Source organism: Methylobacterium sp. J-072 (genome assembly GCF_022829425.1).
Lineage (GTDB): Bacteria > Pseudomonadota > Alphaproteobacteria > Rhizobiales > Beijerinckiaceae > Methylobacterium.
In genome coordinates, this window is sequence record NZ_JAKSYK010000110.1 from 1 (window position 1) to 41,435 (window position 41,435).

Below are 41,435 nucleotides of genomic sequence, written 5' to 3' on the forward strand. Positions count from 1 at the left end.
CGGCGTGACGTGGCTGCCTGGTTAAATTCGGTTGCAGAGAAGCATGGCCCCCACGCGGCGAATCGTGGACGCACTTGCCTCTCAGCGTTGTTTTCGTGGGCGATGCGCCAGGGGTACGCCGAGGCAAACCCTGTCGCCGCAACAGGGAAATCGATTGAGGAAACCAGCCGGACGCGGGTGCTGACGCAAGCCGAACTTCGCGATGTTTGGAACGCCTGTCGTGACGACGACCATGGGCGGATTGTCCGACTTCTTTTGCTGACAGGTCAGCGCCGAAATGAGGTTGGCGGCATGCGCTGGTCCGAAATCGACCGAGCCGAGAAGATATGGCGCCTGCCTCGCGTGCGTACCAAAAATGGTTTGCCGCACGACGTGCCGCTGTCCTCCGGGGCCATGGCAATCATTGAGGCTGTGCCGATGAAGGCTGGCCGAGATTTTCTTTTTGGCGACGCTAGCGGTCCTTTTCAGGGTTGGTCTCGCTCGAAAATGTCGCTGGACAAACGCATCAATGAATTCCGAATTTGGTTTTCCGGCGAGGGCACGCCTGGAATTCCCCCTTGGCGACTGCACGATTTACGTCGAACGCTGGTCACGCAAATGAATGAGTACCTTGGGATTTTGCCGCACGTGGTGGAGGCCGTTGTAAATCATATTACCGGACCCGCGAGAATGGGTGTGGCAGGTGTTTATAATCGAGCGACCTACGCCAGCGAAAAAAGACAGGCCTTAGAGGCATGGTCGAAATTCGTCTCAGACCAACTCAAGTAATTTTTCAGCTTTGACAATCGGCAACATGCAGACTACAACTTTAAATAGTTGCATTAATGCCTGTTGCTCGCTTATGATGCCTCCCACATCGCCCCGGCGCGATGCTTTGGAGCGCTTGAATGGTCCACACATACCTGGAAGGATTATCGCCAGAGGTTGCCGCCCAGATCGCCCTAAACCGGGTCGTGGGTGCAGCTGAGGCCGCGGCCTTTTGCAACTTCTCTCTCCCGCACTGGCGGCGCTTGTACCGCACCGGCAAGGTGCCAAAACCCGTGAAGCTAGGCGGTCGAAAGCTCGGGTGGCGCCAGGGTGCGTTAATCGACTTCAACGCGCAGCGTGCCGGCTGATAGTCGGCCAAATTACGGCTTTCATCCCGACAACGGCCGGGACGCGGGGATGAACATTCCCCCGCCGCCGTCTTTTCAGCGACCACACACGCCGACTGAGTGCAGCCCGCATGAAGGGCATTTAAGCGGCGCGCCCCCGTGCTGAACACACAGAGCGCGCGCCTGACCGCAGCCTTGGGAAAGACAAGGGAACGGCTGAGATTATGGAAAACGAGATAGACGGTCCGCGCAACACGCCGTGCGAAGAATTTGGGCGCCTGCCTGCATCATCCCCAACTTGGCTCGACCGCCGAAAGGCCAGGTCCCCCAATTGGGGCAAGCCCCGTAGCTCGCTGCACTCACCCGGTATTGAGAGTTCCCGGGTGCTGACGAAGCGCGCCCGTGCGCATGAAGTTGACGGCGTAATAGGCGCCGGCCACCCGGAAATGCCCGCAGAGGACATTATCCGTGGCCTCACCCGTCTCGCGCGGAAACCACCCCGGACATCGAAGGTGCTTGAAATAGGCGGGTTCCCCTTTGCCCTGTGCCCCCACATCCCTGCGGGCATGTGGGCTTTCCGCACGGTGGCGAACGTAAATGCATTTTCGATAGAGACCGGGGCGCTAATTATGGCGGTGCCGGGTTAGGCGCCAACTAATTCCGCATCCACCGCAAGCAACCCGTAAAGGGGCTTTGGGGGCGCCTGAGGGTGCCCCTTTTTAAATCCGGGTGGTTGCGATTTAACCCAAACATTCACTCCAGGAAAAGCACAGGCCGGTGATGCGTTTGCTCAACAACTCATTCTGCGGCGGCCTTTTCCAAACGGAAGACTTGGGCTAAGCTAAATATGTCAGCCAAAAACATTGATGCTTTCTATGCGTCAATGGACCATGATTGATGAAATCAATCGACCTAATTGGCCGACCGATTGAGCGTTCCGTGCGACGGCCCCTCCCGCACAACAGCTCTCCAAATAGATGAGTTACTGCGCGGAGGGTATTCGCATGTCAGATTACCAAGATAGATTGTCGTCAACAATTATTGCCCGGATGCGGGAGATTTCTGGCGTAAACTACGTGAAATCGCCTGACAATTTGACAGAAGATCAGCAAAATTTAGCTGCAACTATGGCTTACAAAGCTTCCGTAGAGCGCGACCGAAGGCTAGCTGGTACCAGTACCAGGGGATCTAGGTGGCCGAATTCAATGCCAAAAGAGCATGTGTATGCATGGGCGATGGACCCAACTGCTGATGTTCATGAAGATTTGCTTGAGTCAATGGTCTCTTATGGTGCCGCGGACCGCCCGAGACTTCCCGGGGTTACGCTCGCCGATGTGGAGGAACGCATTCGGTTTGTGAATGGAGTTTTGGCGGATCACCTGGAGGGGATCAAGGCGCAGAAAACGGAACGGGGGCCTGCCCGCTAAGACAAACCCCCGCCCCCAAGGCGCACAAACCACAGACTCTTGCAAAATCCATGATCGTAACCGGAAATCACCCTAATGAACGCCCATACCAAGTCAATGCCGAGTTTCGGCGCGGCCACACGTCCTTTCACCGATGCCGGCATTCCTGAGGAAGCCTTAATACCTATTGCACCCCACGATGCCGAGATTTTCGGCAAGGGCGGTTTAAACCCAAAAAACCTCGGGAAAGCCCCTGGGAAGTTCCTTCCGCACAAGCGGGCCTGGTGCGGTCTTGCGAATAACAGCGAAGGTGCCCGGTACATCCATGAGGGCGCCACCGCACAGGATGTGCGCGAGCGTGCGGACTGGCCGACCCCTAACGTGGGCGTGCTCGGGCGGCATTTCCCCGCGATCGACAGCGACGCGGCCAGTGACCACGCCCGCACGCTAGTGTGGGGTGCGCTGGAGCGGGCTTTCGGCCGTGGCGTGCTGGTGGCGGAAAGGCTTCGCGGGGAATTGCCTCGCCGGCTCTACGCCTTCGAATGCACCGACCCGGACGACCCGGATGCGCGAGTACAGAATTGGAGCCTGTATTACTGGCTTCCGACTGACCCCGAGGGCGACTTCCCGCACGGTCTCGATGTCATCGGCCAGGGCAAGCAATTCGTCGCGACCGGCATCCACCCGAGCGGAAGCCCGTACCGGTGGGACAGGGATTATGATCTGTGCGACCTGTATGGGGCCGGCGAGTTGGCCCGCACCGACAACGCCGGGATGCGCGAGTTTCGGGCCGTCCTAGTCGAGATGATTGAGGCGGCCGGCGGCCAGGTGCAAGAAGGCCGCCCAGGCGGCGGCGGTGGCGAATTGCGGGACTATTCCGCGGACGAACCTGTCATGGCCGTGGGGGCGGTTTTCCGGGGCCTGGAGAGCATCCCGAATACGCAAGCCAATTTCCCGAGCCGTGAGGACCTTGTGTCCGTCCTCGCCAAAATCCGGGCCGCGCTGGGGGTTGAGGCCGAAGCGAACCGCGATCGGGTTGAGGATTGGGCCACACGCGATGGGTGGGCCGACGCGGAGTATTTCGACAAGGCGTGGGACAGCCTCGACCGGGGCGTCCGTCAGGCAAGCCGCGACGCGCTGGAGCTATTTTTCCGTGAGCATGGCGTCTTCGAAGGCGCACGGCACGATTTCCGAGAGCCGATATCCGAAAGGAACCAGCAAAATATCGAGACCAACAAAAAAGAGGCGAAAGAGCAAAGGACGCGTGCAGAAACATACCTCGCCGAATTTGGCAAAAAGTACCTTGTCGGCCAGGTCAACCTAGCCACCAATAATCCCGTCTGTGAGATACGCCGAAAGGCAAAGCCGGAAAAGGCCGTGCGGGGGCTTGATCTATGGATGCACCGCGTCGATTGGACGGACATTTCGACAGTCGAGAAATTGCGAGCTACCGGGTGCTACCAGCCAAACGATAACGGTTTTTGGTCCATGCTCCGAGACCTGAAAAAGGTCAGCCCGAAAAGCTTTTTCAACGGGGAAACCCTGCACCCGAATTACGACCGTGGGGAAATCGTGGTCGAGATAAATCCGGACGGCACCACGACGCAAAAGCTCAACCTGCGGTATCAGTCTCAGACGATCCGCCATGCGCGTAACCAGGCTGCGGACCCTCGACAAGCCCGCGAGGACACCGAAACGATGCTGGAATTCATCCGGCGGGTTTTCGGTGAGCTGGTGGATTATGAGCTGGATACCCTGGCCTACATGGTCAAAACCGGCAGGCGCCCCGGCAACCTGCTGTTCCTGGTAGGTGAAAGCGGAGTCGGCAAATCCACGTATGTTCTGATGCTGCGGACCATGTTCGACGGCATAGGCCGAAACACGGGCGGCCAGATTAACGGCAATGCCTTGGTGAACGACGGTGCCCGGCGCTTCGCGCTGGCGGGGATTGAGGGGTGCCGCATTATCAGCGTGCGGGAATTGCCGGAAGGCGCCTCGCCTACTGCCATGGCGCAGATAACGTCCATCCTGAAGCAATTTGTCGATATCAGCGGCGACGCGGATTTTGTGCCGATCGAGAAAAAAGGAAAGGACAGCCAAACAGTCGAGAATTTCGGCCGATTTGTCATCGCCTCGAATTATGAAACCTCTTTAAAGGTCGAGAAAAACGACCGGCGTATCCTCTACGCACGGTGCGGTATTACGATCGAGAATAAGCCTTCGCAGGCATATTATGATCGGGTGAATGCCGTGATCGAGGCACCTGAGCGCCTGGCCGCATTTTACCGGTATCTGCGGGATGAGCGGGATATTCGCGGCTACAACCCGGCAAAGGCGCCGCCGGTCTCGAATGCGAAGTTACAGGCCCAAATCCTCGACTTGCCAAATTCTGCGGAACGGCATTTTGCGGCGGCCTTTGAGCTGCTGGTGAGTTCAGGGCGAGAGATATTTGACCTACGGGAATTTGCCAGCCTCGCCTCCGACATGAGCGATAACGAGTGCCGAAATTCCGATGGCAAGGTGGACGACCGGAAACGGTACGACCTACGGGCTCCGACCGGCCAGGAACAGGCGGCCCTACAGTACTTCGCCAGCCGCGCAACGAAGCTCAAGAGCTTCAAATCGCCAGACGGAAAAAGCCGCCTGCCGACCATTTACGTCATCAACGGCACGGTCGCGGCTAAGCGGGTTGTCCTGCCCGACCGCCGTGAGGTTCTGAGTGTCCTGGAGCGGGATCGAGACCGGCCCTGGCGGTCGGCGCAACACCCCCTGCCAGCCTTTGCCTACCCGCTCACGTCTGAGGACGACGGGGACGGCTGGTAGGCGCCTCCCCTGGTCCTGGTGACATGCGCGGGCCTCCGGGGCGCCTCGGGGGCCCGTTGTCGTTCGTATGCTTGATACCCGTCAGCGCAGACCGGAGGCGGCTGCGGGCGCCGCGTTGCCGGCCGGGTGGTATTGCTTGGTCGGTGGCGGGGGTTCGCATGCCCGGGGCGGCCCTCCCGCGTGGCTTGGCGGCCACGACCGTCCCGGCGGGATTGGTGTCGCCGACCCTACTAGTGGTCAAAGTCTGACGCTTGGTACCCAGTCGCGGGGTCTGCAACGGGTGGAGGCTGTGTGAAAAGAGCGCCTGGTGATCAGGCTGACCTGACATCGCGGAAGGTTGCCCTGAGGTTTTGCAGGACATACGAGTCGTTGGTGGCGACCTCGTAGAAGCTGCTGTCGATGGCGCGCACGATCAACACGGGCACCGTAGCGCTCGCATCCGCGTAAGCCTGAAACTCGCCCCAGATGACCTGCTGGGTTCCGTTCGCGAGGTCTCGCAGCCGATCTCCCTTGATCCGCCTGCCGGAGGTCGCAAGCTCGTCGAGACGTCCGGCCTGTCCGCCCGTCGCATCGAAAGCTGCATCGTATGCGGCTACACCGCTCACCATCCATGAGCATTCGATGGCCTGCGCTCCGAGCGCTGCCAGGATATGACGCAGGTCAAAATCAAGCATGCTGTCGGTCATGTCGTATATGCGAACGGTGTGCATGGGCGATCTTCTTGTTCAGGGTTCGTGCTCATTATGATAGTCTTTCTCCCAAGGCGGGAGATGAAAGATGGCACGTTTTGTCCAAGCAGCAGACCGTGATCAGGTCACGTTGCTTCCTGCCTGTCTGGACGATTACGTCGCCCAGGATAACCCGACCCGTGTCGTCGATGTGTTCGTCAACGAACTCGATCTCACGGCCCTCGGCTTTGCCGGCGTGACGCCCGCCGCCACCGGTCGACCGGGCTATCATCCCGCGACGCTGTTGAAGCTCTACCTGTACGGCTACTTGAACCAGATCCCCTCCAGCCGACGCTTGGAACGGGAGGCCGGCCGCAACGTCGAACTGATGTGGCTGATCGGCCGCCTCGCACCCGACTTCAAGACGATCGCGGACTTCCGACGCGAGAACGGGGATGCGCTTCGCGCGACCTGCCGGCACTTCGTGATGCTCTGCCGACAGGTCGGTCTCCTGGCCGGAGGCGTCGTGGCCGTTGACGGCAGCCGGTTCAAGGCCGTGAACACGCGCGACCGGAACTTCACCCCGGCCGCGGTCCGCAGGCGCATCGAGCAGGTCGAGACGAGCATCGTGCGCTACCTCGCGGCCCTCGATACCGCCGACCGTCAGGAGGCCGAGGTGACAGAGCTTCGGACCCCGCGCCTGAAGGAGCGGCTCTCTGCACTCCGGGATCGGCTGCGCGCGCTGCAGGCGATGGAGACGCTCGTCGGGGCCGCGCCAGACCGACAGATCTCGCTGACCGACCCCGATGCGCGGGCCATGGCGACGAACGGCAAGGGCACCGGGCTCGTCGGCTACAACGTCCAGGCAGCGGTGGACACGAAGCATCACCTCGTCGTCGCCCATGAAGTGACCAACGTCGGCCACGACCGCACTCAGCTCGCTAATATCGCGGGGCAAGCTCAGGCCGCCACGGGCGAGGAAGCCATCCAGGTTCTGGCGGATCGGGGCTACTTCTCCGGTGAGGAGATCCTGGCCTGCGACCGGGCGGGGATCGCGGTCACCCTGCCAAAGCCGATGACGTCCGGTGCGAAGGCCGAGGGCCGATTCGGCAAGCAGGACTTCGTCTACCAGGCGAGCGACGACACTTATCGCTGCCCGGGGGACCAGACGCTGACCTATCGCTTCGAGAGCATCGAGAACGGGATGACCCTACGGCGGTACTGGACGTCGGCCTGTTCGAATTGCCCGATCAAGAACCTTTGCACGCCCGCCGAGCAGCGTCGCATCACGCGTTGGGAACACGAGCACGTGCTGGAAGCCGTGCAGCGCCGGCTCGACGAGAACCCGAACGCGATGCGTGACCGCCGCCAGACGGTCGAGCATGTCTTCGGCACCCTCAAAGCCTGGATGGGAGCGACCCACTTCCTGACCCGGGGGTTGAAGAACGTGGCCAGTGAGATGAGCCTGCAGGTTCTCGCCTACAACATGAAGCGAGTGATCGCGATCCTCGGTGCCGGCCCGCTCATCGCAGCCATCCGAGGCTGAAAGTCCGGACCCTCTGCGCGATGCGCTGTCAGATCTCTCCAGGCCGCAAATGCGTTCTCACACAGCCTCGGTGGGGAGCGGACCCTGACCTCTGGTCCGGAAGCGGACGTTCCGCCTACGACCCCATTCGGTCGCTCAAGGTGCCCGTCGACAGGACGGAAAGCAGACAGTCATGACTGTCCTCATCCTGCGACAAGCGCGGCCGCCGCGCTAGCGGCTGAGCCATTCCCATCATTTTCAGGCTTCACTGTTCGAACAGCGTTCGAGAGGCAAAGGCGCGAGGGCCGTCAGGTCTCCCAGACCCGACGGCCGCGGCATCCTATCAGGAGTTCGCCTTGTCGGACGGCGACTTGATCAGCTCTTTGAGCTTGTCCGACATCGGGAAGTTGAGGTTGAGGTCCCTCGGCGGGATCGGCGTCTCGAACCATTTGACGTAGAGCTTCGTGAACTCCCCGGACTTCATCAGCTCGACCAGGGTCTCGTCGACAAGGGTTTTGAACTCGGGATCCTCGCGCCGGAACATCAGCGCGTAGGGGTCGGCCGAGTAGGCCTTGTCGAGGATCTTGAAGCGGGATGGGTCCTTGGCGTTGGCCTTCACGCCGGCGAGCAGGATATCATCCTCCATGAAGGCGGCGGCACGTCCCGTGTCGACCAGCAGGAAGCTCTCGGCGTGGTCCTTGCCCTGGGAGATCGAGAGCTTCAGCCCGTCCTCCTGGTTGAGCTTGTTCAGGAACTGGGCCGTGTTGGTCCCGGCGGTGACCGCGACGGCCTTACCCTTGAGGTCGTCGGGGGTGTTGATGCCGCTGTCGGTGCGGGTCAGCCACTTGAACTGCGCGACGAACGTCGAGACCGAGAAGGCGACCTGTTTTTGGCGGGCGAGTTGATTGGCGGTCGAGCCGCATTCGAGGTCGACCGTGCCGTTGGCGACGAGCGGCAGGCGGGTCGCCGAGTTCACCGGATTGTAGGCGACCTTCAGGTCGGGCATCCCGAGCTTCTTCTTCACCGCCTCCACGACCTTCCCGCATAGGTCGATTGAGAACCCGACCGGCTTCTGGTTTCCGTCGAGGTATGAGAACGGCACCGAGGACTCCCGGTAGCCGAGGGTGATGGAGCCGGTGTCCTTCACCTTCTTGAGCGTTCCGGTGAGGGCTTCGGCGTTTGCGCCCGTCATCAAGGCGAGCGTCATCGTCGCGGCGATGGCCGCGTTTTTAAGAATGCGCATCTCAGGCTTCCTACGGTTGGATCAGAGCTCGCCCATGGCGGGTCGTTGGGTCACGCCGCTCTCAGGCGGCTTGGGCGATGGCCGCATCGACTGCTTCGCCGAGGCGTTCCACGACCGTGTCCACGGTCGCGGCGTCGATGATGAAGGGCGGTGCTAGCAGCACGTGGTCACCGCGGGCCCCGTCGATGGTGCCGCCGGCCGGGTAGACCGCCAAGCCGCGGTTCATTGCCTCCCGCTTGATCCGTGCGTTCAGCTTCTTCGCCGGGTCGAAGGGGGCCTTGGTGCCGCGATCCTCGACGACCTCGACGCCCATGAACAGGCCGCGGCCGCGGATGTCGCCGACATGCGGGTGATTGCCGAAGCGCTCGCCGAGGCGGCGGTTCAGGTGGGCGCCCATTACCTTGACGTTGTCGAGAAGACGGTCGCGGGCGATTACCTCCTGCACAGCGAGTGCTGCCGCGCAGGCCATGGGGTGGCAGATGTAGGTGTGCCCGTGCTGGAACAGGCCCGAGCCTTGGGCGAAGGCATCGTAGATCTTGCCTGTCAGGAAGGTCGCGCCGATGGGCTGGTAGCCACCGCCCAGGCCCTTGGCGACCGTCAGCAGGTCCGGGGCGATGCCATCCTGCTCGCAGGCGTGAAGCGTCCCCGTGCGGCCCATGCCGCACATCACTTCGTCGAGGAGGAGCAGCACACCGTACCGGTCGCAGATCTCGCGGATGCGCCGGAAGTAGCCCGGGACGGCCGGAACGGCGCCGGCCGTCGCCCCGACGACCGGCTCGGCCACGAAGGCCATCACGGTCTCTGGGCCGAGTTCGAGGATCTTGTCCTCCAACGCCTGCGCCGCCCGGGCGCCGTACTCGGCCTCGCTCTCGCCGGCTTCCCGATAGCGGTAGGCGTAGCAGGGGTCGATGTGATGGGTCTCGACGAGCAGCGGCTTGAACTGGGCGCGCCGCCATTCGTTGCCGCCGGTCGCCAGCGCGCCAAGTGTATTGCCGTGGTAGCTCTGGCGCCGGGCGATGATCTTGGAGCGCTGCGGCTGCCCGGTCTCGACGAAATACTGCCGGGCCATCTTGAGCGCGGCCTCGACGGCCTCCGAGCCGCCCGAGACGAAATAGACGTAGTCCAGGCCGGCCGGCGCATCGGCGACCAGGCGTTCCGCCAGGGTTTCGGCCACCTCGCTAGTGAAGAAGCTGGTGTGGGCGTAGGCGAGCTTGTCCGCCTGGGCGTGGAGCGCGGCGATGACGTCCGGATGCCCATGACCGAGGCAGGACACCGCCGCGCCGCCCGAGGCGTCGATGTAGCCACGTCCATCCTGGTCGAAGAGCTCGACGCCCTTGCCTCCGGAGGCGACACGCAGGTTCGCGTTGATCTGGCGGTGCAGGATGCGGGTCATTGCGATCTCCTCGCGGGCGGGGGTGACCAGTGGACGCCGAAGGCGGTGAGCTGCGCCTCGCTGCGTTTGATCGCGGCGAGCGAGGCATCGCCGCCCCGGCCGGCCACGAGGGCGGCCAGGATCTCGCCGACGACCAGGGCCGGGGCGACGGTATGGAAGAAGGAAGGGCTGTCGGCGGGGACCAGGATGGTCTCCCGCGCCAACGACGCAAGCGGCGAGACCGGGCTGTCGGTCACGGCGACGACCGGCACGCCGGCATCGTGAGCGTAGCGGGCCGTCTCGACGGTCGCCCGGGTGTAGGGGGCGACCGACGCCACGAAGAGTACATCCTTCGCGGACGCAGAGCGGATCGGGTCGAGGCCGGTGCCGGCCCCCGCATCGAGCAGGACCGCGCGCTCGCCGAGGAAGGACATCACGTAGGCGAATTGCGCCACCACCGGGTGGCAGGACCGTAGGCCGAGGCAATAGATCCGCCCTGCATTGGACAGCAGGTCGGCCGCCGCGACGAGCCGGTCGAGGGCTTGTGGCTCCGTGAGCCTCTGCAGTTGCGCACCCACAGACGTGGCGATGTCGACGGCCAGGGCCCGCTCGCCCTTGGCCTGCTGGGTGGCGACTTGCACCCCGGCCTTGCCGGAGAACCCGAGCGAACCTTCGCGGACGGCCCCGGCGTAAAGGGCCCGGACGTCGTCGTATCCGGCGAGACCCAGGCGCTGGGCGAGGCGGGTCATGGTGTGTGGCTGGACACCGGCTCGCTTGGCCTGCTCGCGCATCGAGAGCAGTGCGACCTCGTTGGGCTGGTCGAGGACAAAACGTGCGGCCGCCTGCAACTGAGGCCCGAGGGTCTCGAAGGCTCCGACGATCTGTTCCGTGAGCGGACCGTGTTCCATGGCGGCTTGTGTACCCTTCTTCGCAGCTGTATGCAACAAATGTTGCAATAATCATTTTATGCAACGGATGTATCTTAGTGAGGCATCCTGGCTACCGAGGAGGCATCGATGTCGTTTCCAGGCCCGACCGCCATCGCCGTGACCCCGACTGGTGGACGCCGGACGAAGGACGACCATCCCGCAATTCCCCTCACTCCGGCGGAGCACGCCTACGCGGTCGCTTCGTGCGTGGAGGCTGGAGCCTGCATGGTGCACCTTCACGTGCGCCGGGCGGACGGTCGACATCTGCTCGACGCTGACGCCTATGCCGACGCGACGAACGCGATCCGGGCCGCCACGGGCGACAAGGCGGTGATCCAGATCACAAGCGAGGCCCTGGGTCTCTACCAGCCGGCCGAGCAGATGGCGGTGGTGCGGGCGGTCCGGCCGGAGGCCGTGTCCCTGGCGCTGCGCGAGCTCGCCCCGGACGCCGCGTCCGAGAAACCGTTCGGGATCTTCATGGAGTGGCTGCGCCGCGAGGGCATCGTGCCCCAGGTCATCCTCTACGCGGCCGACGAGGCGGTGAGGCTCGCCGCACTGCAAGCGTCCGGAGCGGTGCCGTTCGAAGCCATGCCGGTCCTTTACGTCCTTGGGCGGTACACCGCAGGCCAGACCTCGGCCCCGTCCGACTTGCTGCCGTTCCTGGCGCCGGACCAGCCCCGGGCGAGGCATTGGATGACCTGCGCCTTCGGTCGGTATGAGAACGCTTGCGTCACAGCCTCTGCCTTGCTCGGCGGACACGTCCGCGTCGGCTTCGAGAACAACCTGCTAACCCCGGATGGACGGACGGCTCGGGACAACGCGGAACTCGTCGCCGCCGCGTCTGCAACGGTCGTTACATGCGGTGGTCAGCCGGCGACTGCGGTGGAGCTTCGCTCAGATTGGGCCGTGTGCTGAAGCCTAGTGTGCAGGTGGCTACACGCAGAGAAGGGGCGTTCCTGGTCGACCATTTTGAACTGGCCAACGTCCGGTATCGTAGCTTCGACCTCCCGAAGCGGACGGGCAGGAAACCACCCGACGCGGACGTGGAGCGTCCTCCATTAGGCGGCTGCAAAGCGGACCTTCCGAGGGTCTGAGAAGGGTCGAGAGCAGCCCTTGGCGGCGGGTACCAAGCGTCAGATTTGGACCACTAGGACCAAGCACCGCACAGAGCGCTATTGCGAATTAAGCCCTGTTCGGCCGTGTCCTGCGAATTAAGCCCCGATCGGGCAGTGCGGGCTAATTAAAGCCCGGATCAGCTCAAGCCGGTGAATTAAATAGCTCGCGTGGGGATGTGCAGAGCGCCCGCCGCCTTCGGAAATAGCGGCGCGCGCCATTCCGAGGACCGGACAAGGGTACGAACAAGGGTATGGACATGGTTCGGACAAGGGTATGGACAAGGAAATGGACAAGGGTATTTTGAACTAAGTACCTGCTATGACTAGCTTTTGTATGATATGAGTTTCGGCGAGGTACAAATCTAATGCGCCCGCGACCTGATATGGCTTCCGCCCGCGCCCGTGCCATGCAGAGGCCCGCCAGCCGCAGTACGAAACCCTTGTCCCCCCTTGTCCGAAAGGGCCTACCCTTGTCCGGTCCCGAGGGTACGGTGTGGCGCTCGCGGTAATTAGCGCCCTAGTGCCGGAATTAATAATTACGGGCCCTGTTGGTAATTAGCGATGCGGGGGCCATCCGGGGCCTGGTGGTTGCCGATTGTCAAATCACTACTCGCGTGGCCGGGGCTCGATACTGCGAGCGGCCGGCGCTCCGATCGGATGGCGCGTGCCGAATTGAGCTAGCGCCGTGCAGAAATCGGCTCGCGAGGGCTCGCGTAACAACCCTATACGCACGTATTGTGTTGTCACAGCGGCCCGAGACACACTGATGCCCGACGCCATTCGCCCCCTGGTCGCCTACCTCCGGGTCTCGACGGATCGACAGGGCAAGAGCGGTCTCGGCCTTGAGGCGCAGCGCGCCGCTATTCAGGTGTTTGCGCAGGCCAACGGCTACATGGTGATCGCGGAATTCGAGGAAGTCGAGACAGGCAAGGGCAGCGACGCCCTGGACCGCCGGCCGCGGCTGGCCGCCGCCCTCACTGCAGCACGCAAGGCGAAGTGCCCGGTCGTGGTCGCTAAGCTCGACCGCCTGTCCCGCGACGTGGCCTTTGTCGCCGGCCTCATGGCGCAGCGGGTGCCCTTCATCGTGACGGAGCTAGGGGCAGACGCCGATCCCTTCATGCTGCACGTCTACGCCGCGCTCGCCGAGAAAGAGCGGGCCATGATTGCCAGCCGGACCAAGGCGGCGCTGGCCGCCAAGCGGGCGCAGGGCGTGCCGCTCGGGAACCGCACAAACCTGATCGAGGCGCAGGCCAAGGGCGCCAGCGCGAACCGGACGGCGGCCGACGCCTTCGCGGTCAACATCCTGCCGGTGGTGGCCGATATCCAGGCGAGGGGCACGGTCTCGCAGCGAGGGATCGCAGTCGAGTTGAATGCGCGGCGCGTGCCGACCGCTCGGGGTGGTGAATGGACAGCCGTGCAGGTCGGTCGGCTTCTGTCCCGAGCTGCCTAAACGAAAAGGGGCCGCCCAATGACGAGCGGCCCAAGTCTAGGGAGGAAACGCCAGAGGCGTTGCACGGGTTGAGACGTGCGGTGCAGCAATGATTGTGCGCCGCACGGGTTCCACGTGGGCTGGCGAAGCTCCCACTGCGTGAGCCCAAGGGACTTGGGTATTTCCTGGCGAAAACCCGGATTTAGCCCCCTACCCCGTGCAAGAGGCTCAGCCGCCGCCATCGCAACGGTGGTCACGCGACACGTACCCACCAACTCAGCCGAGAAACCCTTTTTGACCCCCTATCCCACGGCCGTCGCTTTAAAAACGCGACCGCCGAAAAATCACGGGTGAATTTCCATCGGCCAACGTGGCGCTGGTCGAAAAATCTCCGGTGCATTTTTCCGGGAACAGCCCCGCACCCGCCCATACGGTAAATCCCAACAGTCCCCGAAAAATACCCGGGCATTCGCACCAGGTCTTTTCCCGGGGAAATGGCGCCGCAGGCAGGCGAGGGACCGCACGGTGAATAACACGCCTTCCAGGCGACAGCCGGATTTGTACTGGAGACAGCTCCAGCAACTGAAAGCCTCCAGCGTCTGCATTCGCCTTTACCGGAACCAGCTCGCGCGGCGGGTCCGTGCTGTAGAAATCATCAAAGCGGTTGCTTCGAGCGGGAGCATAGCCGGATGGGTGGTTTTTAAAGAATACCCCATCCTGTGGTCGTCCATCATTGTGGCGGCACAGCTTTTAGACGCCCTGAAAAACGTTTTTCCCTTCGCAAGAAACCACAAATCCGCGAGTGACCTAACGGTCGCCATCGAATTGCTTTGGATCGATGCGGAAGAGGAATGGGAGCAGATATACATCGGGGAACTTCCCGAGGATCAAATTATCAAGCGTCGGACGCAGCTTCGAAAAATCCAGCTCGAGGCCGAAGGCCGGTATTTTCCGGAGGGTTTCGAGCCGAGCAAAAAGCTCTTGAGACTCGCAGAAGTGGAAGCGAACGCCTATTTTGAGCTAACGTACCCCGAAACGGAGGACGTCCCGAATGACCACGCGCAACTCCCCGCCCCCACCACCCAGGCCCTCCACGATCCCGGGCTTTGAAGGCCGGAGCATATTTCCGACGTTCGCTGTGAACGTGCCAATGCCGAGTGGCACCGCAGCACCGGCTTCGCCCGCCCCCTCGCGGCCAGCCTCGGGCAATCCTTCGTCTAAGGGTAACGGGAGGTAGGCTTGATAAAGCGGCGAAACCCTCTCTTTCCTGGAGCACTGCCGAGCAGCCGGGAATTCCTGCCCGGTGGCGGCCAAAAGATCGGCGCCAGCATTTTCCCGACTTTCGATGTGCGTTCCGCGATGCCGCAGCTCCCGGTGCGACCCCCTGCACCGGTAAAGGCCGCTGGCACCGGGGACGTTTCGGATAACCCCGGTGCTAAAGGGAAGTCGGGAAAGCCGATCCGTGAGGGTGGCAAATGACCGAGAAAAAACCCGCACAGCCCGTCACTAGCCGCCATATAGTCGGTGACAGCATATTCCCACCCTTCCAGGTCAAGGCGCCCCTGCCGAGCGGTACGGTTGCCCCCGGGAGCAAAGCTGGTGAGTCGCAAACCACCGCCAGCGGAGGGGGGAAAGTCAAACCGGAAAAGTAGGCGGTAGCGGTTGGAAAAGCGCTTGTGTCAGGTCCGATCTTGAAAGCCGGAAAGGACCCAACCAACCGATGCCGTGGTGCCGTATGCCAGCACCGGGAGTATGACGGCCATCGCTGCGAAAAACAGGATGCCTCGTTCGTTTAAATCCGTTCGGAACATCGCGAAAAGCAGAGCGACGGCAAATGCGGTAATCACTGCGAAAACCGAGCCGACGCGGTGAAACCCTTCCCGTACGTTCATCGCAATACCCGATCCAGATCGCGGTGCGGCTGTATCCGCCTGAGAGTAAGGAATGCTCGAACTCGCGATGGTCGTCGCTCATGCGGCCCGGTTCTGTTCCCTGACACGCCCCTAACGCAGGGTATCGTCGTGGGGCAACCACATAGTGGCTGGCAACATGAACGGGTAACCGCCCGGCCCTATCCTGTCTCACGAGCCGCGTTGTGTATCGGCTCACACAGGTGAGGCCATCGAGACCCATGCCGCCGCATAGCAAGCCGCTAGCTCCCATCGCGCGAGGCGAAAAAGCTGGCCGGCTTGCAGCGAGCGAGATGATCAAGACGCTGAGCCCGGAGACAGGCAGCGTTGAGGGCATGGTGCGCCGGATCGAGCAGGTCGGGATCATTGTGGCCCGAGGGCATCAGGAAGCCGGCATGCGAACTGCCGATGTCCAGGCATGGCACATCGGCTTCGAAGCGGGGATGCGCCTCGAACTCGGCGATTACATGCGGCGCTTTTGATCGGCCGATTTCCGCCCCGCCCCATGAGCAGATCGGGGCCGGGCCGAGCGGGTGGTTCAGGTCGACGGCAATTGGTCTACTATCACCCACCTGCAGCGGCGACGAGAGCGAGGCCGACGAGGCCTGCGCAAGTCTCGGGAGGATAGCTGCACAGATTCGGTGTCGAGTCGGCGACTGACACCACTGAAGCGGATTCAGCGCGCAAGCTGGACTTTAGGTTGCAAGGCATCCGGTGCCCTGCGATTAGATTGCGGCTCGCGTGAGGATGTTAGATGCCGCGTCCGGTCCCGTATGTCATGTGTCGTTATGAGATGACAATCAACGACAATCCGCTCAGTGCACGAGAGCAGTATCAAATCCTACAGAGGATTCGCGGCACCCTCGTGGTGCATCGAAAAGCGGATCCTGGGCCGGACGATGCTGACACCCTTATTATGCGGCCGAAACGTCTAGTGGTTTCTGGTCGAGATGTGTTGACCTGGGATGTCGGCCAGCAGCTCACTGGGCGATCTGAAGCATATTATGACTCAGATACTGATGAGGTACATCGCCGATGGAGCGACGGCGACGCAGTCCGTTATGCGAGCTTCGTTGCCGTACCTAGTCTTGGGGCTTTGGCAGTCAACGATCGCACTGGTGAAATTCACTTGGGATCCGCTGCGGGCATTGCTCGAATGAAAACTATTTTTCGTAATGCTGTTGAAGGTGGAGATATAGCAATTACTCAAGCCGCAACCCATGCAGATGCTCGCCGAGCTGTTGATACCTGGACCTTAGATCGATTTGATTTCGCTGTTCGTCCCTTCAATCCTCATCCGCGCGATCCTGGACGCATGTTGAGCGAGATTATGGCACGGGACAACATCGGCGCACTCCAAGGCCGAGCTGTGCCTGCGGCCGGCAAAGAAATGCGAAAAACGGATGGCGGCTATATCGAAGAGGCCGTTGGCCTAGCCGATGCCGGATATGGTCAGTACGGAATGCGGGGACGCACACCGGAGGGGCGCGAGGTCGCGTTGAAAAAACCACGATTTGATTTAGATAAGGAACGTAATGAGAACATTCAGGCGGGGCCACAACAGCTAAGAGTTTTTCTGGAGTCTCATGACGACGAAACCGATGAATTCAAAGAGGCAGCGGCGGCGCTGATAGAGTTTTATGGCCAGGAATGAGCTAGATCGGCCGACATTCCTAACCCTGTGGTTGGAAAACTTAACCGACCACAGCCGGTTGGGTCATATATCTCGGCTGGTTCCGTGGTGGATCTGCCTCTTTATTGTTTTTGGATTGTTTGTTCAGAGATTTATTTCAGTAAAGTTCTATACAGATGCTAGCGTAGGCATTCCAATTTACGCTGGAATTTTGACTTTGAATGGGCTTTTGCTCACTCTTGCTTGGAACGCATTCGCAAAAATATTCGAAAATATCTGTTCGCCAAGATTTTCCACATACCTGCGAGAAAATGGTATGTTCAAGATCTATTTATATCAGACAAGTTATGTTCAGGCCGCGCAGATCGTTGCTGTCGTTCTTAGCGGAGCAGGTCTTCTCGCTCTGGCAGTAGCAAACCCACCGTCCGGGTTGAACGAATGGCTGTTCATCGTAGTAGTGGCCAGCACCGGCTATGCTCTTAAAGAAGCGGTCGGTGCAGTGACGATCTTACACGATTTGATTTGGTATCGCTCAATCTTTGACGCACACCAGGAACAGCAAGCCAGCAACGTCACGCGACTGGCAACGCAAGGCCGATAGGACGTTAAGCAATTGGTGAGCCCCTTGTGGACGGCTGTGGTCGCCGACAGCCCTCCTCAGCTGGCCCTCCGACCTCCAGCATTCTTCTCGATGATGGGATGTCGGCTGGTGCGTGAGTGAGGCGTCATTAACGCAGCGCACCTACTCCGCTGGCATGTCAGATCTTCCGCTTACCGTCGCCACTTGGCGCAACCAGCTTGAACGCCTCGCCCCACCGCTTACTCGCGGCAGAGGGGCGATGCTGTCCATCAGGTCCAATTGGATAGAAGCTCTCCACTAACAAATTCTAGGAAAACGTTTGCCGCAGCTCGAGCCTCTTCCAAAGCGCGGCGTCTCTCATCGTGCGTCATGCCCCCATGCTCATTTTCTAGAACGGGACCGACTGGTGGAACGACGAAGCGGATGAGCTTCCCGTTGTCGATGAATGTGATTTCGGCAGCGCCTTCGATTTGGCGCTCTGTCCGGAGATGGGGGCTGCTCATAAAACGCTCATGATTTGTGGGACGCTTTGGTCCAACAATCGAGAACGCGTGAAGGTCCTAGCTAGGAATAGCGCCCGCCGATCTGGGAGTTCGCGGCGGAGGGGGAGCTAGGGCTCCCGCGGTTCGCGCATCCCAATCTCGGTGGGCGACTCCTTGCCGGCTGGCCTCAGGAACCAGCGGACGTCGCGCGCGAGGTACGGCGCGCGCTCCGCGACCAGCCCCTGCTCCTGCAGCACCCGCATCGTCTTGCGGTGAGCCTCGTGACGCATGCCTTTGGGGTAATGCCCGCATGCGCGGAGGGCCATGACTTGGGCAATAGGCAGCCGGGCTCTCGGCATCCGGTCAGTGACTGTTGGTCAGCCACAGCAGCAGCGCCGACGCCACCATCAACGATAAGAGCATCAGCAGCGCGGCCACATCGCGACGCTTGATAGCGCCATCGCCGAGGACATCATCGAGCATGCCAGCCGCGGTCGAGCTAGCTGCCATGCCCGACAGCAGGACGGCGGCGATCAGGATCCAGCCGGTGAGGGTCTCAGGCATGGCGCTACTGCAGCCGGTCGACGCCGCCGTTCAGGCCGAGCAAGATGACCCAGGCCAGCACGATCCCGGCTGTGAGCCAGTCGCCGCCGTACACTGCGCCGTCTGCTACGGTCCGGCAGAAGCGAGCTGCGCGCCTTAGCCCCTCGGCATGCGCAGTGTATAACGCCGTCAGCACCGCGTTCAGCGCACTATCGCATTCGGCATCGTCGCCCCGTAGGTGCGGGAGCAGAAATGTCACGAGGCGCACCTTCCATTCGGTCCTGGCCCCCGCCGTATCGTCGCTAATGCCTTCACGGATGAGCCAGCAGGATCGCGACGCGGACCATGTTGCGCCTGTAGGCTTCCCCGTCGGCAAGCAACGCGTCCTGAGAGGCTTTTTGCGCGACGACGGCCGCGACCAAGTCGAGTGTCCAGCTCTTGGCCAAAGGGTAGGTCACGGTCACCAGATCGGTGTGCACCGCGTCTATCACGGCCTTGATCTCGTCGTCGGTGACCTAGGCCGCCGTCCAGAGAATGGAAACGCTCCGGCTTGGGGCCATGATTGCTTCCCATACGCTTCCCAATGCCAGTATCTGGGAAGCAACTCGTCTAAGCAATGTCACTAAGTCGTTGTAAAATATGGTGGGCGGTGAGGGACTCGAACCCCCGACCCTCTCCGTGTAAAGGAGACGCTCTACCAACTGAGCTAACCGCCCGGCGGCCGACCGTTACGGCATGGGGTCGGTGTGAGGCAAGAGGGCTCCGTCAGGGGGCCGCGAGCCGGCGGGTGAGCGCGGGCGCGAGACCGATGCTCTCCATCGGCGATGGGCGCAGCGCGGGAGCCCCGCGCGACGCAGCAGCGGCTAGGACCGCGCGGGTGCCGGCTTCCACGGAGCAGATCAGCGGGATCCGAACCAACGGGGCGAGGCGCTCGGTCAAGCCGGCGAGACCGGCGCCGCCGAGGATCACCGTGTCCGATCCGGCCGCGCGGCACTTCTGGCAGGCCTCTGCCAGGATGCCGAGGGCGCGGTCCGGATCCTCGGCGATATCGCCGCCGGTCGGTCTCACCGTGGTGATCGCTGCGAGCCGGTCCGGCAGGCCGAGGCTACTCACGAATTCCCGGAGCATCGGCGCCCAGGCCGCGCCGCCGGTGACGATGCCGAATCGGCCCGCGGCGGCGGCCTCGCGGCAGGCCGCCTCGGCCATGCCGATCACCGGGACGGGCGACAGCTCCCGCAGGGCCAACAGCCCGGGATCCCCGAAGCAGGCGAGGTAGACCGCATCGCAGTCGTCTCCGTGCTCCGCCAGGGCGTCGAGGGCGGCGTGGCCCGCGATCACCGAGGCCGCGCGGCTCGCGATGTAGCGGGCGCCGAAGCGGACCGTCACCGCCCGTATCTCCGCCCGGTCGCCAATCTGCCTTCGCACATGCCCGGCGACGAGGTCGGTCACGGCCTGGCTGGTGTTCGGGTTGATCAGCAGGATGCGCATCGACGGACTCCCCACGAAAAAGCCCCCGGAGCAAGCTCCGGGGGCTACGATCGTCACGTCACGGGTCGGTCAGTGGGCGATGAACGCCGCGCCTTCCTCGTCCGTCCGGGCGGGCTTAGCAGCCACCGGCAGGGGCTCTTCCCACTCGATGGCGACCGGCACGCGCACCAGGGCCTTCTCCAGCACCTGATCCATCCGGGAGACCGGGATGATCTCCAGTCCGTTCTTCACGCTGTCGGGCACCTCGGCGATGTCCTTGGCGTTCTCCTCGGGGATCAGCACCGTCTTGATGCCGCCGCGCAGAGCAGCGAGCAGCTTCTCCTTCAGGCCACCGATCGGCAGGACCCGACCACGCAGCGTCACCTCGCCGGTCATCGCGATGTCGCGGCGGACGGCGATGCCGGTCAGCGTCGAGACGATGGCGGTGGCCATGGCGATACCGGCGGACGGGCCGTCCTTCGGGGTCGCCCCCTCCGGCACGTGGACGTGGATGTCCCGACGCTCGAACAGCGGCGGCTCGATCCCGAAATCGATCGCCCGCGAGCGCACATAGGATGCGGCCGCCGAGATCGACTCCTTCATCACGTCCTTCAGGTTGCCCGTGACGGTCATCTTGCCCTTGCCGGGCATCATGACCCCCTCGATCGTCAGCAACTCGCCACCGACCTCGGTCCAGGCCAGACCCGTGACCACGCCGACCTGATCGTCCGCATCGATCTCGCCGTAGCGGAACTTCGGCGGGCCGAGGAAGACCGGAAGAGTCTCCACATTCACCGCGACCGACTTGGTCTTGGTGATCAGAATCTCCTTCACCGCCTTGCGGATCAGGTTGGACAGCTCGCGCTCCAGGTTACGGACGCCGGCTTCCCGCGTGTAGCGTCGAACCAGCATCATCAGCCCGTCGTCGTCGATCGACCACTCGTGGGTCCCGAGGCCGTGCTTCTTCAAGGCGTTCGGGATCAGGTGCTTGCGCGCGATCTCGACCTTCTCCTCCTCGGTGTACCCGGCGATGCGGATCACCTCCATCCGGTCCATCAGCGGGCCGGGGATGTTGAGGGTGTTGGCCGTGGTCACGAACATCACGTTCGAGAGGTCGTAATCCACCTCCAGGTAGTGGTCGTTGAAGGTGGCGTTCTGCTCCGGATCCAGGACTTCGAGGAGCGCCGCGGACGGATCGCCGCGGAAATCCATGCCCATCTTGTCGATCTCGTCGAGCAGGATGAGCGGGTTCGAGGTCTTGGCCTTGCGCATCGACTGGACGATCTTGCCCGGCATCGAACCGATATAGGTCCGACGGTGGCCGCGGATCTCGGCTTCGTCACGCACGCCGCCGAGCGACATGCGCACGAACTCACGACCCGTCGCCCGGGCGATGGATTTGCCGAGCGAGGTCTTGCCGACGCCGGGGGGGCCGACGAGGCACAGGATCGGGCCGGTGAGCTTGTTCGCCCGCTGCTGGACGGCGAGGTACTCGACGATCCGCTCCTTGACCTTGTCCAGGCCGAAATGGTCGTTGTCCAGCAGGACCTGGGCGCCGAGCAGATCCTTCTTGATCTTCGAGCGCTTGCCCCACGGGATGCCGAGCATCCAGTCCAGATAGTTGCGCACCACCGTCGCCTCGGCGGACATCGGCGACATCTGCCGGAGCTTCTTCAGCTCGGCGGTGGCCTTGTCGCGGGCTTCCTTGGTGAACTTGGTCTTCTCGATCTTCTCCTCGAGCTCGGCCAGCTCGTCACGGCCGTCCTCGGAGTCGCCCAACTCCTTCTGGATCGCCTTCATCTGCTCGTTGAGGTAGTACTCGCGCTGGGTCTTCTCCATCTGCCGCTTGACGCGGGTCCGGATGCGCTTCTCCACCTGCAGCACGGAGATCTCACTCTCCATCAGCGACAGCACGCGCTCGAGGCGCTGCGCCACCGTGGGCGTCTCCAGGATGCCCTGCTTGTCAGAGATCTTGACCAGCAGGTGCGAGCCGATCGTGTCGGCGAGCTTCGAGGGCTCGTCGATCTGGGTCACGGCCGAGACGACTTCAGGCGAAATCTTCTTGTTGAGCTTGACGTAGTTCTCGAACTCCGAGAGCACCGAGCGCGCGAGCGCCTCGGCCTCGACGCGGTCGCCGAGCTCGTCGTGCAGAGCCTCGGCAGTCGCCTCGTAATACTCGTCGGAGCGGGTGAAACCGGTCACCTTGGCGCGGCCGATGCCCTCGACCAGCACCTTCACGGTGCCGTCGGGCAGCTTCAGGAGCTGCAGCACCGAGGCGAGGGTACCGATCTTGTAGATCGCGTCGGTGGCCGGATCGTCGTCGCCCGCGTTGATTTGGGTGGCGAGCAGGATGTGGCGATCGGTGCGCACGGCCTCTTCGAGGGCGCGGATCGACTTCTCGCGGCCGACGAACAGCGGCACGATCATGTGCGGAAAAACGACGATGTCGCGCAGGGGGAGAACGGCGTAGGAGCCCGTCGAGCCCGGGACGACCGGCTGGCGCGATTTCGATTGTGTCATAGGAGACTTCCTCTCAGGGACGCCCAGCTTCGGTCCCCCCGGCGATGGGGCGAACCGACTGCCAGGGGCCGACCGGGCCGCGAGGGTCGGGATGGTCGTGAACTTTGCGGCTGGCGACGCGGACCGTTCCTCGAAGGAGCGAGCGGCCACCGCGATGAGCCTGAGGTGGCTGCGGGGGGCAGCGTTTTCAAGATGTTCCCCGCAGCGCGCCCGGCCGGAGCCGGGCGCTTAACGCAACCCTACCAAGCGCTTACGCGCTTACACTGGCGGGCGCTTCCTTGTTGCGGTCGCCGTGGATGTAGAGCGGACGCGACTTGCCCTCGACCACCTCGGGACCGATCACGACCTGCTCCACGGATTCGAGACCCGGCAGGTCGTACATCGTGTCGAGCAGGATCGTCTCCAAGATCGACCGCAGGCCGCGAGCGCCGGTCTTGCGCTCGATCGCCTTGCGGGCAACGAGCGACAGCGCGTCGTCCTGGAACGTCAGGTCGACGTTCTCCATCTCGAACAGCCGCTGGTACTGCTTCACCAGGGCGTTCTTCGGCTCCTGGAGGATCTTCTTCAGCGCGGCCTCGTCGAGATCCTCGAGGGTCGCCAGGACCGGCAGGCGGCCGACGAACTCGGGGATGAGGCCGAACTTCAGCAGATCCTCGGGCTCGACCGAGCGGAAGATCTCGCCGGTGCGGCGGTCGTCCGGGGCCTGCACGCTGGCGCCGAAGCCGATCGAGGTGCCCTTGCCGCGCTGGGAGATGATCCGCTCCAGCCCCGCGAAGGCGCCGCCGCAGATGAACAGGATGTTGGTGGTGTCGACCTGCAGGAACTCCTGCTGCGGGTGCTTGCGGCCACCCTGCGGCGGCACGGAGGCGACCGTGCCCTCCATGATCTTCAGGAGCGCCTGCTGCACGCCCTCGCCCGACACGTCGCGGGTGATCGAGGGGTTGTCGGACTTACGCGAAATTTTATCGATCTCGTCGATGTAGACGATGCCGCGCTGCGCCCGCTCGACGTTGTAGTCCGAGGCCTGGAGCAGCTTGAGGATGATGTTTTCCACATCCTCGCCGACATAGCCGGCCTCGGTCAGGGTCGTGGCGTCCGCCATGGTGAACGGCACGTCGAGGATCCGGGCCAGCGTCTGCGCGAGCAGGGTCTTGCCCGAGCCGGTCGGCCCGATCAGCATGATGTTGGACTTCGCCAACTCGACGTCGTTGTGCTTCGTCGCGTGCGCGAGCCGCTTGTAGTGGTTGTGCACCGCGACCGAGAGGACCTTCTTGGCGAAGTCCTGGCCGATGACGTAATCGTCGAGGACGCGCCGGATCTCCTTCGGGGTCGGGACGCCGTCGCGGCTCTTCACCAGCGAGGATTTCGATTCCTCGCGGATGATGTCCATGCACAGCTCGACGCACTCGTCGCAGATGAACACGGTCGGGCCGGCGATCAGCTTGCGGACCTCGTGCTGGCTCTTGCCGCAGAACGAGCAATACAGCGTGCTCTTGGAGTCGTTGCCGCCAGTCTTGCTCATATCGGTCTCCGATTCGTCGCGTACGCAGCCGGCTAAGGGCGCACGCGCATCGCTTCAACGTAAGGGGGCCCGTTTAAAGAAACAGTATGCTGCGCGCCTTTGACCGATGGGCCCTGTCATCGGATGCAAACACGCTGCCGCGGCGGGATCAAGGCCACGCCGCGGCGGTCAGGCGACGCAACCGTCAGGCGGCGGCGGGCTCGGGACGCTTCTGGATGACCTCGTCGATGAGGCCGAACTCCTTGGCCGCATCCGCCGTCATGAAATTGTCGCGCTCCAGCGCGTTCTCAATGGCTGCGTAGTCACGGCCGGTATGCTTCACGTAGATCTCGTTCAGGCGCCGCTTCAGCGCCTCGATCTCGCGGGCATGGATCAGGATGTCCGTGGCCTGGCCCTGGAAGCCGCCGGAGGGCTGGTGGACCATGATCCGGGCGTTCGGCAGGGCGAAGCGGTGGCCGGGCTCACCGGCGGTGAGCAACAGCGAGCCCATCGAGGCGGCCTGGCCGACGCAAAGGGTCGTCACCGGGCAGCGGATGAACTGCATCGTGTCGTAGATCGACAGGCCCGAGGTCACGACGCCGCCGGGGGAATTGATATAGAAGGAAATTTCCTTCTTGGGGTTCTCGGCTTCGAGAAACAGAAGCTGCGCCACGATCAGCGACGCACCGTAATCCTCCACGGGACCGGTGAGGAAGATGATGCGCTCGCGCAGGAGGCGGGAGTAGATGTCGAAGGCGCGCTCGCCGCGGCTCGACTGCTCGACGACCATCGGCACGAGTGCGTTGTTGTAGACGTCGATCGGATCTCTCATCTCGTCCTGCCCAGAGTGAGGCCCGGGGCTGCCGCGAATCAGGGCAGCCCGGGCATGTCAGCGAACACCGGCGATGCTTAACCATCGCCTAACCCTATGCCCGCCGTCCTGGGACAGTGCGGGGCTCAGTCGGCCGTTGCCTCGGTCTTGGCTTCGGCCTTGTCTGCCGGCTTCTCGCCGGTCGTGTCGTCGTCATCCTCATCGGCGAAAAGCGTCTCTTTCGAGACCGGCTCTTCGACGAGTTTGACCTGACCGAGGACGTGGTCAACCACCTTCTCCTCGAACAGCGGCGCCCGAAGCTCGGCGAGCGCCTGCGGGTTCTTGCGGTAGAAGTCCCACACCTGCTGCTCCTGGCCCGGGAACTGCCGGACCCGAGCGATGAGGGCCTGGTTCACCTCCTCGTCGGAAACCTTGATATCGGCGCTCTCGCCGACCTGTGCAAGCACGAGTCCGAGCCGGACGCGACGCTCGGCGATCTTCCGGTAGTCGGCCTGGGCCTTCTCCTCGGTGGTGTCCTCGTCCTCGAAGCTCTTGCCGCGGGTCTTGAGGTCCTGCTCCACCTGCGCCCAAACGCTGGCGAATTCCTGCGCGACCAGGGTGGGCGGCAGCTCGAAGGCGTACTTGCCGTCCAGCGCGTCCAACAGGTCCTTCTTGAGCTTGCGGCGTGAGGCCGCTTCGAAGTCGCCGCCGATCGCCTTGGCGATCGCCTCGCGCAGCTTCTCAAGCGACTCCATGCCGAGCGACTTGGCGAACTCGTCGTCGATCTTGGCCTCGCCCGGGGCCTGGATCTTGGTGACGGTCACGTCGAACTCGGCGTCCTTGCCGGCGAGGTGCTCGGCGCCGTAGGCCTCCGGGAAGGTCGCCTTCACGACCCGCTTGTCGCCGACCTTGGCGCCGACGAGCTGCTCCTCGAAGCCCGGGATGAACGAGCCGGAGCCGAGCTCCAGGTCGATGCCCTCGCCCTTGCCGCCCTGGAATTCCTCGCCGTCGATGCGGCCGACGAAATCGATGGTGACGCGGTCGCCGTTCTGGGCCTCGGCACCCTCATCCCGCTCGGTGAACGGACGGCTCTGGCCGGCCATGCGCTGCAGGGCCTCGTCGACCTCGGACTCCTCGGGCTTGGCCACGAGCTTCTTGAGGCTGACGTCGGAGAGGTCGGCCAGCTCGAAGCTCGGCATCACCTCGAGGGCGACCTTGAAGGCCAGGTCGGCCTTGGCGTCGAGCGCCTTCTCGACCTCGGCCTGATCGGTCGGGAACTCGACCTGCGGCTCCAGCGCCAGCTTGAGGCCGTTGTCGGCCACGATCTTGCGGTTGGCTTCATTGACGGCGTTCTGCACCACCTCGGCCATCACCGAGCGGCCATAGACCTTGCGCAGATGCGCGACCGGGACCTTGCCGGGGCGGAAGCCCTTCAGCTGGACCTTGTCCTTCATGCCGGAGAGCTCGGTCGTCAGGCGCTCCTCGAGTTCCTGGGCGGCCAGCAGCACCTGAAACTCGCGCTTCAGACCCTGGGCGTTGATCTCGGTCACCTGCATCGTCGTCGTCGCTCTTCAAAAGACCTTGTGGTCGCCGGCCGGGCCGGCGTCGTGCGGCTTGGTCGCGCGGTCCGGGATACGACGGTGTCGGATACGGGGATGAGGCGGCCCCGAGCGGGGCCGCGCCATCTCGAAGCGTCCTGGTGCGGGCGGAGGGGCTCGAACCCCCACGTCTTGCGACACTGGAACCTAAATCCAGCGCGTCTACCAGTTCCGCCACGCCCGCGCGCGCCGACACCCGGCGCGTCGCCGGCCGCCGGAAGCGCGCCCTATAGCATGGGCCGCACCGCTCGCAGCAAAAAACTTAACCTCCCTTGCCGGCGGTGGCGCGCGCCTGGGCACGCGGCTATCTATCGAGGCCCTTCGCGAGCCGCCGTCGAGATCCCATGACCCCATCCCGCCCCGTGCCGCCGACCGATCCGCGCGTCGGCACGCCGTCGCGCCGCACACTGCTCGCCACGGCGGCCGCGTTCGGGCTGATGCCGGAGACGGGTCTGGCGCAGGGGACAACCTCCGAGAAGCCGGCGGCCACGCCGACCCCGGCGGCGCCGGACGCCACCGCCCCGGCTCCCGCCCTGCCGGCCGCCCCCGGAAAGGCTCGGCTGCGGCCCGAGCCCGCGGCGGAGACCCCGGTCTGGTGCTTCGACGGCAAGGCCCTGCCGCCCCTGGTGCGGATCAAGCTCGGCCAGCCGGTCCGGCTCAAGATCGCGAATCGCACCGACAAGGCGCTCTCGCTGCACTGGCACGGGGTGCGCAATATCAACGCGATGGACGGCGTCGGGGGCGTGACCCAGGCACCGATCCAGCCGGGCGCCGACTTCCTGTACCAGTTCACGCCTCCGGATGCCGGGACCTACCTGATCCGCCCCCTCGTGGTCGGCGGGGCGAGCGAGCCGTCCGGCCGGGGGCTGGCGGGCATGCTGATCGTCGAGGAGGCGAGCCCGCCGCTGGTCGATGCCGATGTCGGCCTGGTGATGCAGGATTGGCGGCTGGAGGACGATGCCAGCCTGATGCCGTTCGGCCAGCCGCTGTTCGCCGCCACCAACGGGCGCCTCGGCAACCTCGTGACCGTCAACGGCAAGCCGGTGCCGGGCACGTTCGAGGCGCGTCCGGGCGCCCGCGTCCGCCTACGCCTCGGCAATGCCTGCAACGCCCGCGGGACGCGGCTCCGGTTCGAGGGCGTGAAGGTCTATGTCGCGGCGGTGGACGGGCAGCCGACCGACACGTTCGAGCCCCTGCGGGCGACCCTGCCGTTCCCCCCGGGCACGCGCTACGACCTGATGGTCGACCTGCCCGAGCAGGAAGGCGCCACCTGCTCGATCATCGCGCTCGTCGGCCAGGGCCTGACCCTGGCGACCGTGACCACGAAGGGCGCCAAGATCATCGACACGCGGCCGCCGATCGGCCCGATCGGCGAGAACAAGCGCCTGCCCGCGGAGATCAAGCTCCAGAACGCTCTGCGGCGGGACGTGGTGATCACCGGCGGTGCCTTCGTGCCGAAAGCCGCCAAGGATGCGCCGAAGGACAAGCCGGCGCCCGAGCCGGTCTACACGGGGGATCCCCAAAAGATCTGGGCGGTGAACGGCACCAGCGCGAGTACGGGCCTCCAGCCGATCTTCACGGTAAAGCGCGGGCAGGTGGTGGTGCTGGCCCTGCGCAACGAGACCGCTTTCCCGCAGGCCCTGCACCTACACGGCCACTGCTTCCGCCTGCTCCACCCCCTCGACGATGGCTGGGAGCCCTACTGGCTCGACACCTTCCAGCTCCTGGAAGGCCGGACCGCCCGCATCGGCTTTCTGGCCGACAATCCGGGGCGCTGGCTGATCAGCGCTACGGTGCTGGAGCGGTTCGATACCGGCCTCTGGACGATGTTCGAGGTCACGTAAGTCCGGCTTCGACAAGATCTCTCAGGACAGCGGGCATCAGCTCCGGAATGTCCTCGGCGATCAGGCCCGGCCCGTGGCGCAGGCCGGCATCGCCGTGGAGCCAGACGCCGGCCGCCGCCGCCTCGAAGGGCGGCATGCCCTGCGCCAGCAGCCCGGCGATCAGGCCGCTGAGCACGTCGCCCGAGCCGGCGGTGCCGAGATAGGGGCTGCCGTGATCGTTGATCGCCGCGCGCCCGTCGGGGCTCGCGATCACGGTGTCGGCTCCCTTCAGGACCACGACGGCGCCGGTCAGGGCGGCAGCGGCACGGGTCCGCGCGACCTTGTCGGCGCCCTCGGCGGTAGCCTCCGTCTCTTTGAACAGCCGCGCGAACTCACCCTCATGCGGCGTGAGAACCGCATGCGCGTCGCCGTCGGCGAGGTGGGCAGCGAGCAGGGGCGCCTGGCCCGAAAAACTCGTCAGCGCATCGGCATCGAGCACGAGACTGCGGCCGGCGGCAGCCGCCACCGCGACGCGCTCGCGAGTCGGCTCGCCGGTGCCCAGGCCCGGGCCGGCGAGGACGACGTTGAGGCGCTCGTCGGTGAGCAGGTCGTCGAGATCGTCCGCCGTCTCGCAGGGGCGCAGCATAATCGCGGTGAGCTGGGCGGCATTCTCGGCTAGCGCCGCCTGGGGCGAGGCCAGGGTGACCAGCCCGGCCCCGACCCGCAGGACGCCCCGGGCGGCGAGCCGGGCGGCGCCGGTCTTGGTGGCCGGACCCGACAGGACCAGGGCGTGGCCGCGGGTGTATTTATGGCTCTCGCCGGTCAGCCGGGGAAAGGTTGTGGCCCACAGATCCGGTCCGTTGCGGAAGAGCGGCGGCGTGGCCGCGGCGAGGCCGACCTCCAGCGCCGCCTCGCCCGTCCCGATATCGGCCAGATGGCGATGACCGCACAGGCTCCGGCCGGGCTGAAGCAGGTGCCCCGGCTTGAACGCCACGAAGGTCACGGTCTCCACCGCCCGGATCGCGACGCCGCGCACGGCGCCGGTATCGCCGTCGACCCCGCTCGGGACGTCCACAGCGAGCACCGGACGGCCGGCGGCATTCACCGCCTCGACCAGGGCGCGGGCGGCGCCGTCGAGATGGCGCGACAGGCCGGCGCCGAACAGCGCATCGATCACGAGGTCGCAGGGCGGCAGAGCATCGGCGTCGGCCGGCTGCACCGGTCCGGTCCAGGCCTCGGCGGCCAAAGCGGCATCGCCCGTCAGCGCCCCGCGCTCGCCGAGCAGGTGGAGATCGACCGCGTAGCCACGCTCCGCCAGCAGCCGGGCGGCCACGAACCCGTCACCGCCATTGTTGCCGGGACCGCACAGGACCAAAACCCGCCCGCCCTCGGGCAGCCGGGCCCGGGCACGCTCGGCGACCGCGGCCCCGGCGGCCTCCATCAAGCGGATACCCGGTATCCCCCCGTCGATGGCCGCCGCATCGACCCGGCGCATCGCCGCGACCGTCAGCACTCGCATGCTCGTCTCCACGTCTGCCCGTGCACCGAACAACACTGATTAAAAAAGCGCCACAAATTCATCGAAAGCCCGAAGGATGTGCGTAGCCTGCGCTCCGAATGAGCACTAACGTGGCGCTCGCTGCGAAAACGGCGTGGCGGAGTCTTATCGACGATGTTAGAAATATCCGGCAGCGTAGCGCAGGCCCGAGCGGCATGAAGAAGATCGAAGCGATCATCAAGCCTTTCAAGCTCGACGAGGTGAAGGAGGCGCTCCAGGAGGTCGGCCTCCAGGGCATCACCGTCATCGAGGCGAAGGGTTTCGGCCGTCAGAAGGGCCATACCGAGCTGTATCGCGGCGCCGAATACGTGGTCGACTTCCTCCCCAAGGTGAAGCTCGAGATCGTGCTGTCGGACGCGCTGGTCGAGGGCGCCGTCGAGGCGATCCGCAAGTCGGCCCAGACCGGCCGCATCGGCGACGGCAAGATTTTTGTCTCGACCATCGAGGAAGCGATCCGCATCCGCACCGGCGAGACCGGCACGGACGCGATCTGAGCTTTTTGAGGCTCGGACATCTCCGGGCCTCTCCGCGGCTTCACCGTCATGGCGCGCGCAGCGAAGCACCCGATCTCGGACCGTGGCGATCCCTCGGGTCTCGTTGCGGCTCCCGCGATATCGGCGTGACGCGAACGGACTTCAGAGCCACCGTCATGTAGATGGCATTCGCGCGTTCAAGCAGGCTTTGAACGAGGATCCGCGAATCTTTGCGTCTGTGGATCGCGGGATTTCATCCCGAGAATGACCAGCATTCTCGCGCCGAAAGTCGGCGCTTTTCCCGATCTGCCTAAGAATTCACGCTGCACGAATGTCCGGCATCTGCGTGTCGGGCCATGGAGTGCTGGGCCGGCAACACCACATCCTCGGGAACGGACGGTCGGAATGGCCGCTTTGATCCACTCAGGAGGACCCTATGATGGCCGGTACCGACGGGCGTGAGACCGCCAAGATCTACGAATTGTCGGCGTTTCGGCGCGCCCGACTGACGCCGCGGGCGATCGAGACGATCAAGACGGCGCCCGTGCCCAGCATCGGCGGCGGCGCCTGGTACCACGAGGCCGCGATCCGCGACGACGAGCGCCCGCGCCGGACCTGAAACGCGAAGAAGCCGGGCACGCGAGCCCGGCTCCGGTCGATCGATGGCGGGAGCTTGCGGCTCCCGACCCGCATTACGCGGCGACAGCGGCCTCGGTCGGCACCGAAGAGATCGTCTTCAGCACCTGCGAGGCGATCTGGTAGGGGTCGCCCTGCGAGTTCGGACGGCGATCCTCGAGATAGCCTTTGTAACCGTTATTGGCGAACGAGTGGGGCACCCGGATCGAAGCGCCGCGATCGGCGATGCCGTACGAGAATTCGTGGATCGAGGCCGTCTCGTGCTTGCCGGTCAGCCGCATGTGGTTGTCCGGACCGTAGACGGCGATGTGATCCTCGCGGTTGTTCTTGAACGCTTCCATGAGCGCTTCGAAATAGGCTTTGCCGCCGTGCTCCCGCAGGAACGCGGTCGAGAAGTTGCAGTGCATGCCCGAGCCGTTCCAGTCGGTGTCGCCGAGCGGCTTGCAGTGGTACTCGACGTCGATGCCGTAGGATTCGCACAGGCGCTGCAGCAGGTAGCGGGCCATCCACATCTCGTCGGCGGCCTTCTTGGAGCCCTTGCCGAAGATCTGGAATTCCCACTGGCCCTTGGCCACCTCGGCGTTGATTCCCTCGTGGTTGATGCCGGCGTCGAGGCAGAGGTCGAGATGCTCCTCGACGATCTTGCGGGCGACGTCGCCGACATTCGAGTAGCCGACGCCGGTGTAGTACGGGCCCTGCGGAGCCGGGAAACCGCTGGCCGGGAAGCCGAGCGGGCGGCCGTCCTTGTACAGGAAGTACTCCTGCTCGAAGCCGAACCAGGCGCCGGCATCGTCCAGGATGGTGGCGCGCTTGTTGGACTCGTGCGGGGTCTTGCCGTCCGGCATCATCACTTCGCACAGGACCAGGACGCCGTTCTTGCGGGCCGGATCGGGGAAGTGGCGCACGGGCTTGAGCATGCAGTCGGAGCTGCCGCCCTCGGCCTGCTTCGTGGACGAGCCGTCGAAGCCCCACATCGGCAGTTGGTCGAGGGTCGGGAAGCTGTCGAATTCCTTGATCTGCGTCTTACCGCGCAGATTCGGGACCGGCGTATACCCGTCGAGCCATATATACTCGAGCTTATATTTCGTCATTCCGGTTCTCTCGTCCGTTGTCGATGCGCGACCTGGTCAACCCCCGGGCGACGCGAACGGCTTGCCGCCGTTTCGACGGCCGCTGCCGCCTTTGCATGGAGCATGCCAGAACTGTCTTCGCCCGCCGGGCGCTGGGGGAGATTCCCGTTCTCCGGCGTTCACGGATATGAGAGCGGCCGCCATTGTGGGCCAAACGTCCCGCGCCGCGCGCGATTCCACCCTTCCGCGGGTGGCAAGGCGGCCTCGCGGCGGATATCAAGCGGCGCGGCCGGTGCGGCCCGACCCTAAGGTGCCCGCCCCGCGCGAGAATCCCCGACGAACTTCCTGGAGGATGCCCACGATGACGACTGCGGCCGACGTTCTGAAGAATATCCGGGACAACGACGTACGCTACGTGGACTTCCGGTTCACCGACCCGCGCGGCAAGTGGCAGCACGTGACGTTCGACGTGTCGCTCATCGACGACGAGATCTTCGCCGAGGGCACGATGTTCGACGGCTCCTCGATCGCCGGCTGGAAGGCGATCAACGAGTCCGACATGCTGCTGATGCCGGATCCGTCCACAGCCTGCCTCGACCCGTTCTTCTCCGCCTCGACCCTGTCGATCGTCTGCGACGTGCTCGAGCCCGCCACCGGCGAGCCCTATTCCCGCGATCCCCGCGGCACCGCCAAGCGCGCCGAGGCCTACCTGCAGCAGACCGGGATCGGCGACACGATCTATGTCGGCCCCGAAGCCGAGTTCTTCGTGTTCGACGACGTGAAGTTCGCCGCCGACCCGTACCGCACCGGCTTCGAGCTCGATTCGACCGAACTGCCGACCAACGGCTTCACCGATTACGAGGGCGGCAACCTCGGCCACCGGGTCCAGACCAAGGGCGGCTACTTCCCGGTCCCGCCGCAGGATTCGGCCCAGGACATGCGCGGCGAGATGCTGGCCGCGATGCAGTCCATGGGCGTGAAGGTCGAGAAGCACCACCACGAGGTGGCCTCGGCCCAGCACGAGCTCGGCATGAAGTTCGACGTGCTGACCAAGCTCGCCGACCACATGCAGATCTACAAGTACTGCATCCACAACGTCGCGCAGAGCTACGGCAAGTCGGCGACGTTCATGCCCAAGCCCGTCTTCGGCGATAACGGCTCAGGGATGCACGTCCACCAGTCGATCTGGAAGGACGGCAAGCCGGTCTTCGCCGGCGACAAATATGCCGGCCTCAGCCAGGAATGCCTCTGGTACATCGGCGGCATCATCCGGCACGCCAAGGCGCTCAACGCCTTCACCAACCCGTCGACCAATTCCTACAAGCGGCTGGTTCCGGGCTACGAGGCGCCGGTGCTGCTCGCCTACTCGGCGCGCAACCGCTCGGCCTCCTGCCGGATCCCGTGGACCAAGAGCCCGAACGCCAAGCGCGTCGAGGTCCGCTTCCCCGACCCGATGGCCAACCCGTACCTGGCCTTCTCGGCTCTGCTGATGGCCGGCCTCGACGGCATCCGCAACAAGATCGATCCGGGCCCGGCCATGGACAAGGATCTCTACGAGCTGCCGCCGCGGGAGCTGAAGAAGATCCCGACCGTGTGCGGGTCGCTCCGCGAGGCGCTGACCAACCTCGACAAGGACCGCACCTTCCTCAAGGAGGGCGGCGTGTTCACGGACGACCAGATCGACTCGTTCATCGAGCTGAAGATGACCGAGGTGCTGCGCTACGAGATGACCCCGCACCCGATCGAGTTCGTGCAGTACTACTCGCTGTGATGTGAGAGGGGGCCGGGCGTGGAGCCCGGCCCCGGCTCCGTGAAAAGCCCATGCTCACCCTCGACCACTTCGTCGTCGTCGCGCCGGATCTCGCGGAGGGCGTGGCCCATGTCCGCGACTGCCTCGGCCTCGACATGCCGGAGGGCGGGCGCCATCCGGAGATGGGCACCCGCAACCATCTGCTCCGCCTCGGCGCATCGACGTTCCTCGAAGTGATCGCCGTCGATCCCGAGGCAGCGCAGCCGGCGCGCGCCCGCTGGTTCGGCCTCGGCGACGCCGCGCGGGTGCGGAAGGATTGGGAGGCCGGCCGGCGGCTGCGCGGCTTCGTCGCCCGCACCGACGATCTCGACACCCTGCTCGCGGCCCATCCCGACCTGCTCGGCACGGCGGCGACGATGACCCGGGGCACGCTGTCGTGGCGCTTCGGTCTCCGCCCGGACGGGACTTGGCCGGCGGACGGCGCCGCGCCCTGCGCAATGGATTGGGGTGACCGCCCGCACCCGGCCGGGGCGATGCCGGATCTCGGGGCACGGCTCGAAGAGTTTCGGCTGACCCATCCGGAGCCGGAGGCTGTGGCCGCGCTCTACGCTGGCCTCGACCTGACCGACCCGCCACGGATCGAGCCCGGCCCGGCGCTGCGCTACACTGCCAGATTCGCGACGCCCTCCGGCCCGCGCGTGCTGACCTGAGGACCGGCCCTCCGTGCCGGCCTGATCGGGTGGGTGACCGGCGCGGAGGGCCTGGCCGGGACTCGCGAGCTCCGGCGCGGGCAACCTAGCAGGGGTCCATCACGCTGCGGTTGCCGATACGTCCCCAGCGCACAGGAATCGCGCGGCGTCCCGCGCTATCGCTCACGTATGCGCGAAGATGTCGGTCTCCGGCCAGCCGTCGAGGTCGAGGCGAGCGCGGGTGGGCAGGAAGGCGAAGCAGGCGGCGGCGAGATCGGTGCGGCCCTCCCGGGCCAGCATGGCGTCGAGCCGCTCCCGGGCGGCGTGGAGGTAGAGCACGTCGGAGGCCGCGTAATCCTGCTGCGCCTGCGTCAGGGTCTCGGCGCCCCAGTCGGAGGATTGCTGCTGCTTCGACAAGTCGACGCCCACGAGCTCGCGGACAACGTCCTTCAGCCCGTGCCGGTCGGTGTAGGTGCGGGCGAGTTTTGAGGCGATCTTGGTGCAATAGACCGGCCCCGGCATCACCCCGAACGCCCTTAACAGCACCGCCACATCGAACCGGGCGAAGTGGAAGATCTTGAGCACGTCGGGATCCGCCAGGACGCGCTTGAGCACGACCGGCTCCGGGCCGTCCTGGGGAATCTGGACCACGTCGGCCGTGCCGTCGCCGGTGGAGATCTGCACCACGCAGAGCCGGTCCCGATGCGGGTTGAGGCCGAGCGTCTCGGTGTCGATGGCCACAGCCCGGCCCGCATCGTAATCGGCGGGCAGGTCGCCACGGTGGAGGCGTACAATCGGGCTCGGCATTTTTTTGGACCTTTAGGGTGTTGCGCCGGTACCATCGGCGCCGAGTGGCGGCAAGCGAACGACGGAGAAGCGAATGATGACGGCAGCCGAGGTGATCGCGACCCTGGGGCTGAAGCCTCATCCGGAGGGCGGCCATTACCGCGAGACGTTCCGCGACCCACGCACCGTGGACGGCCGCTCGGTCGGCACCGCGATCTATTTTTTGCTCGACATCGGCGAGGCCTCGGCCTGGCACCGGGTCGACGCCACCGAGATCTGGCACTGGCACGCCGGCGCGCCGCTGGTAATCACCACCAGCCCGAACGGCCACGACGCCACCGCCCAACACCTTGGACCGGACCTCGCCGCCGGCCAGCGTCCGCAATGTGTGGTGCCGGCCGGCCATTGGCAGACGGCGACCAGCCTCGGCGCCTGGACGCTGGTCGGCTGCACGGTCTCGCCAGGCTTCGACTTCTCGGGCTTCGAGATGGCACCGCCCGACTGGCGGCCGACGCCGCGGAGCTAAATCCCCGTCGGCGCCGCGCGAGAGGCCCGCACCGCGGTTAGCGCGCCGGCCACGATCAGCAGGCAGGCGAGCGCGAGCGCCGGACCGGGGCTGGCATAGCCGGTCGCCACCAGGATCAGGGTCGAGAGAACCGGCGCCGCATAGGCGGTGACGCCGAGCAGGCGGACATCGCCGCGCTTGCAGCCGATATCCCAGAGATAGAAGGCGCCCCCGACCGGCCCGATCCCGAGGAACAGCACCGCGCCCCATTGCATGGCATCGGCGGGCCAGATCGTCGTCTCAAAGGCCAAGTGACAGGCCAGGCTCAGCACCGCCGTGACCAGGCAGAATCCCGCGACCGCGTCGGTCGGCACCTGGCCGACCCGGGCCGACAGCACCGAATAGCCGGCCCACACGAAGGCCGCCGCCAGGGAGGCCGCGTAGCCGGGGAGCGCGCCCGCGGTGAAACCGAGCTCGCCCCGGCCGACGAACAGGGCGGCGACGCCGGCGAGCCCCAGAGCCGCCCCGGCGAGATGCCCGGCGCGCAACCCGCCCGAGCCCGGCAGCCGGGCGGAGAACAGGACGATCAGCAGCGGCCAGAGATAGCTGATCAGCCCGGCCTCGGCCGGCGGTGCCAGGCGCAGGGCGCTGAAATACAGGGCGTGGTAGCCGAACAGCCCGCCGACCCCGAGCAGCCAGACCGGCCAGGGCTGGAGCAGCGCCCGCGCCCGGGCCGGCCGGGCGATCCAGGTGGCGCAGCCGCACAGGCCGCCGACCCCGAACGTCATGGCGGCGAGCTGGAACGGCGGCACCGTCCCGGAGGCCGCGGTGAACAGGGCGAGCAGCGACCACAGCAGGATCGCCCCGAACCCCGCCAGGGTAGCTGCCGAGCGTGTGGTGGCCCGGCTGGAAGATGTGGCTGTCGCGCTCATGGATCGCCGCTATCACGCGGGCGGTTGAGTCGGCGAGAGGGGGTCACGACCCTGTCATCGTCGCGCTCTACGGGCAGATCGAAGTGGGAGTTCTGGCGATGCGCGCGATCCTGGCCGTCCTCGGGCTGCTGCTGGCGGGAGGGTCGGCGCTGGCCGGCGAGGGCGTGCAGCTCGGGCCGCGGCCGTTCTACCTGGTCGACCAGCTGAAGCCAGGGCCGCTGAAGGAGCATCTGGCCGCCTGCGGAGTCGACCGCCCCTACACGCCGAGAACCTTCTCGATCTCGCACCGGGGCGCACCGCTGATGTTCCCGGAGCATACCCGCGAGGGGCTGCTCGCTGCCTATCGGATGGGCGCCGGGATCATCGAGTGCGATGTCGCCTTCACCAAGGATCGCCAGCTGGTCTGCCGGCACAGCCAATGCGACCTGCACACCACCACCGACATCCTGGCCCGGCCGAACCTCGCGGCGAAGTGCACCAAGGGGTTCGAGCCGGCCGATCCGGCCACCGGCCGCAAGGCCTCGGCCACGTGCTGCACCAGCGACCTGACCTTGGACGAGTTCAAGTCGCTCAACGGCAAGATGGATGCGGCCGACCCGGATGCCACCAATGTCGCCGCCTACATGAACGCCACGCCGCGCTGGCGGACCGACCTCTACGCCACCACCGGCACGCTGCTATCCCACAAGGAATACATCGCCCTGGTGAAGGCGATGGGGCGCAAGTTCACCCCCGAGCTGAAGGCGCCCCAGGTCCCGATGCCGTTCGAGGGCAGCTACACCCAGGACCAATACGCCCAGCAGCTGATCGACGAGTACAAACAGGCCGGGATCCCGGCTTCCGACGTCTATCCGCAGAGCTTCCAGCTCCGGGATATCCTGTACTGGCTGGAGAAGGACCCGGATTTCGGCCGCCAGGCGATCTTCCTCGACGACCGCGACGAGACCACCAAGGGCTTCGATCCGGAGAAGCCCGAGACCTGGAAGCCCGGCATGGCCGAGCTCGCCGCCAAGGGCGTGAAGATCCTGGCGCCGCCCCTGTGGATGCTGGTCCGCCCCGGTCCTGACGGCGCCATCGAGCCCTCGACCTACGCCCGGGAGGCGAAGAAAGCCGGGCTCGGCCTGATCGCCTGGTCGCTGGAGCGCTCGGGTCCGCTGAAGGAGGGCGGCGGCTATTATTACCAGTCGATCAAGCCGGTGGTGACCGGCGACGGCGACATCCTCCGGCTGCTCGACGTGCTGCACGGGCAGGTCGGCGTGCTCGGCGTATTCTCCGACTGGCCGGCGACCACGACCTTCTACGCCAATTGCGTCGGCGCGCCGTAGCTCAGTCGGCCCAGAGGGCGACGAGCGAGAACAGGCCGGCCATCAAGAAATTGACCAGGAGGATGCAGGCGAGGATCAGGGCGAGCGTCATGGCGGCCTCGGGGGCATAGAAACTGCGACGGGTGCGGGGGGTGGTTCCGGCCAGACTTCGAAGAAAGGCGCGGCGTCTTTCGGGTTGCCTTCGCGCAGACTTCGAAGCGGCGGCTCAGTGCGGCGACAGCAGCCGCATCATTTCGAACAGATCGTCGACCTTCAGCGGCGCCCAACCGAGCCAGCGCCGGACCAGCGCGTAGCTCGCGCACAACAGGGTCGCGCAGCCGAGAACGGCCAGGCAGAACAACCCGAAGTTGCCGGTCGCGAATCCGGTCGCGGCGCCGACCAGGGCGGTTGTGACGAAGATGAGCCGGCTCGGATTCTGCGGGCCGCGGGTGATGACATCGGACATCAGGGGTCCCTCGCGATGAGGATTAGCGGGCGCGGCAGTTCGGGCCGAACCAAGTCATGGTCCGGCGGTCCAGGCCGCCATCCGAGGCGGCGCCGCAGACGGGAAAGCGCGGGTCGCCGCTGCGCTGCAGGCTCATCTGCTTGAACAGATCCTGCTGGGCCTCGCGGCGGCGGGTCTGCTCGGCGAAGTGGGACTGCCAGTACAGATCCCGGTTGGCCTGGGTGAGCGCGCGCTGCTGATGGAGGTCCATCATGCATTGCGCGAAGGCATCGGTGCCGGGCTCGAAGCCGAATTCGTAGCACTGGCCGTTATCCATCGCGTGCCGCTCCTGCGGGGTGACGCAGGCGGCAAGCCCCAGCGTGCAGGCCGCGGCGAGACCGAGCTTGGCGAGCATCGAGACGCCACGCGCCTTGACGGTCCGGTCCGTAGCAAGAGTTTCACCGGTCCGGCGCGTGGTGAATGCGGTGTTCATCGTGTTGGGGCCTTCGTTTTGCCGGCGCGAACAACCACGTCCGGCTGAAACGAGAGCTATCTCGGTCCGCTCAAATTGTTCGTGTGTCGGAGCACGTGTGCGATTTCGCGCGCCCGCACCCGCAATGCACAGATCCACATGCGGACTCGATGAATCCGCGGCGTAGAAAAGGATTCGTCAGGATTGCCCGGCTTGCGAAGTCTTCGCCGATCGAGACCCTTGCCGAGCCGGGTGGCGTGCAGAGGTTTTGCGAACGTCGAGGAGCGGTCTGGGATCGCGCGCTGCCCTGGGTTGCTTCGCTGCGCTCGCAATGACGGCGTGGGTCACGACGGCCTCAGACAAAATATTAAGCCCGGTCATTCCCATCCTCGCCCTCTTCCTGAGGTGGCGTAGCGGAGCGGAGCCCTCGAAGGAGCTCTCCAGCCAGCCGCGCGATCCCTGGAGGGCTCCTTCGAGGCTGCTGGGCAGCACCTCAGGATGAGGGGAGAGATCAGAAACTCCGTCGATCAGAACCGTCCTTCGACGGCGATCGCGCCGTCAAACAGCCTCTGAGACCCGTCTAACAGGCCCCCCGATCGAAGCGGCGTCCGGCGCCGGTCACAAAAAACGCCGCACGGCCCGGCGGGGCGGCGCGGCGTCGGAGTGGAGCCGGGCGCTGATCACACCCGAAAAAAAATCAGACGAAGTGCTGGCCGCCGTTCACGGTGAGCGTCGAGCCGTTGATGAAGCCGGCCTCGTCGCTCGCCAGGTACTCCACCGCGTGGGCGATCTCTTCCGACTTGCCGAGGCGGCCGGTGGGGATCGTCGCGATGATCTTGTTGCGGATGTCCTCGGCCACCGCCATCACCATGTCGGTCGCGATGTAGCCCGGCGCGATCACGTTGACCGTGATGCCCTTGGAGGCGCTCTCCTGGGCGAGCGCCTTGGCGAAGCCGATCACGCCGGCCTTGGCGGCCGAGTAGTTGGTCTGGCCGGCCTGACCCTTCTGGCCATTGATCGACGAGATGATGATGATCCGGCCGAAGCCGCGGTTGCGCATGCCCTCGATCACCGGCCGGGTGCAGGTGAACACCGAGTCCAGGTTGGTCTTGATGACCGCCTGCCACTTGGCGAAGTCCATCTTGTGGAAGGCGCCGTCGCGGGTGATGCCGGCATTGTTGACCAGCACCTCGACCGGGCCGAGTTCGGCCTCGACCGCCGCGATGCCGGCCTGGCAGCTCTCGTAATCACCCACGTCGAACTTGAAGACCGGGATCCCGGTCTCGGCCTTGAAGGCCTGGGCCGCTTCGTCGTTGCCGGCGTAATTGGCCGCAACCCGGTAACCCTTGGCCTGCAAGCCCTTCGAGATCGCGGCGCCGATGCCGCGCGTGCCGCCCGTGACGAGTGCGACGCGTCCTTGAGCCATTGTTGTTTCCTCCTGTTTCGCATCACCTGATGCCGCGTGCGGATGGCGTCCGCACGCGATTTTTTCTGAGTTCAGTCTCAAGTCTATATTGGTGGAGAACCTGGCGTTACAAAACGATCACGGCCGCTCAAGGCACATCGCGACGCCCATGCCGCCGCCGATGCACAGGGTGGCGAGGCCCTTCTTGGCGTCGCGCCGCTTCATCTCGTGCAGCAGGGTGACGAGCACCCGGGCGCCCGAGGCACCGATCGGGTGACCGATGGCGATGGCGCCGCCGTTGACGTTCACCTTCGCATCGTCCCAGCCCATGTCCTTGTTCACCGCCAGCGCCTGCGCCGCGAAGGCCTCGTTGGCCTCGATCAGGTCCAGGTCGGAGGGCTTCCAGCCGGCCTTCTCCAGGGCCTTGCGGGAGGCCGGGATCGGGCCGGTGCCCATCACCTTCGGATCGACGCCGGCGGTCGCCCAGGACTTGATCTTGGCGAGCGGGGTCAGCCCGCGCCGCTCGGCCTCGGAGGCCGACATCAGCACCAAAGCCGCGGCGCCGTCGTTCAGGCCGGACGCGTTGGCGGCCGTCACCGTGCCCTCCTTGGAGAAGGCCGGCTTCAGCTTGGCCATCGCCTCGATGGTGGCGCCGTCGCGGATGTACTCGTCGGTGTCAACGACGGTGTCGCCCTTCTTGCCGGGGATCGTCACGGGGACGATCTCGTCCTTGAACCGGCCCTCGTTGCGGGCGGCCTCGGCCTTGTTCTGCGAGCGCGTGGCGAACTGGTCCTGCTGCTCGCGGGTGAGCTGGAAGGCCTGGGCGACGTTCTCGGCGGTCTGGCCCATGTGGTAGCCGTTGAAGGCGTCCCAGAGCCCGTCCTTGATCATCGTGTCGACGAGCTTGATGTCGCCCATCTTCTGGCCGCCGCGCAGGT

At 64.9% G+C, this 41,435-nt stretch carries 38 protein-coding genes and 2 tRNA genes; 17 read left to right on the forward strand and 23 right to left on the reverse strand.

The window, feature by feature from the left end; all coding sequences use genetic code 11:
• From MKK67_RS12005 to MKK67_RS12015, 3 genes are all read left to right on the forward strand, one after another.
• Nucleotides 1-768, forward strand: a 768-nt coding sequence (locus MKK67_RS12005) for a tyrosine-type recombinase/integrase (RefSeq protein WP_243964909.1), incomplete at its 5' end; no start/stop codon positions are given.
• 1,330 nt (nt 769-2,098) lie between these two features.
• A complete protein-coding gene (locus MKK67_RS12010) occupies nt 2,099-2,521 on the forward strand; it encodes a hypothetical protein (RefSeq protein ID WP_243964911.1) in 423 nt (140 codons plus the stop codon).
• Between the two features lie 75 nt (nt 2,522-2,596).
• A complete protein-coding gene (locus MKK67_RS12015; protein ID WP_243964922.1) occupies nt 2,597-5,323 on the forward strand; it encodes a DUF5906 domain-containing protein in 2,727 nt (908 codons plus the stop codon).
• A gap of 311 nt (nt 5,324-5,634) precedes the next feature.
• On the opposite strand, the gene MKK67_RS12020 is transcribed toward MKK67_RS12015, so the two are convergent.
• On the reverse strand, nt 5,635-6,009 hold the full coding sequence (locus tag MKK67_RS12020; RefSeq protein ID WP_243964924.1) for a hypothetical protein: 375 nt from the start codon (nt 6,007-6,009) through the stop codon (nt 5,635-5,637).
• A 91-nt stretch (nt 6,010-6,100) separates the two neighbouring features.
• Between MKK67_RS12020 and MKK67_RS12025 the strand changes: the two genes are divergently transcribed.
• Nucleotides 6,101-7,537 (forward strand): IS1182 family transposase, encoded by a 1,437-nt coding sequence (locus MKK67_RS12025; protein WP_243964927.1) that lies wholly within the window; start codon nt 6,101-6,103, stop codon nt 7,535-7,537.
• A gap of 322 nt (nt 7,538-7,859) precedes the next feature.
• Here the strand turns inward: MKK67_RS12025 and MKK67_RS12030 are convergent, their stop codons facing one another.
• The 3 genes from MKK67_RS12030 to MKK67_RS12040 all read right to left on the reverse strand — a co-directional run bounded on the left by MKK67_RS12030 (nt 7,860) and on the right by MKK67_RS12040 (nt 11,039).
• Nucleotides 7,860-8,759 carry a transporter substrate-binding domain-containing protein gene (locus tag MKK67_RS12030; RefSeq protein WP_243964930.1) on the reverse strand — a complete coding sequence of 300 codons (900 nt, stop codon included), beginning with the start codon at nt 8,757-8,759 and terminating at the stop codon, nt 7,860-7,862.
• Between the two features lie 61 nt (nt 8,760-8,820).
• Nucleotides 8,821-10,152 (reverse strand): aspartate aminotransferase family protein, encoded by a 1,332-nt coding sequence (locus MKK67_RS12035; RefSeq protein WP_243964934.1) that lies wholly within the window; start codon nt 10,150-10,152, stop codon nt 8,821-8,823.
• Nucleotides 10,149-11,039, reverse strand: coding sequence for a MurR/RpiR family transcriptional regulator (locus MKK67_RS12040; RefSeq protein ID WP_243964937.1), 891 nt, complete (start codon nt 11,037-11,039; stop codon nt 10,149-10,151). The genes MKK67_RS12035 and MKK67_RS12040 overlap by 4 nt, the downstream gene beginning before the upstream one ends.
• A gap of 108 nt (nt 11,040-11,147) precedes the next feature.
• On the opposite strand from MKK67_RS12040, the gene MKK67_RS12045 reads away from it, so the two are divergent.
• The 3 genes from MKK67_RS12045 to MKK67_RS12055 all read left to right on the forward strand — a co-directional run bounded on the left by MKK67_RS12045 (nt 11,148) and on the right by MKK67_RS12055 (nt 14,714).
• Nucleotides 11,148-11,975 carry a 3-keto-5-aminohexanoate cleavage protein gene (locus MKK67_RS12045; protein WP_243964939.1) on the forward strand — a complete coding sequence of 276 codons (828 nt, stop codon included), beginning with the start codon at nt 11,148-11,150 and terminating at the stop codon, nt 11,973-11,975.
• A 966-nt stretch (nt 11,976-12,941) separates the two neighbouring features.
• Nucleotides 12,942-13,625: a recombinase family protein gene (locus tag MKK67_RS12050; protein ID WP_243964947.1), complete on the forward strand. Its 684-nt coding sequence runs from the start codon at nt 12,942-12,944 to the stop codon at nt 13,623-13,625.
• 504 nt (nt 13,626-14,129) lie between these two features.
• Entirely contained in the window at nt 14,130-14,714 is a 585-nt protein-coding gene (locus MKK67_RS12055; protein ID WP_243964950.1) for a hypothetical protein, read from the forward strand.
• 569 nt (nt 14,715-15,283) lie between these two features.
• Here the strand turns inward: MKK67_RS12055 and MKK67_RS12060 are convergent.
• Nucleotides 15,284-15,496: a hypothetical protein gene (locus MKK67_RS12060; RefSeq protein ID WP_243964952.1), complete on the reverse strand. Its 213-nt coding sequence runs from the start codon at nt 15,494-15,496 to the stop codon at nt 15,284-15,286.
• Between the two features lie 311 nt (nt 15,497-15,807).
• Here MKK67_RS12060 and MKK67_RS12065 point away from each other — a divergent pair, with 311 nt between their 5' ends.
• The 3 genes from MKK67_RS12065 to MKK67_RS12075 all read left to right on the forward strand — a co-directional run bounded on the left by MKK67_RS12065 (nt 15,808) and on the right by MKK67_RS12075 (nt 17,748).
• The gene (locus MKK67_RS12065) at nt 15,808-15,996 is read left to right on the forward strand and encodes a hypothetical protein (protein ID WP_243964954.1); all 189 of its coding nucleotides are present in this window, start codon (nt 15,808-15,810) and stop codon (nt 15,994-15,996) included.
• A 272-nt stretch (nt 15,997-16,268) separates the two neighbouring features.
• Entirely contained in the window at nt 16,269-17,168 is a 900-nt protein-coding gene (locus MKK67_RS12070) for a hypothetical protein (RefSeq protein ID WP_243964956.1), read from the forward strand.
• Nucleotides 17,155-17,748 (forward strand): hypothetical protein, encoded by a 594-nt coding sequence (locus MKK67_RS12075; RefSeq protein WP_243964959.1) that lies wholly within the window; start codon nt 17,155-17,157, stop codon nt 17,746-17,748. Before MKK67_RS12070 ends, MKK67_RS12075 begins: the two co-directional genes overlap by 14 nt.
• An 824-nt stretch (nt 17,749-18,572) precedes the next feature.
• Here MKK67_RS12075 and MKK67_RS12080 read toward each other — a convergent pair.
• From MKK67_RS12080 to MKK67_RS12125, 10 genes are all read right to left on the reverse strand, one after another.
• Nucleotides 18,573-18,773, reverse strand: a complete 201-nt coding sequence (locus tag MKK67_RS12080; protein ID WP_243964961.1) for a hypothetical protein — start codon at nt 18,771-18,773, stop codon at nt 18,573-18,575.
• 4 nt (nt 18,774-18,777) lie between these two features.
• The gene (locus MKK67_RS12085) at nt 18,778-19,011 is read right to left on the reverse strand and encodes a hypothetical protein (protein ID WP_243964964.1); all 234 of its coding nucleotides are present in this window, start codon (nt 19,009-19,011) and stop codon (nt 18,778-18,780) included.
• A 52-nt stretch (nt 19,012-19,063) separates the two neighbouring features.
• The gene (locus MKK67_RS12090) at nt 19,064-19,243 is read right to left on the reverse strand and encodes a hypothetical protein (protein WP_243964967.1); all 180 of its coding nucleotides are present in this window, start codon (nt 19,241-19,243) and stop codon (nt 19,064-19,066) included.
• A 149-nt stretch (nt 19,244-19,392) separates the two neighbouring features.
• Nucleotides 19,393-19,468, reverse strand: a tRNA-Val gene (locus tag MKK67_RS12095).
• Nucleotides 19,469-19,517: 49 nt separating this feature from the next.
• The gene (locus MKK67_RS12100; RefSeq protein ID WP_243964976.1) at nt 19,518-20,240 is read right to left on the reverse strand and encodes an aspartate/glutamate racemase family protein; all 723 of its coding nucleotides are present in this window, start codon (nt 20,238-20,240) and stop codon (nt 19,518-19,520) included.
• 69 nt (nt 20,241-20,309) lie between these two features.
• Entirely contained in the window at nt 20,310-22,739 is a 2,430-nt protein-coding gene (gene lon, locus MKK67_RS12105; RefSeq protein ID WP_243964993.1) for an endopeptidase La, read from the reverse strand.
• 250 nt (nt 22,740-22,989) lie between these two features.
• Entirely contained in the window at nt 22,990-24,261 is a 1,272-nt protein-coding gene (gene clpX, locus MKK67_RS12110) for an ATP-dependent Clp protease ATP-binding subunit ClpX (protein ID WP_007567156.1), read from the reverse strand.
• A 184-nt stretch (nt 24,262-24,445) separates the two neighbouring features.
• Nucleotides 24,446-25,072, reverse strand: a complete 627-nt coding sequence (locus MKK67_RS12115) for an ATP-dependent Clp protease proteolytic subunit (RefSeq protein WP_007567155.1) — start codon at nt 25,070-25,072, stop codon at nt 24,446-24,448.
• Between the two features lie 125 nt (nt 25,073-25,197).
• A complete protein-coding gene (gene tig / locus MKK67_RS12120; RefSeq protein ID WP_243964995.1) occupies nt 25,198-26,607 on the reverse strand; it encodes a trigger factor in 1,410 nt (469 codons plus the stop codon).
• Nucleotides 26,608-26,748: 141 nt separating this feature from the next.
• A tRNA-Leu gene (locus MKK67_RS12125) sits at nt 26,749-26,833 on the reverse strand.
• Nucleotides 26,834-26,993: 160 nt separating this feature from the next.
• Here MKK67_RS12125 and MKK67_RS12130 point away from each other — a divergent pair.
• Complete coding sequence (locus MKK67_RS12130; RefSeq protein WP_243964996.1) at nt 26,994-28,493, forward strand: multicopper oxidase family protein; 1,500 nt, start codon at nt 26,994-26,996, stop codon at nt 28,491-28,493.
• Here MKK67_RS12130 and MKK67_RS12135 read toward each other — a convergent pair.
• Nucleotides 28,486-29,991: an NAD(P)H-hydrate dehydratase gene (locus MKK67_RS12135; RefSeq protein WP_243965000.1), complete on the reverse strand. Its 1,506-nt coding sequence runs from the start codon at nt 29,989-29,991 to the stop codon at nt 28,486-28,488. The two genes, MKK67_RS12130 and MKK67_RS12135, sit on opposite strands and share 8 nt — an antisense overlap.
• A gap of 194 nt (nt 29,992-30,185) precedes the next feature.
• On the opposite strand from MKK67_RS12135, the gene MKK67_RS12140 reads away from it, so the two are divergent.
• Both MKK67_RS12140 and MKK67_RS12145 read left to right on the forward strand, forming a co-directional pair.
• The gene (locus tag MKK67_RS12140) at nt 30,186-30,524 is read left to right on the forward strand and encodes a P-II family nitrogen regulator (protein WP_003600526.1); all 339 of its coding nucleotides are present in this window, start codon (nt 30,186-30,188) and stop codon (nt 30,522-30,524) included.
• A gap of 415 nt (nt 30,525-30,939) precedes the next feature.
• Nucleotides 30,940-31,122: a DUF2735 domain-containing protein gene (locus MKK67_RS12145; protein WP_243965002.1), complete on the forward strand. Its 183-nt coding sequence runs from the start codon at nt 30,940-30,942 to the stop codon at nt 31,120-31,122.
• A gap of 73 nt (nt 31,123-31,195) precedes the next feature.
• On the opposite strand, the gene MKK67_RS12150 is transcribed toward MKK67_RS12145, so the two are convergent.
• Complete coding sequence (locus MKK67_RS12150) at nt 31,196-32,230, reverse strand: glutamine synthetase beta-grasp domain-containing protein (protein WP_243965003.1); 1,035 nt, start codon at nt 32,228-32,230, stop codon at nt 31,196-31,198.
• Nucleotides 32,231-32,570: 340 nt separating this feature from the next.
• Here MKK67_RS12150 and glnA point away from each other — a divergent pair, with 340 nt between their 5' ends.
• Together glnA and MKK67_RS12160 are read left to right on the forward strand one after the other, a co-directional pair.
• Complete coding sequence (glnA, locus tag MKK67_RS12155) at nt 32,571-33,980, forward strand: type I glutamate--ammonia ligase (RefSeq protein ID WP_243965005.1); 1,410 nt, start codon at nt 32,571-32,573, stop codon at nt 33,978-33,980.
• Between the two features lie 50 nt (nt 33,981-34,030).
• Entirely contained in the window at nt 34,031-34,669 is a 639-nt protein-coding gene (locus MKK67_RS12160) for a VOC family protein (protein ID WP_243965006.1), read from the forward strand.
• 162 nt (nt 34,670-34,831) lie between these two features.
• Here the strand turns inward: MKK67_RS12160 and MKK67_RS12165 are convergent, their stop codons facing one another.
• A complete protein-coding gene (locus tag MKK67_RS12165) occupies nt 34,832-35,455 on the reverse strand; it encodes a ribonuclease D (protein WP_243965007.1) in 624 nt (207 codons plus the stop codon).
• Between the two features lie 76 nt (nt 35,456-35,531).
• Here MKK67_RS12165 and MKK67_RS12170 point away from each other — a divergent pair, with 76 nt between their 5' ends.
• Nucleotides 35,532-35,960 (forward strand): cupin domain-containing protein, encoded by a 429-nt coding sequence (locus MKK67_RS12170; protein ID WP_243965024.1) that lies wholly within the window; start codon nt 35,532-35,534, stop codon nt 35,958-35,960.
• Here MKK67_RS12170 and MKK67_RS12175 read toward each other — a convergent pair.
• The gene (locus MKK67_RS12175; protein ID WP_243965010.1) at nt 35,957-36,871 is read right to left on the reverse strand and encodes a DMT family transporter; all 915 of its coding nucleotides are present in this window, start codon (nt 36,869-36,871) and stop codon (nt 35,957-35,959) included. The genes MKK67_RS12170 and MKK67_RS12175 overlap by 4 nt on opposite strands.
• A gap of 98 nt (nt 36,872-36,969) precedes the next feature.
• Between MKK67_RS12175 and MKK67_RS12180 the strand changes: the two genes are divergently transcribed.
• Nucleotides 36,970-38,196, forward strand: coding sequence for a glycerophosphodiester phosphodiesterase family protein (locus MKK67_RS12180; protein WP_243965012.1), 1,227 nt, complete (start codon nt 36,970-36,972; stop codon nt 38,194-38,196).
• 205 nt (nt 38,197-38,401) lie between these two features.
• On the opposite strand, the gene MKK67_RS12185 is transcribed toward MKK67_RS12180, so the two are convergent.
• The 4 genes from MKK67_RS12185 to MKK67_RS12200 form a co-directional block, all read right to left on the reverse strand.
• Nucleotides 38,402-38,641, reverse strand: coding sequence for a hypothetical protein (locus MKK67_RS12185; RefSeq protein WP_243965014.1), 240 nt, complete (start codon nt 38,639-38,641; stop codon nt 38,402-38,404).
• Nucleotides 38,642-38,663: 22 nt separating this feature from the next.
• On the reverse strand, nt 38,664-39,113 hold the full coding sequence (locus tag MKK67_RS12190) for a hypothetical protein (RefSeq protein ID WP_243965016.1): 450 nt from the start codon (nt 39,111-39,113) through the stop codon (nt 38,664-38,666).
• A 676-nt stretch (nt 39,114-39,789) separates the two neighbouring features.
• Nucleotides 39,790-40,518 carry an acetoacetyl-CoA reductase gene (gene phbB, locus MKK67_RS12195; RefSeq protein WP_243965019.1) on the reverse strand — a complete coding sequence of 243 codons (729 nt, stop codon included), beginning with the start codon at nt 40,516-40,518 and terminating at the stop codon, nt 39,790-39,792.
• A 117-nt stretch (nt 40,519-40,635) separates the two neighbouring features.
• Nucleotides 40,636-41,435: acetyl-CoA C-acyltransferase (locus tag MKK67_RS12200; protein WP_243965022.1), on the reverse strand; the 800-nt coding region annotated here is incomplete at its 5' end.

Excerpts from the sequence above, each read along its gene's own strand:
- MKK67_RS12150 (WP_243965003.1), bottom strand. The coding sequence starts at position 32,230 with ATGACGAAATATAAGCTCGAGTATATATGGCTCGACGGGTATACGCCG.
- MKK67_RS12145 (WP_243965002.1), top strand. The coding sequence starts at position 30,940 with ATGATGGCCGGTACCGACGGGCGTGAGACCGCCAAGATCTACGAATTG.
- MKK67_RS12140 (WP_003600526.1), top strand. The coding sequence starts at position 30,186 with ATGAAGAAGATCGAAGCGATCATCAAGCCTTTCAAGCTCGACGAGGTG.
- MKK67_RS12165 (WP_243965007.1), bottom strand. The coding sequence starts at position 35,455 with ATGCCGAGCCCGATTGTACGCCTCCACCGTGGCGACCTGCCCGCCGAT.
- MKK67_RS12060 (WP_243964952.1), bottom strand. The coding sequence starts at position 15,496 with ATGAACGTACGGGAAGGGTTTCACCGCGTCGGCTCGGTTTTCGCAGTG.
- MKK67_RS12170 (WP_243965024.1), top strand. The coding sequence starts at position 35,532 with ATGACGGCAGCCGAGGTGATCGCGACCCTGGGGCTGAAGCCTCATCCG.
- MKK67_RS12180 (WP_243965012.1), top strand. The coding sequence starts at position 36,970 with ATGCGCGCGATCCTGGCCGTCCTCGGGCTGCTGCTGGCGGGAGGGTCG.
- MKK67_RS12160 (WP_243965006.1), top strand. The coding sequence starts at position 34,031 with ATGCTCACCCTCGACCACTTCGTCGTCGTCGCGCCGGATCTCGCGGAG.
- MKK67_RS12065 (WP_243964954.1), top strand. The coding sequence starts at position 15,808 with ATGATCAAGACGCTGAGCCCGGAGACAGGCAGCGTTGAGGGCATGGTG.
- MKK67_RS12185 (WP_243965014.1), bottom strand. The coding sequence starts at position 38,641 with ATGTCCGATGTCATCACCCGCGGCCCGCAGAATCCGAGCCGGCTCATC.
- MKK67_RS12040 (WP_243964937.1), bottom strand. The coding sequence starts at position 11,039 with ATGGAACACGGTCCGCTCACGGAACAGATCGTCGGAGCCTTCGAGACC.
- MKK67_RS12015 (WP_243964922.1), top strand. The coding sequence starts at position 2,597 with ATGAACGCCCATACCAAGTCAATGCCGAGTTTCGGCGCGGCCACACGT.
- MKK67_RS12175 (WP_243965010.1), bottom strand. The coding sequence starts at position 36,871 with ATGAGCGCGACAGCCACATCTTCCAGCCGGGCCACCACACGCTCGGCA.
- MKK67_RS12050 (WP_243964947.1), top strand. The coding sequence starts at position 12,942 with ATGCCCGACGCCATTCGCCCCCTGGTCGCCTACCTCCGGGTCTCGACG.
- MKK67_RS12020 (WP_243964924.1), bottom strand. The coding sequence starts at position 6,009 with ATGACCGACAGCATGCTTGATTTTGACCTGCGTCATATCCTGGCAGCG.
- MKK67_RS12130 (WP_243964996.1), top strand. The coding sequence starts at position 26,994 with ATGACCCCATCCCGCCCCGTGCCGCCGACCGATCCGCGCGTCGGCACG.
- MKK67_RS12030 (WP_243964930.1), bottom strand. The coding sequence starts at position 8,759 with ATGCGCATTCTTAAAAACGCGGCCATCGCCGCGACGATGACGCTCGCC.
- MKK67_RS12070 (WP_243964956.1), top strand. The coding sequence starts at position 16,269 with ATGCCGCGTCCGGTCCCGTATGTCATGTGTCGTTATGAGATGACAATC.
- lon (WP_243964993.1), bottom strand. The coding sequence starts at position 22,739 with ATGACACAATCGAAATCGCGCCAGCCGGTCGTCCCGGGCTCGACGGGC.
- MKK67_RS12100 (WP_243964976.1), bottom strand. The coding sequence starts at position 20,240 with ATGCGCATCCTGCTGATCAACCCGAACACCAGCCAGGCCGTGACCGAC.
- phbB (WP_243965019.1), bottom strand. The coding sequence starts at position 40,518 with ATGGCTCAAGGACGCGTCGCACTCGTCACGGGCGGCACGCGCGGCATC.
- MKK67_RS12035 (WP_243964934.1), bottom strand. The coding sequence starts at position 10,152 with ATGACCCGCATCCTGCACCGCCAGATCAACGCGAACCTGCGTGTCGCC.
- MKK67_RS12135 (WP_243965000.1), bottom strand. The coding sequence starts at position 29,991 with ATGCGAGTGCTGACGGTCGCGGCGATGCGCCGGGTCGATGCGGCGGCC.
- clpX (WP_007567156.1), bottom strand. The coding sequence starts at position 24,261 with ATGAGCAAGACTGGCGGCAACGACTCCAAGAGCACGCTGTATTGCTCG.
- glnA (WP_243965005.1), top strand. The coding sequence starts at position 32,571 with ATGACGACTGCGGCCGACGTTCTGAAGAATATCCGGGACAACGACGTA.
- tig (WP_243964995.1), bottom strand. The coding sequence starts at position 26,607 with ATGCAGGTGACCGAGATCAACGCCCAGGGTCTGAAGCGCGAGTTTCAG.
- MKK67_RS12045 (WP_243964939.1), top strand. The coding sequence starts at position 11,148 with ATGTCGTTTCCAGGCCCGACCGCCATCGCCGTGACCCCGACTGGTGGA.
- MKK67_RS12025 (WP_243964927.1), top strand. The coding sequence starts at position 6,101 with ATGGCACGTTTTGTCCAAGCAGCAGACCGTGATCAGGTCACGTTGCTT.
- MKK67_RS12075 (WP_243964959.1), top strand. The coding sequence starts at position 17,155 with ATGGCCAGGAATGAGCTAGATCGGCCGACATTCCTAACCCTGTGGTTG.
- MKK67_RS12115 (WP_007567155.1), bottom strand. The coding sequence starts at position 25,072 with ATGAGAGATCCGATCGACGTCTACAACAACGCACTCGTGCCGATGGTC.
- MKK67_RS12010 (WP_243964911.1), top strand. The coding sequence starts at position 2,099 with ATGTCAGATTACCAAGATAGATTGTCGTCAACAATTATTGCCCGGATG.
- MKK67_RS12190 (WP_243965016.1), bottom strand. The coding sequence starts at position 39,113 with ATGAACACCGCATTCACCACGCGCCGGACCGGTGAAACTCTTGCTACG.
- MKK67_RS12080 (WP_243964961.1), bottom strand. The coding sequence starts at position 18,773 with ATGCCTGAGACCCTCACCGGCTGGATCCTGATCGCCGCCGTCCTGCTG.